Annotated in this window: 52 protein-coding genes; 26 read left to right on the top strand and 26 right to left on the bottom strand. The window is 64.9% G+C overall.

The genetic code is table 11. The annotated features are described in order from the left end of the window. On the top strand, positions 1 to 252 hold a 252-nt coding region (locus tag CWO91_RS21040), incomplete at its 5' end, for an HRDC domain-containing protein (protein WP_208753054.1). A 215-nt stretch (positions 253 to 467) separates the two neighbouring features. On the opposite strand, the gene CWO91_RS21035 is transcribed toward CWO91_RS21040, so the two are convergent. Further along, positions 468 to 1481: a 1-aminocyclopropane-1-carboxylate deaminase gene (locus CWO91_RS21035; protein WP_130215907.1), complete on the bottom strand. Its 1014-nt coding sequence runs from the start codon at positions 1479 to 1481 to the stop codon at positions 468 to 470. A 162-nt stretch (positions 1482 to 1643) separates the two neighbouring features. On the opposite strand from CWO91_RS21035, the gene CWO91_RS21030 reads away from it, so the two are divergent. From CWO91_RS21030 to CWO91_RS21020, 3 genes are all read left to right on the top strand, one after another. Continuing rightward, the gene (locus CWO91_RS21030; RefSeq protein WP_091893785.1) at positions 1644 to 2108 is read left to right on the top strand and encodes an Lrp/AsnC family transcriptional regulator; all 465 of its coding nucleotides are present in this window, start codon (positions 1644 to 1646) and stop codon (positions 2106 to 2108) included. A gap of 82 nt (positions 2109 to 2190) precedes the next feature. After that, positions 2191 to 2751: a carboxymuconolactone decarboxylase family protein gene (locus tag CWO91_RS21025; RefSeq protein ID WP_130215895.1), complete on the top strand. Its 561-nt coding sequence runs from the start codon at positions 2191 to 2193 to the stop codon at positions 2749 to 2751. 118 nt (positions 2752 to 2869) lie between these two features. After that, a complete protein-coding gene (locus CWO91_RS21020; RefSeq protein ID WP_091893781.1) occupies positions 2870 to 3118 on the top strand; it encodes a hypothetical protein in 249 nt (82 codons plus the stop codon). Positions 3119 to 3157: 39 nt separating this feature from the next. On the opposite strand, the gene CWO91_RS21015 is transcribed toward CWO91_RS21020, so the two are convergent. Then, complete coding sequence (locus CWO91_RS21015) at positions 3158 to 4093, bottom strand: alpha/beta hydrolase (protein ID WP_130215893.1); 936 nt, start codon at positions 4091 to 4093, stop codon at positions 3158 to 3160. A gap of 119 nt (positions 4094 to 4212) precedes the next feature. Here CWO91_RS21015 and CWO91_RS21010 point away from each other — a divergent pair, with 119 nt between their 5' ends. Continuing rightward, entirely contained in the window at positions 4213 to 5100 is an 888-nt protein-coding gene (locus CWO91_RS21010; RefSeq protein ID WP_130215891.1) for a branched-chain amino acid aminotransferase, read from the top strand. Between the two features lie 152 nt (positions 5101 to 5252). Here the strand turns inward: CWO91_RS21010 and CWO91_RS21005 are convergent, their stop codons facing one another. Next, positions 5253 to 5873 carry a class I SAM-dependent methyltransferase gene (locus CWO91_RS21005; protein ID WP_130215889.1) on the bottom strand — a complete coding sequence of 207 codons (621 nt, stop codon included), beginning with the start codon at positions 5871 to 5873 and terminating at the stop codon, positions 5253 to 5255. 43 nt (positions 5874 to 5916) lie between these two features. Further along, entirely contained in the window at positions 5917 to 6507 is a 591-nt protein-coding gene (gene phaR / locus CWO91_RS21000) for a polyhydroxyalkanoate synthesis repressor PhaR (protein ID WP_130215887.1), read from the bottom strand. 303 nt (positions 6508 to 6810) lie between these two features. On the opposite strand from phaR, the gene CWO91_RS20995 reads away from it, so the two are divergent. From CWO91_RS20995 to yddG, 3 genes are all read left to right on the top strand, one after another. Next, on the top strand, positions 6811 to 7989 hold the full coding sequence (locus tag CWO91_RS20995) for an acetyl-CoA C-acetyltransferase (RefSeq protein ID WP_130215885.1): 1179 nt from the start codon (positions 6811 to 6813) through the stop codon (positions 7987 to 7989). 243 nt (positions 7990 to 8232) lie between these two features. Continuing rightward, positions 8233 to 8958 carry an acetoacetyl-CoA reductase gene (gene phbB / locus CWO91_RS20990; protein ID WP_130215883.1) on the top strand — a complete coding sequence of 242 codons (726 nt, stop codon included), beginning with the start codon at positions 8233 to 8235 and terminating at the stop codon, positions 8956 to 8958. Positions 8959 to 9127: 169 nt separating this feature from the next. After that, positions 9128 to 9997, top strand: coding sequence for an aromatic amino acid exporter YddG (yddG, locus tag CWO91_RS20985; protein WP_130215881.1), 870 nt, complete (start codon positions 9128 to 9130; stop codon positions 9995 to 9997). Positions 9998 to 10133: 136 nt separating this feature from the next. Here yddG and CWO91_RS20980 read toward each other — a convergent pair whose 3' ends face one another. Further along, positions 10134 to 10556, bottom strand: coding sequence for a cupin domain-containing protein (locus tag CWO91_RS20980; RefSeq protein WP_130215879.1), 423 nt, complete (start codon positions 10554 to 10556; stop codon positions 10134 to 10136). Between the two features lie 23 nt (positions 10557 to 10579). After that, on the bottom strand, positions 10580 to 11347 hold the full coding sequence (gene gloB / locus CWO91_RS20975) for a hydroxyacylglutathione hydrolase (RefSeq protein ID WP_130215877.1): 768 nt from the start codon (positions 11345 to 11347) through the stop codon (positions 10580 to 10582). Between the two features lie 108 nt (positions 11348 to 11455). Here gloB and CWO91_RS20970 point away from each other — a divergent pair, with 108 nt between their 5' ends. Next, complete coding sequence (locus CWO91_RS20970; RefSeq protein ID WP_130215875.1) at positions 11456 to 12202, top strand: class I SAM-dependent methyltransferase; 747 nt, start codon at positions 11456 to 11458, stop codon at positions 12200 to 12202. 54 nt (positions 12203 to 12256) lie between these two features. Here the strand turns inward: CWO91_RS20970 and CWO91_RS20965 are convergent, their stop codons facing one another. From CWO91_RS20965 to CWO91_RS20945, 5 genes are all read right to left on the bottom strand, one after another. Beyond that, entirely contained in the window at positions 12257 to 13036 is a 780-nt protein-coding gene (locus tag CWO91_RS20965) for a DUF4167 domain-containing protein (protein ID WP_130215873.1), read from the bottom strand. Between the two features lie 461 nt (positions 13037 to 13497). Next, positions 13498 to 14379, bottom strand: a complete 882-nt coding sequence (gene prmC, locus CWO91_RS20960) for a peptide chain release factor N(5)-glutamine methyltransferase (RefSeq protein WP_130215871.1) — start codon at positions 14377 to 14379, stop codon at positions 13498 to 13500. 3 nt (positions 14380 to 14382) lie between these two features. Further along, positions 14383 to 15468 (bottom strand): peptide chain release factor 1, encoded by a 1086-nt coding sequence (gene prfA, locus CWO91_RS20955; protein WP_130215869.1) that lies wholly within the window; start codon positions 15466 to 15468, stop codon positions 14383 to 14385. Between the two features lie 58 nt (positions 15469 to 15526). After that, complete coding sequence (gene ptsP, locus CWO91_RS20950) at positions 15527 to 17794, bottom strand: phosphoenolpyruvate--protein phosphotransferase (RefSeq protein ID WP_130215867.1); 2268 nt, start codon at positions 17792 to 17794, stop codon at positions 15527 to 15529. 268 nt (positions 17795 to 18062) lie between these two features. Beyond that, the gene (locus CWO91_RS20945) at positions 18063 to 19319 is read right to left on the bottom strand and encodes an aspartate kinase (protein ID WP_130215865.1); all 1257 of its coding nucleotides are present in this window, start codon (positions 19317 to 19319) and stop codon (positions 18063 to 18065) included. Positions 19320 to 19472: 153 nt separating this feature from the next. Between CWO91_RS20945 and CWO91_RS20940 the strand changes: the two genes are divergently transcribed. From CWO91_RS20940 to CWO91_RS20930, 3 genes are all read left to right on the top strand, one after another. Next, on the top strand, positions 19473 to 19940 hold the full coding sequence (locus tag CWO91_RS20940; protein WP_130215863.1) for a PH domain-containing protein: 468 nt from the start codon (positions 19473 to 19475) through the stop codon (positions 19938 to 19940). Between the two features lie 14 nt (positions 19941 to 19954). After that, a complete protein-coding gene (gene ubiG / locus CWO91_RS20935; RefSeq protein ID WP_165405592.1) occupies positions 19955 to 20722 on the top strand; it encodes a bifunctional 2-polyprenyl-6-hydroxyphenol methylase/3-demethylubiquinol 3-O-methyltransferase UbiG in 768 nt (255 codons plus the stop codon). Between the two features lie 283 nt (positions 20723 to 21005). Continuing rightward, the gene (locus CWO91_RS20930; protein ID WP_130215861.1) at positions 21006 to 21905 is read left to right on the top strand and encodes an EamA family transporter; all 900 of its coding nucleotides are present in this window, start codon (positions 21006 to 21008) and stop codon (positions 21903 to 21905) included. On the opposite strand, the gene CWO91_RS20925 is transcribed toward CWO91_RS20930, so the two are convergent. Genes CWO91_RS20925 through CWO91_RS20910 form a run of 4 tightly spaced genes read right to left on the bottom strand, consistent with a single transcriptional unit; the run spans position 21902 to position 24382 of the window. Continuing rightward, entirely contained in the window at positions 21902 to 22390 is a 489-nt protein-coding gene (locus CWO91_RS20925; protein WP_130215859.1) for a DUF1178 family protein, read from the bottom strand. The genes CWO91_RS20930 and CWO91_RS20925 overlap by 4 nt on opposite strands. Further along, complete coding sequence (locus CWO91_RS20920; protein WP_130215857.1) at positions 22387 to 23265, bottom strand: carbon-nitrogen hydrolase family protein; 879 nt, start codon at positions 23263 to 23265, stop codon at positions 22387 to 22389. The genes CWO91_RS20925 and CWO91_RS20920 overlap by 4 nt, the downstream gene beginning before the upstream one ends. Then, positions 23262 to 23537 (bottom strand): glutaredoxin 3, encoded by a 276-nt coding sequence (gene grxC, locus CWO91_RS20915; RefSeq protein WP_130215903.1) that lies wholly within the window; start codon positions 23535 to 23537, stop codon positions 23262 to 23264. The genes CWO91_RS20920 and grxC overlap by 4 nt, the downstream gene beginning before the upstream one ends. 47 nt (positions 23538 to 23584) lie before the next feature. After that, positions 23585 to 24382 carry a ComF family protein gene (locus CWO91_RS20910; RefSeq protein WP_130215855.1) on the bottom strand — a complete coding sequence of 266 codons (798 nt, stop codon included), beginning with the start codon at positions 24380 to 24382 and terminating at the stop codon, positions 23585 to 23587. Positions 24383 to 24613: 231 nt separating this feature from the next. Here CWO91_RS20910 and CWO91_RS20905 point away from each other — a divergent pair, with 231 nt between their 5' ends. Further along, positions 24614 to 25462, top strand: coding sequence for a methyltransferase domain-containing protein (locus CWO91_RS20905; protein ID WP_130215901.1), 849 nt, complete (start codon positions 24614 to 24616; stop codon positions 25460 to 25462). A 113-nt stretch (positions 25463 to 25575) separates the two neighbouring features. On the opposite strand, the gene mutT is transcribed toward CWO91_RS20905, so the two are convergent. From mutT to CWO91_RS20890, 3 genes are all read right to left on the bottom strand, one after another. Next, a complete protein-coding gene (gene mutT, locus CWO91_RS20900) occupies positions 25576 to 25986 on the bottom strand; it encodes an 8-oxo-dGTP diphosphatase MutT (protein WP_130215853.1) in 411 nt (136 codons plus the stop codon). Between the two features lie 6 nt (positions 25987 to 25992). Continuing rightward, the gene (gene argJ, locus CWO91_RS20895) at positions 25993 to 27234 is read right to left on the bottom strand and encodes a bifunctional glutamate N-acetyltransferase/amino-acid acetyltransferase ArgJ (RefSeq protein WP_130215851.1); all 1242 of its coding nucleotides are present in this window, start codon (positions 27232 to 27234) and stop codon (positions 25993 to 25995) included. A 101-nt stretch (positions 27235 to 27335) separates the two neighbouring features. After that, positions 27336 to 28259: a peptidylprolyl isomerase gene (locus CWO91_RS20890; protein ID WP_130215850.1), complete on the bottom strand. Its 924-nt coding sequence runs from the start codon at positions 28257 to 28259 to the stop codon at positions 27336 to 27338. A 354-nt stretch (positions 28260 to 28613) separates the two neighbouring features. Between CWO91_RS20890 and secA the strand changes: the two genes are divergently transcribed. Then, on the top strand, positions 28614 to 31457 hold the full coding sequence (gene secA / locus CWO91_RS20885) for a preprotein translocase subunit SecA (RefSeq protein WP_130215848.1): 2844 nt from the start codon (positions 28614 to 28616) through the stop codon (positions 31455 to 31457). Between the two features lie 255 nt (positions 31458 to 31712). On the opposite strand, the gene CWO91_RS20880 is transcribed toward secA, so the two are convergent. Beyond that, complete coding sequence (locus CWO91_RS20880) at positions 31713 to 32156, bottom strand: MarR family winged helix-turn-helix transcriptional regulator (protein ID WP_130215846.1); 444 nt, start codon at positions 32154 to 32156, stop codon at positions 31713 to 31715. 179 nt (positions 32157 to 32335) lie between these two features. Between CWO91_RS20880 and CWO91_RS20875 the strand changes: the two genes are divergently transcribed. From CWO91_RS20875 to CWO91_RS20845, 7 genes are all read left to right on the top strand, one after another. Next, entirely contained in the window at positions 32336 to 33523 is a 1188-nt protein-coding gene (locus CWO91_RS20875; protein ID WP_165405591.1) for a substrate-binding domain-containing protein, read from the top strand. A gap of 168 nt (positions 33524 to 33691) precedes the next feature. Continuing rightward, positions 33692 to 35206 (top strand): amidase, encoded by a 1515-nt coding sequence (locus CWO91_RS20870; protein WP_130215842.1) that lies wholly within the window; start codon positions 33692 to 33694, stop codon positions 35204 to 35206. A gap of 138 nt (positions 35207 to 35344) precedes the next feature. Beyond that, positions 35345 to 36202 carry a branched-chain amino acid ABC transporter permease gene (locus CWO91_RS20865; RefSeq protein WP_130215840.1) on the top strand — a complete coding sequence of 286 codons (858 nt, stop codon included), beginning with the start codon at positions 35345 to 35347 and terminating at the stop codon, positions 36200 to 36202. A 4-nt stretch (positions 36203 to 36206) separates the two neighbouring features. Beyond that, on the top strand, positions 36207 to 37424 hold the full coding sequence (locus CWO91_RS20860) for a substrate-binding protein (protein ID WP_130215838.1): 1218 nt from the start codon (positions 36207 to 36209) through the stop codon (positions 37422 to 37424). Positions 37425 to 37430: 6 nt separating this feature from the next. After that, positions 37431 to 38528, top strand: a complete 1098-nt coding sequence (locus CWO91_RS20855; protein WP_130215836.1) for a branched-chain amino acid ABC transporter permease — start codon at positions 37431 to 37433, stop codon at positions 38526 to 38528. After that, positions 38515 to 39249 carry an ABC transporter ATP-binding protein gene (locus tag CWO91_RS20850; protein ID WP_130215834.1) on the top strand — a complete coding sequence of 245 codons (735 nt, stop codon included), beginning with the start codon at positions 38515 to 38517 and terminating at the stop codon, positions 39247 to 39249. The genes CWO91_RS20855 and CWO91_RS20850 overlap by 14 nt, the downstream gene beginning before the upstream one ends. Next, on the top strand, positions 39242 to 39937 hold the full coding sequence (locus tag CWO91_RS20845) for an ABC transporter ATP-binding protein (protein ID WP_130215832.1): 696 nt from the start codon (positions 39242 to 39244) through the stop codon (positions 39935 to 39937). Before CWO91_RS20850 ends, CWO91_RS20845 begins: the two co-directional genes overlap by 8 nt. Before the next feature lie 176 nt (positions 39938 to 40113). On the opposite strand, the gene CWO91_RS20835 is transcribed toward CWO91_RS20845, so the two are convergent. The 4 genes from CWO91_RS20835 to CWO91_RS20820 form a co-directional block, all read right to left on the bottom strand. Next, positions 40114 to 41691, bottom strand: coding sequence for a L,D-transpeptidase family protein (locus tag CWO91_RS20835; protein WP_165405590.1), 1578 nt, complete (start codon positions 41689 to 41691; stop codon positions 40114 to 40116). Between the two features lie 494 nt (positions 41692 to 42185). Further along, a complete protein-coding gene (locus CWO91_RS20830) occupies positions 42186 to 43148 on the bottom strand; it encodes an acetyl-CoA carboxylase carboxyltransferase subunit alpha (RefSeq protein ID WP_130215830.1) in 963 nt (320 codons plus the stop codon). Positions 43149 to 43506: 358 nt separating this feature from the next. Further along, on the bottom strand, positions 43507 to 44463 hold the full coding sequence (xerD, locus tag CWO91_RS20825; protein ID WP_130215828.1) for a site-specific tyrosine recombinase XerD: 957 nt from the start codon (positions 44461 to 44463) through the stop codon (positions 43507 to 43509). 17 nt (positions 44464 to 44480) lie between these two features. After that, positions 44481 to 44627: a hypothetical protein gene (locus tag CWO91_RS20820; protein ID WP_035669499.1), complete on the bottom strand. Its 147-nt coding sequence runs from the start codon at positions 44625 to 44627 to the stop codon at positions 44481 to 44483. 146 nt (positions 44628 to 44773) lie between these two features. On the opposite strand from CWO91_RS20820, the gene CWO91_RS20815 reads away from it, so the two are divergent. The 3 genes from CWO91_RS20815 to CWO91_RS20805 all read left to right on the top strand — a co-directional run bounded on the left by CWO91_RS20815 (position 44774) and on the right by CWO91_RS20805 (position 47927). Continuing rightward, positions 44774 to 45385, top strand: coding sequence for a shikimate kinase (locus CWO91_RS20815; protein ID WP_165405589.1), 612 nt, complete (start codon positions 44774 to 44776; stop codon positions 45383 to 45385). Further along, complete coding sequence (aroB, locus tag CWO91_RS20810; RefSeq protein ID WP_130215824.1) at positions 45382 to 46530, top strand: 3-dehydroquinate synthase; 1149 nt, start codon at positions 45382 to 45384, stop codon at positions 46528 to 46530. The genes CWO91_RS20815 and aroB overlap by 4 nt, the downstream gene beginning before the upstream one ends. A 92-nt stretch (positions 46531 to 46622) precedes the next feature. After that, positions 46623 to 47927: an HlyC/CorC family transporter gene (locus tag CWO91_RS20805; RefSeq protein ID WP_091893423.1), complete on the top strand. Its 1305-nt coding sequence runs from the start codon at positions 46623 to 46625 to the stop codon at positions 47925 to 47927. Between the two features lie 175 nt (positions 47928 to 48102). Here CWO91_RS20805 and CWO91_RS20800 read toward each other — a convergent pair whose 3' ends face one another. Continuing rightward, positions 48103 to 48378 (bottom strand): BolA family protein, encoded by a 276-nt coding sequence (locus tag CWO91_RS20800; protein ID WP_130215897.1) that lies wholly within the window; start codon positions 48376 to 48378, stop codon positions 48103 to 48105. A 127-nt stretch (positions 48379 to 48505) separates the two neighbouring features. Here CWO91_RS20800 and CWO91_RS20795 point away from each other — a divergent pair, with 127 nt between their 5' ends. Continuing rightward, positions 48506 to 49138: a J domain-containing protein gene (locus CWO91_RS20795; protein ID WP_130215822.1), complete on the top strand. Its 633-nt coding sequence runs from the start codon at positions 48506 to 48508 to the stop codon at positions 49136 to 49138. A gap of 2 nt (positions 49139 to 49140) precedes the next feature. On the opposite strand, the gene CWO91_RS20790 is transcribed toward CWO91_RS20795, so the two are convergent. Both CWO91_RS20790 and CWO91_RS20785 read right to left on the bottom strand, forming a co-directional pair. Continuing rightward, entirely contained in the window at positions 49141 to 50178 is a 1038-nt protein-coding gene (locus CWO91_RS20790; RefSeq protein WP_130215820.1) for a sensor histidine kinase, read from the bottom strand. Positions 50179 to 50435: 257 nt separating this feature from the next. Continuing rightward, complete coding sequence (locus CWO91_RS20785) at positions 50436 to 51530, bottom strand: citrate synthase/methylcitrate synthase (protein WP_130215818.1); 1095 nt, start codon at positions 51528 to 51530, stop codon at positions 50436 to 50438. 77 nt (positions 51531 to 51607) lie between these two features. Between CWO91_RS20785 and CWO91_RS20780 the strand changes: the two genes are divergently transcribed. Continuing rightward, the coding region (locus CWO91_RS20780) for a citrate synthase (RefSeq protein ID WP_130215816.1) at positions 51608 to 52075 on the top strand (468 nt) is incomplete at its 3' end.

The following is a 52075-nucleotide window of genomic DNA, read 5'->3' as shown; positions in this document are numbered from 1 at the left end:
CTCGCGCCCGCGGCGAGCGCGCCGCAAGGCGATGTCGATCCCGAATTGCGCGCGCGGCTGCGCTCCTGGCGTTCCGACGTCGCCCGCGAGCGCGGCGTGCCCGCCTATGTCGTGCTGCACGATGCCACCATCGACGGCATCGTCCGGGCTTGGCCGACGACGCTCGACGAACTGCGCAACGTGCCGGGTATCGGCGACAAGAAGCTCGAGCATTACGGCGACGAGCTGCTGCAGATCATCAGGACGAGGTAGGGCAACGCAGCGTTTGTTGTCGCACTCAACTCCTTCCCACGTCATCCCGGACAAGCGTAAGCGCAGATCCGGGATCCATAACCACAGGAAGAAGTTATTGCGGCAGGCTGGTAACAACGAGTCTTCGCCAAACGCGATCCTGTGGCTATGGGTCCCGGATCTGCGCTTACGCTTGTCCGGGACGACAACTGTGTATGAGGCGAGAGCTGAGTGCCTCACCCATTCCGGAACGCATATGCATATCCGTTCAGCGCGGGTGCGCCGCCGAGATGGGCGTAGAGGATCTTCGCGCCCTTCTCGAAATAGCCTTTCTTCGCAAGATCGATCAGACCCTGCATCGACTTGCCCTCGTAGACGGGGTCGGTGATCATGCCTTCGAGACGTGCGGTAAGGCGGATCGCTTCCTTGGTCTCTTCCGACGGCACGCCATAGGCGGGATAGGCATAGTCCTCGATCAGCACGACGTCATCGGTGACGAGCTCCTTGCCGAGCTCGACGAGCTTGGCGGTATTCTGCGCGATCTCGAGCACCTGGGCCTTCGTCTGGCTAGGGGTGAACGATGCATCGATGCCGATCACCTTGCGCTCGCGGCCGTCGGCGGCGAAGCCGACCAGCATGCCGGCATGGGTCGAGCCGGTGACGGTGCAGACGACGATGTAGTCGAACTTGAAGCCGAGCTCTTTCTCCTGCTTGCGGACTTCCTCGGCGAAGCCGACATAGCCGAGGCCGCCGAATTTGTGCACGGAGGCGCCGGCGGGAATCGCGTAAGGCTTGCCGCCCGCCGCCTTCACTTCCTCGATTGCCTGCTCCCAGCTCTTGCGGATGCCGATGTCGAAGCCGTCGTCGACCAGGCGCACGTCGGCGCCCATGATGCGCGAGAGCATGATGTTGCCGACGCGGTCATAGACCGCGTCCTCGTGCGGCACCCAGGCTTCCTGCACCAGGCGGCACTTCATGCCGAGCTTGGCGGCGACCGCCGCGATCATGCGGGTGTGGTTGGACTGCACGCCGCCGATCGACACCAGCGTGTCGGCGTTGGAGGCGATCGCGTCCGGAATGATGTATTCGAGCTTGCGCAGCTTGTTGCCGCCATAGGCAAGGCCGGAATTGCAGTCCTCACGCTTGGCATAGACCTCGACTTGGCCGCCGAGATGTTTTGACAGCCGCTCCAGCTTCTCGATCGGCGTCGGGCCGAAGGTGAGCGGGTAGCGCGCGAATTTTTCCAGCATCATGGGTCATCCCGATTGGCGTTGAGCTGGCCGCAGCAACTAGCACCTGCGGCAGGAAATGTGCTCTCAAATACGGCGGCAATATTGCGGTATAGCTTGCGTAACTTACGCATATCTCATCTAATCATTTCAGAATTTCGCTTGGAAATGAAAGTTTCTTCCATGTCTGCCCGGCTCGACCGTATCGACCTTAAGATATTGCGATTGCTGCAGAATAACGGTCGACTCAGCAACGCCGAGCTGGCCGAAACCGTCGCGATCAGCCCCGCCACCTGCCATCGCCGCACCCAGCGCCTGTTCGAGGATGGCTTCATTGCGACTGTGCGCGCCATGGTGGCGCCGAAGAAGGTGGCGAAGGGCACGCTGGTGATGGTCGGCGTCGTGCTCGACCGCTCGACCCCGGAGAGTTTTGCCACTTTCGAGCAGGCGATCGCAAAATTGAAGTTCGTGCTCGACTGCCACCTCGTCGCCGGCGATTTCGACTATTTCCTCAAGATCCGCGTCGGCGACATGGAGGATTTCAACCGCATCCATGGCGAGCAGCTGATCGCGCTGCCCGGCGTGCGCCAGACCCGCACTTTCTTCGTGATGAAGGAGGTCGTCGACAACGCGCCGCTGGAGTTTTGAGCGCGCCCGTCACGGCAACTTCACTTGCCCTGCGCCTGCATGCAGGCGAGCCTCGCATCTTCTCAACGAGGAGATCCCCGCCGTGCGCCTTCCCATTCTCGATCCCAAGGATCTGACCGACGAACAGAAGCCGCTCTATGACGACATGCGAGCCGGCATCAAGGACCACTTCAAGGGTTTTGTGAACATGCGCGGCGATGGCGCGCTGCTCGGGCCCTGGAATCCCTGGATTCGCGAGCCACGCTTCGGCAAGCCGGTGTGGGAGCTGGTCAAGGCGATCGCGTCGAACCCGCTGCTGCCGGCGCCGGTGCGCGAGGTCGCCATCCTCGTCACCGGCTCGCATTTCCGTTCCGGCTACGAGCTCTACGCCCATGTGCTGGTCGCCGAGCAGCGCGGCCTGTCCGACGAGAAGCTCGCGACCATCGTCGCCGGACAGCGGCCGGTCGATCTCACCAGGCAGGAGGCCGTCGCCTATGACGTGGCGTCCGCGCTGGTCGGTGGCGGCGTTCTGCCGGAATTGACCTGGCGCGCCGCCGTGAAGGAGTTTGGCGAGCACGGCGCGGCCGAACTCTCCTACCTCGTCGGCGTTTACTGCATGGTCTCGGTCACGCTCAACACGTTCGACGTGCCGGTGCCGGACTAGCTTGCCACATTTGCGCTTCTGGACCGGGCGGAAGCGGAGCGCTACCTTGTCGCACGCATTCGCCGCTCATGATTGCAAGCGCAAGAGAAACAGGACAGGGCAACAGGAAATGACAGCCATGAAAACGTCACGCCGCATCTTGCTCACTGGACTGGCGGGGCTCGTCGTCGCTCCGACCGCAGCGGTAGCTGCCGCGCCGCAGCTTGCCATGGACGACGCCACCGTTGCCGAAGAGCGCTTTGCGCGCATGATTGCAGCAGCTCATGCGCCTGACCTTGCTTGTGCGCGCCAGGCCGAGCGTTATGCGGACGCGCATTGGCCTGAATACGTGACCGCGGCGCGCGCGGTGATCGGCGCAAGGGTGTGATGCTGCTTTCTTCGTCCACAACGGGGTGAGGGAAAGACCTCACCTCGCAACCGCGCGCCTGACCTGCTCGCCGATCTGCGATAGCACGAGCTGCGCCTGCGGCAGGATCGCGCCCATGGCGTGGAAATTGTGGACCATGCCGTCGTGGCAGACATGCTCGACGACGACGCCCGCGGCGAGCAGCTTGCGGGCATAGGCATTGCCTTCGTCGCGCATCGGATCGAACTCGGCGGTGTGGATGATCGCCGTCGGCAGGCCTGTGAGCTGCGTCGCGCGCAGGGGCGAGACGCGGGGGTCGGCGGCATCCAGGCCGACCGGCAGATAGTCGGCGAGATCGGCTTCGATCGTGGCGCGATCGATCAGATGACCCTCGGCGAATTCCTCGCGCGAGGGCGAGGTCTCTTCGAAATCCAGTACCGGGCAGATCAGGCATTGCGCGACGATGCAGAGGCCTGCGTTCTGAACCGCCTCCTGGCACACGATCGCAGCCAGCGTGGCGCCGGCAGAATCGCCGCCGACCACCAGCCGTTCGGCATCGATGCCGAGTGTTGGTGCTTCGCGCGCGACCCATTCGGTGGCGGCGATCGCATCGTCGACGGCGGCGGGAAATTTGTCCTCGGGCGCGAGCCGGTAGTCGACCGAGACGAGGCGGCAGCCGGTCGCGTGCGCCAGCGCCGCCGCGATGCGGTCATGCGTGGCAATGCTGCCGGCGACGAGGCCGCCGCCGTGAAAGAACACGAAGCCCGGCGCGCGTTCACCGGCGCTTGCGGGCGCATAGAGGCGATAGGGCAGCTCGCCGCCGGGGCCGGGCAGCCTGCCGTCGGACGTCGTCACATCCGGCGCATCGGCGCGCGCGAACTGCATCAGCTTGGCCAATGACTGCCGCCGTGCCTCTACGCTCGGCCGGCTTCGTGCCTGCGGCGCGGCGGCAGCCATCATGGTCAACAAGCGCTTTGCGAGCGGATCGAGCGGCATGATCTTTCGTTCTCCGGCAAGAGGAGAGGGTAACTCACCATCTTCCCGCAGGGAATCATTTAGAAATTGCGACCAATAGTGGCGCTATAGTGCGGCATCACGCCAAGGGGAGGCCGGTCATGGCCGAGATCAAGAAGCCCATCGAATATTCGCCGAGCTGGACCTTCTTCGAGGGCAAATGGCATGACGGCAATGTGCCGATCATGGGCCCGCGCACGCATGCGGCCTGGCTCGGCTCGATCGTGTTCGACGGTGCGCGCGCGTTCGAGGGTGTGGCGCCCGATCTCGACCGCCACGTCGCTCGCGCCAATCAATCCGCGGTCAACTTTGGCCTCAAGCCGGTGGTCGACACCGACACCTGGCTCACGCTCGCGCGCGAGGGCATCGCGCGCTTCGCGGCCAATGCCGAACTCTACATCCGTCCGATGTATTGGGCGCAGAACGGCTCGGGCGGCGGCGTGCTGTTCGACCCCGAGACCACCATTTGGTGCCTGTGCATCTACGAGGCGCCGATGCCAAAACCCGTCGGCAACGCCATCACGCTGTCGCCGTTCCGCAGGCCTACCGCCGAATGCGCGCCGGTCGAGGCCAAGGCCGCCTGCCTCTATCCGAACAATTCGCGCGCGTTGGCGGAAGCCGCCTCGCGCGGCTTTCAGAACGCGTTGATGCTCGACATGCTCGGCAACGTCGCCGAGTTCGGCAATTCCAACGTGTTCATGGCCAAGGACGGCGTGGTCTACACGCCGGTGCCCAACGGCACCTTCCTCAACGGCATCACGCGCCAGCGCGTCATCAGCCTGCTTCGCGGCGACGGCATCACCGTGGTCGAGAAGACGCTGCGCTATGCCGATTTCCTCGCCGCCGACGAGATCTTCTCCAGCGGCAATTTCGCCAAGGTCGCGCCCGTGATCCGCATCGACGAGCGTGAGCTGAAGCCGGGTCCGTTCTACACCCGGGCGCGAAAACTCTATTGGGATTTTGCGCATGCGGTGAAGCTGGCGGCTTGAGCTAGCTGCTTCCGCGAACTCCGTCATTGCGAGCGCAGCGAAGCAATCCAGAATCTTTCCGCGGACGCAGTCTGGATTGCTTCGCTGCGCTCGCAATGACGAATTGCGGAAGCACCGCGAAGCTACGGGCCGGAGTGCGCGCGGGCCACAGGTTAAGCAGCCCGCCTCCTGAACCGGCTGAACTGAAACGCCTGCGTCGAATCCCACGGCGTGTGGTGCGTCTCGCGGCGCGTTTCGATCAGCTCGAACTCCGCCCCCAACTCCGCCAACAGGCTCGCGCTGTCATGGCGCTGCACCGGCAGGCCGCTGCATTTCTCCGGGCCGTCGGGCGCGAACGTCGCGATGATGACGTGACCGCCGGGCGCAACTGCCGACCGCAGGCGCTCGACATACGCAGCCCTGTCGCGGGGATCGGTCAGGAAGTGAAACGCCGCACGATCGTGCCATAGATCGTATGTCTTTGCCGGGCGCCATGTCGTGGCGTCGGCGACGATCCAGTCGACCCTTGAAGCGGCTGCGCCGAGTCGCTTCTTCGCTACGTCAAGCGCGTTGGCAGAGAGATCCAGCACGGCGACATCGCGATATCCGTCCTGCAGGAGGGCGTCGACCAGCCGCGATGCGCCGCCGCCGATATCGATGATGGCTGCGCCATGATCGGGATTGGCCGCGTGAATCATCGCGAGCGAGGTCGTCGGGCTGTTCTGAAACCAACTGACCTCGGCTTCGCCCTTGGTGGCGTAGACGTTGTCCCAATGCACGCTTCGATCGGACATGGCGCGTCCTCCGGCTCGCGGAAGGCCGGCTCAAAAGCAAGATCTACTCGTCCTTCTTCGACATCTGCTCGAGGCGTTCCTGCATTTCCTTCATCTGCTGGCGCAGATCGTCGATGTTGCTGTCCTTCGGCGTCTCGGCATTGGCATCGGGCTCCGGCTCCGGGCTGGCCGCCGGGCGCGGCGCGGCGAAGGGCTTGAACATCGAGAAGGTTTGCTGGAACAGCTCCATGTTGCGGCGGACCTGCTCCTCGAGCGGAGCAAAGGGTGTGCCGGACAGCGTGTTGGCGATCTGCTTGCGGAATTTCTCCTGCTCCTGGGTCAGAGTCGCGATCGACTGTTCCAGATATTTCGGCACCACCATCTGCATGCTGTCGCCATAGAAGCGGATGAGCTGGCGCAGGAAGGTGGTCGGGAGCAGGTTCTGGCCGGCCTTGTTCTCCTGCTCGAAGATGATCTGGGCGAGCACGGAGCGGGTGATGTCGTCGCCGGTTTTGGCGTCGTAGACCAGGAAATCTTCGCCGTCCTTGACCATGGCGGCGAGGTCCTCGAGCGTCACATAAGTGCTCGTTCCGGTATTATAGAGCCGGCGGTTCGCGTATTTCTTGATGGTGGTGGGTTGGTCTGATTTCGCCATGGGCTCTCACTTGCAAGCGCGGAGAACGGGAACCCGACGGGCAATGCCGCAGGGCGGGAAGAGTACGCAACGCAACAAAATAAGCATTTTCAAAGGGGTCACGCTACCGTTTTGTGCGCCACGGTTAATCGGGCAGCAAAAACGTGCTTGCGAAAGCGCCAAGAACACTATTTTGAATGCGCTGCGGCATGAATTCGGTCTCCGGCCGATTGACATGCCGCAACGACGTTAACAGGATGCCGTCCGAGACTGGCGAGCCTTTTCCCAGCCCCGTCTGCCCCCAATCAACCTCAGGAGATGCCCATGTCAGACGATGTCGTCATCGTCAGCGCCGCCCGCACCCCGGTCGGAAGCTTCAACGGAGCGTTCGCGACCCTTCCCGCCCATGACCTCGGCGCCATCGCCATCAAGGCGGCGCTGGAGCGCGGTGGCATCGAGCCCGGCCGCGTCTCGGAAGTCATCATGGGTCAGATTCTGACCGCCGCTCAGGGCCAGAACCCGGCCCGCCAAGCCTCGATCGGCGCTGGCATTCCGGTGGAGAGCCCGGCCTGGGGCGTCAACCAGCTCTGCGGCTCCGGCCTGCGCACGGTCGCGCTCGGCTACCAGGCGCTGCTCAATGGCGATTCCGAGATCGTGGTCGCCGGCGGCCAGGAGTCCATGAGCATGGCCCCGCACGCCCAGCATCTGCGCGGCGGTGTCAAGATGGGCGGTCTCGAACTGGTCGACACCATGATCAAGGACGGCCTGTGGGATGCCTTCAACGGCTATCACATGGGCAACACCGCTGAGAACGTCGCGCGGCAGTGGCAGATCACCCGCGCCCAGCAGGACGAGTTCGCGGTCGCCTCGCAGCAGAAGGCGGAGGCCGCGCAGAAGGCCGGCAGGTTCAACGACGAGATCGTTCCCGTCACCATCAAGACCCGCAAGGGCGACGTCGTCGTCAGCGCCGACGAATATCCCCGCCATGGCGCGACGCTCGACTCGATGGCCAAGCTCAAGCCCGCTTTCGAGAAGGACGGCACGGTCACCGCGGGCTCGGCTTCCGGCATCAATGACGGCGCTGCCGCCGTGGTGCTCATGACCGCGAAGCAGGCCGCCAAGGAAGGCAAGAAGCCGCTTGCGCGCATCGTGTCCTGGGCGCAGGCTGGCGTCGATCCGAAGATCATGGGCTCGGGCCCGATCCCGGCTTCGCGCGCCGCGCTGAAGAAGGCCGGCTGGAGTGTCGGCGATCTCGACCTGATCGAGGCCAACGAAGCTTTTGCGGCGCAGGCCTGCGCCGTCAACAAGGATCTCGGCTGGGACACCTCCAAGGTCAACGTCAATGGCGGCGCGATCGCGATCGGCCATCCGATCGGTGCATCCGGCGCGCGCGTGCTGGTGACGCTGCTGCATGAAATGCAGAAGCGCGATTCGAAGAAGGGCCTTGCCACGCTGTGCATCGGCGGCGGCATGGGCATCGCGATGTGTCTGGCACGTGACTGAGGAAAGCCTGACACGTAACTGACGCGTGCGCTGCACACGCGACTGAGTGCGTTGCACGCGATTAAAAAGGCGGCGGTTGCAAATCAAATATTCTTCGCAACTGCGCACGCCTCGACTAAAGAGAAACGCCCGGCTCAACGCCGGGCGTTTTGTTCTTGATGTCCGTCAAACGTCCCGCATAATCCGCAGTTAAAAAACGATCGCGTCAGAAACGTCCGAAGAGTCCAAGGGAAGGAATACGATATGGCACGTGTTGCATTGGTCACGGGTGGTACGCGGGGCATCGGTGCTGCGATCAGCAAGGCGCTGAAGGCGGCTGGCTACAAGGTTGCGGCGAGCTATGCCGGCAATGATGCTGCGGCAGAGAAGTTCAAGGCCGAGACCGGCATCGCGGTCTACAAATGGGACGTCAGCAGTTTCGACGCCTGCGCCGAGGGCGTGAAGAAGGTCGAGGCCGAGGTCGGCCCGATCGACGTGCTCGTCAACAACGCCGGCATCACCAAGGACGGCGCCTTCCACAAGATGAGCCTCGAGCAGTGGAATGCCGTGATCGGTACCAATCTCGGTTCGCTGTTCAACATGTCGCGCCAGGTCATCGAAGGCATGCGCGGGCGCAAGTTCGGCCGCATCATCAACATCTCCTCGATCAACGGACAGAAGGGCCAGTTCGGCCAGGTGAATTATTCCGCGGCGAAGGCCGGCGAGATCGGCTTCACCAAGGCCTTGGCGCTGGAGAACGCCAAAGGCGGCGTCACCGTGAACGCGATCTGCCCCGGCTACATCAACACCGAGATGGTGCAGGCGGTGCCGAAGGACGTGCTGGAAAAGTCCATCCTGCCGCTGATCCCGATCGGTCGCCTCGGCGAGCCCGAGGAGATCGCGCGCGCCGTCGTGTTCCTCGCCGCCGACGAGGCCGGCGCCATCACCGGCTCGACGCTGACCGTCAACGGCGGCCAGTACATGGTGTGATGCGTCGGCATCACGCGGACTGATATTGGCAACGTCGCCATGCCCGGGCTTGTCCGGGGCATTTGTCCATGCACTGTCATTTCGGGGCGCCGCGACAGCGGCGAACCCGGAATCTCGAGATTCCGGGTCTGGCGCTACGCGCCATCCCGGAATGACGAGGCCTTCCACAATGACTCCCCGCACCGCGACGCTGATCGGATTGACCGCGATCCTGATGTGGTCGCTGCTCTCAGTGATGACGGTGGCGACTGGAAAGATCCCGGCATTCCAGCTCGCCGCGATGACCTTCGCGATCGGCGGGCTCGTCGGCCTGCTCACCTGGATCGGCCGCCGCGAGGCGGCGAACAGCCTGCGCCAGCCGCTTGTCGTCTGGGTCGTCGGCGTCGGCGGCCTATTCGGCTATCACGCCCTTTATTTCCTCGCGCTGCGCTTTGCGCCGCCGGCTGAAGCCGGCCTCTTGAATTATCTCTGGCCACTGCTGATCGTGCTGTTCTCCTCCTTCCTGCCGGGCGAGCGGCTTGCCCTGCATCACATCATCGGCGCCGTGCTCGGTCTCGTCGGCACCGTGCTGCTGTTTGCCGGCAATACCAGCGGCTTTGCGCCGGGGGCGCTGCCGGGACTGGTCGCGGCTTTCATCGCCGCTTTCGTCTGGGCGAGTTATTCGGTGTTGTCGCGGCGATTGAAGACGGTGCCGACCGATGTGGTCGCCGGCTTCTGCCTCGCGACCGCGGCGCTCGCCGCGCTGATGCATGCCGCGCTCGAGACCACCGTCTGGCCGGAGACCACGCTGCAATGGCTTTCCGTGGTCGCGCTCGGCATCGGTCCCGTCGGTGCTGCCTTCTATGCCTGGGACATCGGCATGAAGCGCGGCGACATCCGCGTGCTCGGCGCCGCCTCCTACGCGACGCCGCTGCTCTCCACCGGCTTCCTCATCGCCGCCGGCTTTGCAACGGCCAGCGCCAACATCGCCGTCGCCGCCATCCTGATCGCCGGCGGCGGCCTGATCGCGGCGAAGGACATGGTGCTACGGAAGCGGTGATTGTCATTCCGGGGCGCGCGAAGCGCGAACCCGGAATCCATTTATCCGCGTCATTGGTGCCGAGATGGATTCTCTGATGCGCAACTGCGCATCATAGTTCGCCGCTTGCGCGGCGCCCCGGAATGACTGTGTGGAGCTACGGCTCCCAGCCCTGTGGCGCGAGCTCGAAGGTCGCGAACTCGAACGCGGGCGCGACGGTGCAGCCGACCAGGGTCCATTCGCCCGTCGTCTCCGCCATCTGCCAGGCATTCGCCGGCACGATTGCCTGCGGCCGCTGGCCGCTCACGAGGTCCGTACCGAGCTGCACCTCGTGCTGGGAGCAGCCGTTATGCGCGATGCGCAGCGTCAGCGGACTGCCGGCGTAATAGTGCCAGGTCTCCACCGCATCGATGCGATGCCAATGCGAGCGCTCGCCGCGCGCGAGCAGGAAGTAGATCGAGGTTGAGCGCGAGCGTCCATGCGCGTCGGTCGCCTGGTCGCGAAACGTCTCGCGATAGTGCCCGCCTTCGGGATGCGGTCGGAGTTCAAGGCGCGCGATGATCTCGGCTGCGGTCGGCATCGATCCCCGTCAGGACTCGTTCTTCAGGATTTGTTCTTGCGCTCGCGCAACTCGCCGAACACCGCGGCGGCATCCGCGCCCTTCATGTGCAGCCTGGCGGCGACCGAGAGTTCATCGGCGCGCAGGAATACGTTTGCACGCTTCTCGTCGCCGAGCAGTACGGGAATGGTCGGCTTGTTCTCGGCCCGCAGCTTGGCGACCTCTGCCGCGCGGGCCTGGAGCGCCGCATTGTCGGGGTCGACGGTGAGCGCGAATTTAACGTTGGATGCCGTGTATTCGTGGCCGCAATAGAGCTTGAAGTCGTCGGGCAGGGCCCGCAGCTTCAACAGCGAATCCCACATCATCGGATACGTGCCTTCGAACACGCGGCCGCAGCCGATCGAGAACAGCGTGTCGGCGGCGAACACGGTCTTCTCATTGTCGAACACGTAGGAGACGTGGTCGAGCGTGTGGCCGGGCGTCTCCACGACGCGCGCCAGCAGATTGCCGATCTTGATCACGTCGGCATTGGCGACGCGCAGGTCGACGTTGGCAATCTTCGTGGTCTTGTCATGCGGCGCGACGACGCGGCAATTGAATTTCTGCTTGAGTTCGGCGACCCCGCCGACATGATCGCCATGATGATGGGTGATCAGGATGTCGGTGAGTTGCCAGCCCTCGCGCTCCAGCGCCTTGAGGATGGGACCTGCCTCCGGCGCGTCGATCGACGCGGTCGCCTTGGTTTCCACATCGTGGATCAGATAACCGAAATTGTCGTTTAAACAGGCGAAAGTACGAATTTCGGCGGCCATGACCTCTCCATCGCGCTCAGCCCCGCCAGACAAATATGGCGTTAACGTTGCGCAGGCAATGCAATATTCCGCGCGCGGCGCCGGCCCTACGCATGTTACATTGCCGTCATGACCATCGACGTCGTCGACCTCCGCGAGTTCTATTCCCGCCGCCTCGGGATCGTGGCGCGGCAAATGATCAATCGCGGCATCCGGGAGCGCTGGCCAGGCGCCGTGGGTCAGCGCGTGCTCGGCATCGGCTATCCCACGCCCTATCTCGGACTGTTCCGCGAGGATGCCGAGCGCTGCATCGCGTTCATGCCGGCGGCCCAGGGCGTCCTGAAATGGCCGACGGGGCGGCCGGCGCTGGCCTCGCTGGTGGATGAATTCTCCTTGCCGCTACCTGACGCCGCGGTCGATCGCATTCTCATGGTCCACGCGCTGGAGATGTCGGACGATCCGGCTGCGCTGCTGCGCGAAGTATGGCGCGTGCTGGCGCCGTCCGGCCGCGTCATCGCGGTGATCCCGAATCGGCGTGGGGTGTGGACGCGCACCGACAACACGCCGTTCGGCCATGGCCGGCCCTATTCGCGCTCGCAGATCACCGAGCTGCTGCGCCAGACCTGGTTCACGCCGACGGCCTGGGGCGAGGCGCTGTTCATGCCGCCTTACGCCGGCGGCTGGGTATTGAAATCGGCGCAGATGTGGGAACGCGCCGGCGCGGCGCTGTCACTGCCCTTTGCCGGCGTGCACATCGTCGAAGCCACCAAGCAGGTCTACCGCGCGATCCCCGCCAAGCGCGAGCGGGCACGGCTGATTCCCTCATTGGCGAAGCCCGTGCTGGTGCCGTCCTCGACGACGGTGACACGGAGCTGAAAACAAATCGTCCCGGCGTGGCCGGGACGATGCGGTTCCGAAATCGGAAGAAGCTTACTCGCCGGGCGCGAGATCGTCGCTCGACGCGACCGGGGCGGCTTCGCGCTCGGGGCGCGGGCCATGCGGCCGGCGACGCCGCCGCGGATAGCGCTCGCCACCGCCGCCACCACCCTCGAAGCCACCCTGGCCGCCATTCGCGCCGACATTCGCTTGCGGCTGCGCACCGGTGATGAAGGAGGGCAGGCGATCGACGCTGCCGGCATCGGAGATGACGGGCTGCGGCTGATTCTGCGGCTGCGGCTGATATTGCGGCTGCGGACGATGCTCGCGTTCGCGGTGCTCGCGCGGCTGCTGCTGCTCGCGCTGATAGGGTGGCTGGTTGTCGCGCGGCTGGTGATCGCGCTGGTGATGATCGCGTTGGCCATCGCGGTCGCGCATGAAAGGCTGCTGCGGCGGCTGCGGGACGAAGCCCGGCTCCTGGCCGAAGGCCGAGAAATTCTCGCCATCGTCCTCGCCGTCGTCGCTGCTGGCGATGGGCTCGTCACCGCGCGGCTGCTGCTGGTTCTGGCGGAACTGCTCCTGGGCGGCCGCGATCAGGCGGAAATAATGCTCGGCATGCTGATAGTAGTTCTCGGCCGCAACGGGGTCGCCGGAGGAGCGCGCATCGCGCGCTAGCTGAAGATACTTTTCAGCGATGTGCGAAGCCGTGCCGCGGATCTTGATGTCGGGCCCGTTGGACTCGTAGACCCGGGTCATCGGGTTCTGGCCGCGCCGGTTATTGTTGTTATTGTTGTTGCGGTTGCGCATCCGCTGCTTGTTCTGACCGTTTCTCATGTCCTGCCTTTAATTCCAGCCCTAAAGGTTGCACGCATTACTGATTGCTCGGAGTGACCTGGTGACAGCGGTTCACGATTCTCGCACGCACCGCGTGCAAGAGCAGCCTGAACCCTGCCGATGTTCGTCGACCGTCGCGTTCAACAAAGACGCGTTCCCCACCCGCCAGCATTCATTGCCAGCGAACCCATTCATATCGCCTGCCGAAACAAGCCCAGCTTTCTTGCGTAAGTCTTCAAGCGCAAATCAGGCTTTCGTTCACGTTGCGGTCGGAGAGCAGCGCAGCTCCACTGGCCATCGCGCTCAACAGGACCTGCGGCTTGGAACCTATAATCAGTAAAGCTCTCGCCCGAGAGCCCGGCTTTCGCCCGTAGGTCTACGGGGCCGGCACCGATGTGTTGACCGAAACGTAGTCGTTCCCACGGGATATTCCAAGAGGTTTTTACAGGCCAATCCGGCTTTTATGGGGGCATTTTTCGGGCCGAAACGGCCCGCGGAATGCCCGCCAGATCGGCCTTGGGTGGCCTGTCCACCACTAACGCGGCAGCCGCCATCAAGGTTTCAATATTTCGGGCCTGGCCCTGTCCGGCCTCGACGATCAGCGCACCCCCGGGGGCGAGGCGTTCGCTCGCCTGCGGGATCAGGGCGCGATAGGCGTCGTATCCGTCATTGCCGCCGTCGAGCGCCAGATGCGGATCGTGCTCGCGCACCTCGATGCTCAATTTCGGGATTTCGGCCGAGGGAATATAGGGCGGGTTCGACACGATGAGATCGAACGGACCCGAGAGCGCCGCCGCATAGGAGCAGGCGACGAAGGCGGCACGGTCGGCGAGGCCGAGCGCTGTGGCATTGTCCCTGGCGGTGGCGAGCGCGGTCAGGCTGAGATCGGTGCCGACGCCGAAAGCGTCAGGAATTTCGTGCAGCAGCGCAAGCAGGATCGCGCCGGATCCGGTGCCGATGTCGGCGATACGGGGTGGATGAGATGCCTTCTGCTCGCGTAGGATTTCGAGTGCGAGCTCGACCACGGTCTCGGTATCGGGACGCGGGACCAGGGTCGCTTCGGACAGGCGAAATGGCAGCCCCCAGAATTCGCGCGTCCCGAGAATGCGCGCCACCGGCTCGCCGGCGATGCGACGCTGCACGTGCTGCGCGAGCCGCGACGCCTCGGCTTCCGTGAGGGGGCGCGCGGCCTGCGCGACCAGGCCAGTGAGGTCGAGGCCGAGCGCCGCGCCGAGCAGGATGCGGGCATCGAGCTCGGCTTCGTCGAGCTGGGCCGATCTCAATTGCGTGGCCAGCGTGCGCCGCGCGCTCTCGATCGATTGTCCGGTGAAGGGATTGCTCACGCGTCAGGCCGCCGCGCCCTGCGCGGCGAGCTGCGCGGCCTGGTGCTCGGTGGTCAGCGCGTCGATCAGCTCGCCGAGTGCTTCCCCCGCGATCACCTGCGGCAGCTTGTAGAGCGTCAGATTGATGCGATGGTCGGTCACGCGCCCTTGCGGGAAGTTATAAGTGCGGATGCGTTCGCTGCGGTCGCCGGAGCCGACCTTCTCCTTGCGCTCGGCCGAACGCGCGGCGTCGACGCGCTGGCGCTCGGCGTCGTAGATGCGCGAGCGCAGGATGTTCATGGCGGAGGCGCGGTTCTTGTGCTGCGAGCGGCTGTCCTGCATCATCACCACGATGCCGGTCGGGATGTGGGTGATGCGGATCGCCGATTCGGTCTTGTTGACGTGCTGGCCGCCCGCGCCCTGCGCGCGCATGGTCTCGATGCGCAGATCCTCGTTCTTGATGTCGACGTCGACATCCTCGACCTCCGGCAGCACCGCAACCGTCGCCGCCGAGGTGTGGATGCGCCCTTGCGTCTCCGTATCGGGCACGCGCTGCACCCGGTGTGCGCCGGATTCGAACTTCAGCTTGGAGAACGCGCCGCGGCCCTGCACCTCCGCGATGATCTCCTTGTAACCACCGACGGTGCCTTCGCTGGCCGAGATCACCTCGACCTTCCAACCCTGAAGGCTGGCGAAGCGCTCGTACATCCGGAACAGATCGCCGGCGAACAGCGAAGCCTCGTCGCCGCCGGTGCCGGCGCGGATTTCCAGCATTACGTTGCGGTCGTCCATGGCGTCCTTGGGCAGCAGCGCGACGCGGATCTTCTGGACCAGCTCCTCGATCCTGGCCGTCAGCTCGTCGCGCTCGGCTTCCGCCATGCCGCGCATCTCGGCATCGCTCGCGGGATCGGCGATCAGGGCTTCGGTATCGGCGAGCTCCTTGACCGCGGAACGATAGGTCTTCACCGTCTCGATCAGCGGCGTGATCTCGGCGAGCTCGCGCGTGATCTGCACATAACGGTCGGAGGCGAGCTGGCCCAGCGATTCGGCCTCGAGCGAGGCGTGATGCGCAAGCAGGACGTCCAGTTTGGCTTCGGGGAGTGACGACATCGGTACAGTCTCAAATGGGCGGACGGAGGCGAGGAGAGCGGAAGCGGCGCCAGGCCCGCTACAACGCCAGGCCTTCGGCCTCGGCAAATTCCGTCAGCTTCTGCCGGATCGCGACGCTGCCCGCAGGCGCGTCCAGCAGCGGGCCAAGCATCGCCTCGGCCTTTTTTGCGTCGAGGTCGAGCACCATCGCCTTGACCGGGCCGAGGGCGGTGGCCGAGAGCGACAGCGAGCGATAGCCCAGTGCGATCAGCGCCAGCGCGCCGATCGGCTTGGAGGCCATTTCGCCGCAGAGCGAGAGCGACTTTTTCGCCGCATGGGACTTGCGTGCGATGTCGCGCAGCGCGCGCAGGATCGGCGCCGACATCGTGTCGAAGCGCTCGGAGACTTTAGCGTTGCCGCGGTCGACCGCGAACAGGAACTGGAACAGATCGTTGGAGCCGACCGAGATGAAGTCGACCTTCTTCAGGAGCTCGTCGAGCTGGTAGAGCAGGGCCGGCACCTCGACCATGGTGCCGATATCGATCCGCTCCGGCAGCGTGTGGCCGTGCTGGCGCAAATATGTGAGCTCGCGCTCGACCAGCGCCTTCGCCGAATCGAATTCGGCGACCTCCGAGATCATCGGAAACATGATGCGCAACGCGCGGCCGCCGCCGGCGCGCAAGAGCGCGCGGATCTGGCCGCGCAACAGGCCGGGACGATCGAGCCCGAGCCGGATCGCGCGCCAACCGAGCGCGGGATTCTCCTCGATCACCGCTTCCATGTAGGGCAGCGCCTTGTCGCCGCCGATGTCGAGGGTGCGGAAGGTGACGGGCTTGCTGCCGGCCGCGTCCAGCACGGTGCGATAGAGCGCGAGCTGGTCGCTGGTGCGCGGCAGGCTCTGGCCCACCATGAATTGCAGCTCGGTGCGGAACAGACCAATGCCGGCGCTGCCGGTGTCCTCGATATGCGGCAGGTCGATGGCCAACCCAGCGTTGATCATCAATTCGACCTTCTGGCCGTCCTTGGTGACGCAAGGCCGATCGCGCAGCGCGAGGTACTGCGCCTGACGGCGGGCGCGGAAGCGCACGCGCTCGGCGAAGGCGGCCTCGATCTCCTGCGAGGGGCGCACATAGATCGAGCCCGACGTGCCGTCGACGATGATGGCGTCACCGGGATCGGCGATGCCGGGCGCGTTCGGGACCTCGCCGACCGCAGGGATTCCGAGCGCGCGCGCCACGATCGAGACGTGGGAATTGGCGGTGCCTTCCTCCAGCACGATGCCGCGCAGGCGCTTGCGGTCGTAGTCGAGCAGTGCCGCCGGGCCCATCGCACGGGCGATGACGATGGCGTTGTCGGGCAATTGCTCGCGTGAAGGCGCGTGGTCCTGACCGACCAGCTGTCGCATCAGGCGGTAGCCGAGATCTTCCAGGTCGTGCAGGCGGTCGCGCAGATACGGATCGGTCGAGCGCAGCATGCGCGCGCGGGTATCGGACTGCACGCGCTCGACGGCGGCTTCCGCGGTGAGGCCGGTGGCGACCGCCTCGTGCAGCTTGTGCGACCAGCCCTGGTCGTTGGCGAACATGCGGTAGGCTTCCAGCACGTCGCGATGCTCGCCGCCGTCGGCGACGTCGCCGCGCTCCAGCATGCGGTCGAGATCGGCGCGCAGCTTGGCGAGCGCGGTGTCGAGCCGCTTGATTTCCTTCGGCAGGTCCTCGGCGATGTAGTCCTTGATGACCACGCGCGGCTCGTGCAGCACGACATGGCCGAGCGCGATGCCTTCCGACAGGATGGCGCCGACCTTCTGCGCGGAATGGCGCGCGGCAGGCTCCTGGCCGGGCTGGGCCAGCGCGGACAGTTCGCCGGAGGCAATCAGCTCCGCCAGCACCATGGCGGTGGTCTGGAGCGCCTCGAGTTCCTCCTCGACATAGTTGCGCTTGGCGCGGTTCTGCACCACCAGCACGCCGAGCGTGTTGCCGGCCCGCAGGATCGGCACGCCGAGGAAGGAGTGGTAGATTTCTTCGCCGGTCTCGGGGCGGAACGAGAAGGCCGGGTGGCTCTGCGCATCGCTCAGATTGAGCGGCGTCGCCTCGCTGGCGACGAGGCCGACCAGGCCCTCATGGGCGCTGAGCACGGTGTGGTGCACCGCCTCGCGGTTGAGACCCTCGGTGGCGTAGAGTTCCAGCGTATTGTCGATGCGCAGCACATAGACCGAGCACACCTCGGCCACCATGTTGGCGGCAATCAGCACCACGATCTTGTCCAGCCGCTCCTGGGCTGAGACCTGCTCCGCCATGGTTTCGCGGAGCCGTCTCAACAAGACGCGGGGACCTCCCGACGCGCTCCGCATGTACCGTCAATCTCCTCCGTCTGCCGGGCCCCGAAGGGCCGTCGGCGGCTCGCCCGGAAATCCAGAAAAACAACAAGCTTGCTCATCCGGCGCCGACCCTGGTGGTTGCCAGAGCCGAATCGGCATTGCCTCAACTGGGGCACAGTATCTGGCAGCCCACCCTGTCCGCCTATAGCGAATTGGGGCTTGTTTTGCCAAGCAAAACGCCTGCCAAACGCGAATGTGTGGACACCTTCGCGTTTGCTGCGACCGCTAAGAGAAAATTCGTCTAAGTCTGATCGAGGCCGTAGAGCGTGTGCAGGGTGCGCACAGCAAGCTCGGTATAGGCGGTGTCGATCAAAACCGAGAATTTGATCTCGGAGGTTGTAATGGCCCGGATGTTGATATTCCGTCCGGCGAGGGCCGAGAACGCCTGGGCGGCGACGCCGGCATGGCTGCGCATGCCACTGCCGATCACCGAGATCTTGGCGACGTCGGTGGCGGTATCGAGCCGGGCATAGCCGATCTTGGCCTTGGCAGCGGTAATCGTGTCCTTGGCGCGGGTGTAGTCGGCCGCCGGCACCGTGAAGGTGAGGTCGGTGGTCTTGCCGTCCTCCGAAACGTTCTGCACGATCATGTCGACGTTGATGTTGGCATCCGCCAGCGGGCCGAAGATCGAGGCCGCCACGCCCGGCTTGTCCTCGATCTGGCGCACCGAAATCTGGGCCTCGTCCTTGGAGAAGGCGATACCGGTGACGACGTGGCTTTCCATGATCTCCTCCTCGCTGCAGATCAGCGTGCCGGGCGGCTGGTTGGCATGCGGGTCGATATCCTCGGGCTTGTCGAAGCTCGAGCGGACGAAGATCGGCATGTTGTGGACCATGCCGAGTTCCACCGAGCGGACCTGGAGCACTTTGGCGCCCTGGGAGGCCAGTTCCAGCATGTCTTCGAACGCGATCTTGTCGAGCCTCTTGGCCTTCGGCACGATTCGCGGATCGGTGGTGTAGACGCCGTCGACATCGGTGTAGATATCGCAACGGTCCGCCTTGACGGCGGCGGCGACCGCCACGGCCGAGGTGTCGGAGCCGCCACGGCCGAGCGTGGTGACGCGACCAGTCTCGGGGTTGATGCCCTGGAAGCCGGCGATGACCGCGACCTCCTTGCGTTCCCTAAAGCGCTTGATGATCTCGCTGCCGTCGATGTCCTCGATCCGGGCCGAGGCATGGGCGTCGCTGGTCTTGATCGGGATCTGCCAGCCCTGCCAGGAGCGGGCCTGGATGCCCATGCCCTGCAGCACGATGGCAAGCAGGCCGGACGTCACCTGTTCGCCGGAGGCGACGACGGCGTCGTACTCGCGCGCATCGTGCATGGGCGAGGCCTCGGTGCACCAGGCCACCAGCTCGTTGGTCTTGCCGGACATCGCCGAGACGACCACGGCCACTTCATGGCCGGCGTCGACCTCACGCTTCACATGGCGCGCGACGTTGCGGATACGTTCGATATTGGCGACGGACGTGCCGCCGAATTTCATCACGAGGCGGCTCATGACGACGCGTGCATTCCCTCATAAGGATCAGTATGGTGACCGCACCGGACGGGTGCCTCGCGGATACCGACCGCGCGTATACAGAGCGTCGGGGCCGGGGGCAAGCGGGTTCCTGCGGGGGCAGGGTGTGGGGGTAGTGGGTTAACCGAGGTCATGGCGCGTTATATCGACGAGATCCTGCAACCGGGCGAGCGGGTGCTGTATTCGACCAATGCGCACTGGATCTTCTATTTTCCGGCCATCGTGGCCTGGATCGTGACGTTGGCCCTGCTGATCCTGTCGCGGCAGGTCACGGCCGAGGGGCTCGTTTTGCTTTGCCTTACAGCCGCGGGTCTCGTGGCTCTGGCGGCCTTGTATTGGACCATCAAGGGCTGGTTCCATCGCTTCACCACCGAGACCGACGTCACCAACCTCCGGGTCGTGCACAAGACCGGATTCATCAAGCGCCGCACCTTCGAAATGGCGCTGGACAAGGTCGAGAGCGTCGACGTCGACCAGACTATTCTTGGACGGATTCTCAACTACGGCGACGTGACGATTCGCGGCGTCGGCGAGGGAATCGAGACGATCAAGACCATCGCCTCGCCACTCGCCTTCCGTAGTTCGATCACCACGCGGTAGGACCGCGCGTAACCATGAGCATGCAGCAAAATACTTCCGCAACCATCCCGCCGGGTTCGACCGTCGACGCCGCCGAGATCGCGAAATTCTCAAAACTCTCGGCGGAGTGGTGGGACCCCAAGGGCAAGATGGCGCCGCTGCACCGGATCAATCCGCTGCGGCTCGCCTACATCCGTGACGCCGCCTGCCGCAAGTTCGAGCGCAATGTGCGCAGCCTCAGCTGCCTCGGGTCCTTGCGCCTGCTCGACATCGGTTGCGGCGCCGGCCTGCTCTGCGAGCCGCTGTCGCGCTTGGGGGCGCAGGTCATCGGCATCGACCCTTCGGCGAGCAACATCGCCGCCGCGAAGCTGCATGCCGACAAGAGTCACCTCGCGATCGACTACCGCTGCACCATCGTGGAAGAGATCGATCCGCGCGAGCGCTTCGACATCGTGCTGGCGATGGAGGTGGTCGAGCACGTCACCGATGTCGGCGTCTTCCTGAGGCGCTGTGCGGCGATGCTGAAGCCGAACGGCCTGATGGTGGTCTCGACACTGAACCGGAATTGGAAGAGCTTTGCGCTTGCCATCGTCGGCGCCGAATACGTGCTGCGCTGGCTGCCGCGCGGCACCCACGAATGGAACAAGTTCGTCACCCCCGATGAGCTCGCAAAATACCTGCTCGACAACCGCCTCGTCATCACCGAGCAGACCGGCGTCGTCTACAGCCCCTTCGCCGACAAATGGACCCTCTCCTCCGACATGGACGTGAACTACATGGTCGTGGCGGAAGGAATGGTGTGAGGGGTTGAGTAGGGGGCGCTGCGAACACAAAAACGGTGTCGTCCCGGCGAAGGCCGGGACCCATACTCCGTGAAAGCAGTTTGACGAGGACAGGTAACCGCCATCTCGCGCCACAATCACGTTCGGTGGTTATGGGTCCCGGCCCCCCGTGCGCAATTGCGCACTACGCCGGGACGCCACCGAAAATGTGGCGAAAGCATCGCTCCCATGACTTGCGCCTGATTGACCTGCTTCGCCGCTAGCGGCACGTTGCCGCAATCTTCCCTGCCCCCATCCCACCCCCATGTTCACCATCACCAGCCTCTGGATTCTCTTCACCATCATTGCCGCGCTCGGGCAAGTCGCGCGCAATGCGATGCAGCGGTCGCTGACGAAGCCGCTGGGGACCTGGGGCGCGACCAACATCCGCTTCCTGTTCGGCTTCCCGTTCTCGCTGGTCTTTCTCGCGGTGGTGCTGGTCGCCACCGGCGATCATATCGGCATGCCGCCGATCGTGTTCTGGCCGTGGCTCTTGCTCGGCGCACTCAGCCAGATCGTCGCCACCGGACTGATGCTGCTCGCCATGAACGACCGCTCCTTCGTGGTGACGACGGCCTACCTCAAGACCGAAGCGATCCAGACCGCGATCTTCGGCTTCGTCTTTCTTGGCGATCACCTGACCTGGCTGAAGGTGCTGGCGATCGTGATCGCGACCGTCGGCGTCGTCATCACTGCGCTCCGGCCCGGCGGCGAGAAGAGCTTTGCGGAATTGAAGCCGACCATCACGGGGCTCGTCGCCGCTGCGGCCTTCGCGCTCTCCGCGGTCGGCTTTCGCGGCGCCATCATCACGGTGCCGGGCGTGTCGTTCGTGACGGCTTCGTCCTTCACGCTGGTGCTCGGCCTGTTCGTGCAGACGCTGGTGCTGACGATCTATCTGCTCTGGCGCGCGCCAGACGTGTTGCGGGGCATCCTCGGACTGTGGCGGCCGTCGATGCTCGCGGGCTTCACGGGCGCCTTCGCCTCGCAATTCTGGTTCCTGGCGTTCGCGCTGACGGCGGCCGCTAACGTCCGCACGCTCGCTTTGATCGAGGTGTTGTTCGCGCAAGCCGTGGCGTACTACTCGTTCAAGCAGCCGATCGCGCCGCGCGAGCTTGCAGGCATCGCGTTGATCGTCCTCGGGGTGGCTGTTCTGGTAGGGGTTTAGTTCCGATCTTCCGGCAGCACCGGCAGCGGCGACACCTCGATGCCTTCGTCGATCAGCGATTTGGCTTCGTCGGGCGAGGCCTCGCCATAGATCGGACGGTGCTCCTTGTCGCCGTAGTGCATGGCGCGGGCTTCGTTGGCGAAGCGCTCGCCGACATTGTCGGCGTTCTTGACGATGTGATCGCGCAGCTCCTTCAGCTTCGTGCGCAGCTCTTTCTCCTGCGCCATCAGCAGCGAGGTTGGTCCTGACGGCGCAGCCTCGGGCGCAGGCGTGGCGCTCGCCGTGGCCTCCGGTGGCGGCGTAGCGCGCCCGCGGCCCTTCTTGCCGACGATGCGCGGGGCCATGATCGCCTTGTCGACCTTGGCCGAGCCGCAGATCGGGCAGGTCACAAGCTTGCGCTTCACCTGTGAATCGTACGCGGACGAACTCTGAAACCAGCTTTCGAAAGCGTGGTTCCGGTCGCAGTGCAGTGCGTAGCGGATCATGCCGATCCCCGTACGAGATGCAGATGGTCCGGCCCGGCCTTGGCGTCGGCGACGCCGAAGCGGCGGCCGTGCTGGAGCGAGGGAATCGCCCGGCGCGCCGTCTCGACCTTGGCCGGGTCGATCTTGGCCATGATGACGCCGGGCTCGACGCCGCCCTCGGCGAGGATCTCGCCCCAGGGGTCGACGATCAGGGAGTGGCCGTAGGTCTCGCGCTTGTTCTCGTGCAGGCCGGCTTGCGCCGCGGCGAAGATGAAGCAGCCGGTTTCGATCGCGCGCGAACGCAGCAACACGTGCCAATGCGCTTCCCCGGTCTTGCGGGTAAAGGCCGAGGGCACGGTGATGAAGGACGCGCCGCTCTCGGCCAGCGCGCGGTAGAGCGCGGGGAAACGCACATCGTAGCAAATCGTCAGACCGACGCGGCCCCAGGGCAGGTCGGAGATCACGGCCGTCTCGCCCGGCTGGTAATTGGCGGATTCGCGATAGCTCTCGCCGTCCGGCAGCTCGATGTCGAACATGTGGATCTTGTCGTAGCTCGCGAGCACGTTGCCCTCGGGCCCGATCAGGAAGGAGCGATTGACCGCCTTCTCAGGCGAGAATCGGAGCGCGAGCGAGCCGACATGGATGTGGATTCCGAGTTCCGCTGCGAGGGCCCGATACGCCTTCAGCGAGGTGTCGTCCTCTTCGCTCTGAAGATGCTCGAACAACGCCTTGCGGTTCAGCTGCATCATGTTGCTGACTTCGGGCGTCTGCACGTAGTCGGCGCCGTCCGCCGCCGCCTGCCGGATCAGCTTGGTGGCCTGTTCAAGGCTCGGGCCGGGCATCAAACCGGTGCGCATCTGCACCATGGCGGCGGTGAAGGTCCGATCCTCGCTCATGAGACCGCCTTGACGCTGTCGAGCATGCCGTCGAGCCTGCCTTCGCGGTCGAGCGCGTAGAGCTCGTCGCAGCCGCCGACATGGGTTCCACCGATCCAGATCTGCGGAAACGTCGAGCCTTCGCCGGCGCGGCCATACATGTCCTGGCGCCAGGACGGGTCCTTGGCAATGTCGAACTCGGTGAAGGTCGCCTTTTTGCGGGTCAACAGCGACTTGGCGGCGGAACAATAGCCGCAGCCCGGCCTCGTGTAGATCTCGATGGCAGCAGTCATCTCGTCTGGCGCTCTCATGTCATGAATTCGTTGAATTATATGGGACTTTACCGGCTCTCCACAACCCGGGCAAAGACCAGCACGTCGACCTGGGCCGCCTTGGCGCGCAGCAGGGCCCGCGCGCAGGCGTCCAGCGTGGCGCCCGATGTCAAGACATCGTCGACCAGGACGATGCGGCGGCCCTGAATCTCGGCCTGACGGTCGGGGGATACCTGGAACGCGCCCTGCACATTGGCGGCGCGCTGGGCCCGCGACAGGCCGATCTGTTGCTCGGTGGCGCGCACCCGCCGCAACACCTCGCCCCGGACCTCGACGCCGCTCTGCCGCGCGATGATCCGCGCCAGCGCCCCGGACTGGTTGTAGCGGCGCCGCCAGGCCCGCCGCCAATGCAGGGGAACGGGAATCAGCATGTCGGCGCCAGAGAGCAGCTCGCCGCCGGCGCGCGCCATCCAGCGGCCCATGGCGGGCGCCAAATCGGTGCGGTCCTGGTATTTCAGCGCATGCACCAATGTGCGCGCGACGTCGTCATAACGCACCGCCGCTCGCGCGCGCTGGTAGGCCGGCGGGCTCGCGATCGCCTCCATCGACAGCATGTCGGGACCTGGGTCATACACAAAGGGAATGCCGAGCCGCGGGCAATAGGGTCGTTCAATGAACGACAGCCGCGCCCAGCAGTAAGCGCACACGCCCTCGCCGTCGACCGGCTCGTGGCAGGACACGCACTGCGTCGGCAGTGCGATGTCGAGGGCGAGCCGTGCCGCGCGCGACAGCACCTGTCGGCCAGCCGTCCACGCGGCACGCAGAGGGGCGGCGATGGATCGGGCGGGGGCGGTTTCGGCTTCCATGCGGGGAAGGCTAGCGTTCCGTGCTTATCCGCTCAACCCACGCTCTCGTGCCCCGGACGCAGCGCAGCGCCACTTCGGCGGTGCGCTGCAGAGCCGGGGCCCATCTCGCCGCATTGTACGCTGTTGCCGGCTGGGTCCCGGCTCTGCGCAGCAGCGCTAAGAGCGCTGCAGCGCGTCCGGGACACGAGAGAGGACATTGCAATAGCCGTCGTGATCGGCGTAACCAGCGGCATGGCTCAAGCTCCGCAATCCCCTCCCGCCCTGTTCGATCGCGCTTTGTTGCACGCGCGGCAGCGGCGCGCGCGGGCGCAAGGTCCGGTCGCCTTCCTGCTCGATCGCGTCACCGAGGACATGTCCGACCGGCTGGCCGCGGTGAAGCGGGAGTTTCATGCTGCGGCCGATCTTTGGACGCCCGGTGAAGGACTCGCAGGACTGCGCACGCGGCTTCCTGCCATCGAGCACATCGCGCTCGATGCAGCGGGTTCGGAGAAGCTTCCCTTTGCACCCGAAAGCCTCGATCTCATCGTCTCGGCGCTGGCGCTGCAATTCGTCAACGACTTGCCGGGTGTGCTCGCACAGGTGCGCCGCGCCTTGAGGCCGGATGGCTTGCTGCTCGCCGCCATGATCGGCGGCGACAGCCTGACCGAGCTGCGTCAGGCGTTTGCGGCCGCCGAAGCCGAATGCGAAGGCGGCGTCTCGCCGCGCGTCGCGCCGTTCGCCGACTTGCGCGATATCGGCGCGCTGTTGCAGCGGGCTGGTTTTGCGCTGCCGGTCACCGACGTCGACCGTGTCGTGGTGCGATATGGCAATGCGTTTGCGCTGATGCAGGATCTCCGCCGCATGGGTGCGGCCAATGTGCTGATCGAGCGGCGGCGCGTGCCGAGCCGTCGCGCGACGCTGCTGCGGATGGCCGAGATCTATGCCGAACGCTTCGCCGATGCCGACGGCCGCATCCGTGCGACGTTCGATATCATCTGGCTCTCCGGCTGGGCGCCGCATGCGAGCCAGCAGCAGCCGCTCAAGCCCGGCTCAGCCAAGGCGAGTCTGGCCGAGGCGGTGAAGAAGGCGGGGAAGACGTAGCCTCTCTCCTTCGTCATGGCCGGGCTTGTCCCGGCCATCCAGCTCGGCACGAAGATCGTGGATGCCCGGGTCAAGCCCGGGCATGACACTGAGCAAATGGTTTGCGGTTCAATTCACATCAGCAAATCAATCAAATGCGGGATTAGCGGGATGTCCGCGGGCGGCATCGGGTAATCGCGCAGTTTGTTGGCGCGGACCCAGGCGAGGTTTTGGCCTTCGCGCGCCGTGACCTGCCCCTCCCAGCGCCGGCAGATGTAGAGCGGCATCAACAGGTGAAAGGTCTCGTAGCCGTAGCTCGCAAAGGTCAGCGGGGCCAGGCACGGCTCGGCGACCGTGATGCCGAGCTCCTCGTGGAGCTCGCGGATCAGGCTCTGCTCGGGCCGCTCGCCCGCCTCGAGCTTGCCGCCCGGGAATTCCCAGAGGCCGGCCAGCGCCTTGCCCTCGGGGCGTTGCGCGATCAGGACGCGCTTGTCGGCGTCGACCAGCGCGCAGGCCACCACCAGTGTGAGCTTGAGATCGGCCATGCTGCCTTACGACCTGTAATCCCCGTTGATCGCGACATATTCCTTGGTGAGGTCGCAGGTCATGACGCGGTCGCGGCCCTTGCCGAGGCCGAGCGAGACCTTGATCGCGATCTCCGGCGCCTTCATCGCCTCCGACACCTGCGCTTCGTCATAGGACGGATCGCGCGCGCCGCTCTTGGCGACGCGGATGCCGTTGAAGGAGATCGAGAGCTTGTCGCGATCGGCCGGCTCGCCGGCCTTGCCGACCGCCATCACCACGCGGCCCCAATTGGCGTCCTCGCCGGCGATCGCGGTCTTGACCAGCGGTGAGTTCGCGATCGACATCGCGATCTTGCGCGCCGAAGCCTTGGTCTTGGCGCCCTCGACGGTGATCTCGACCAGCTTGCGCGCGCCTTCGCCGTCGCGGGCCACCTGCTCGGACAAATTGGCGAGCACCTGGTTGAACGCCTTGACGAAGGCCTTCAGGCGCGGGTCGCTGGCCCGGCTGATCTTTGGCGCGCCGTGCTCGGCGGCGGCGCCCGTTGCGAAGGCGAGCAGCGTGTCCGAGGTCGAGGTGTCGCCGTCGATCGTCACCGCGTTGAAGGTGTCCTCGACGCCGCTCTTGAGCAGGGCTTGCAGCGCGGCGGGCGCGATCGGCGCGTCGGTGAAGATGAAGGACAGCATGGTCGCCATGTCGGGCGCGATCATGCCGGCGCCCTTGGCCATGCCGTTGATGGTGACCTTGGCCTTGCCGAGCTTCACGGTCGCGGTCGCGACCTTCGGGAAGGTGTCGGTGGTCATGATCGCCTTGGCCGCGGCGAGATAATCGCCGGGCTCGGCGGTCTCGGCGAGGCGGCCGAGCACGCCGTCGAACTTGGTCGCGTCCAGCGGCTCGCCGATCACGCCGGTCGAGGCGAGGAAGATCTCGCTCTCGCTGCAACCGACGGCCTTGGCCGCGATCTTCGCGGTCAGTGCCGTGGATGCCCGGCCGGTCTTGCCGGTGAAGGCGTTGGCGTTGCCGGAATTGACGACGAGTGCGCGAGCCTTGCCGCCCTTCAGTTTGGCGCGGCACCATTCGACCGGCGCGGACGGGCATTTCGACTTGGTGAAGACGCCGGCCACGGCCGTGCCCTTGTCCATCACCGCCAGCAGCACGTCGGTGCGGTTCTTGTAGCGGATGCCGGCCTCGGCGGTCGCAAGACGGACGCCCGCGATCACGGGCATGTCGGGAACGTGTTTCGGGGCGAGCGGGGAGACGGCTGAAGACATCGTGGGGCGCCTTGGTGGGTCTGGATATGCAGATGGCCGAGCATGTGCCCGGCCATTGCGACGTTAGATACTATTGGCGTCCGCGAAGTGACAGCGAATTCTTACTTCTTCGCAGGCGGCGCCATCTTGCTGTCGGACGGCTTGGCCGCATCGGCCGGCTTGGCGTCCTTTGCCGCATCCGCCGGCTGGTCCAGCCGCTCGACCTTGGCCTCGGCGCGCAGCTTGGCGACGTACTCGGCCTGGGCCTTGCGGGTGACGTAGTTCTCGATCTGGGCCTTGACCTGCTCGAAGTCCGGCGCCTTGCGGTTACGCTTTTCCTCGACCTTGATGACGTGCCAGCCGAACTGCGACTTCACGGGGTCGGAGATCTTGCCCGGCTCGAGCGCGAAGGCCACGGCTGAGAATTCCGGCACCATCTGCTCCTTGGTGAAGAAGCCGAGATCGCCGCCGTCGGCGGAGCCCGGATCCTTGGACTTCTTCTTGGCGAGATCGGCGAAATCGGCGCCCTTGTCGAGCTCGGCCTTCACCGCCTTGGCCTCGTCCTCGGTCTCGACCAGGATGTGGCGGGCGCGCACCTCTTGCTCGCCGGTGATCTGCTTGGAGGCCTCCTCATAGACCTTCTTCATGGCGTCGGGGGTGGTGGCGGCCTTGCCCTCGCCCGCGAGCAGGCTGTCCATCAGGAGGCGGTTGCGGGCGAATGCCAGGCGCTTCTTGAACTCCTCGCTGTCGGCGACCTTCTTGTCCTCGGCAGCCTTGCTGACGATCTTCATGTCGATCAGGAACGACAGGACGTTCTCGTCCTTTGTCGCCGGGTCCATCTGGGCGAGGCTCGGTCCGAGTTCTTCCTCGGCCATGGCGACGTCGCTCTTCTTGATTTCCGCGCCATTGACCTTCGCCAGCACCGGATCGTCGGCGGCGCGGAGCGGCCCGGCGAACGCCAGGGACAGCGCCAGAGCGAGGCAGCCGGCCAGAGCGGACGCATGGCGGAAACGCTGGCCGGTGGTTACCGGGAACGAGGTGGTCATGGAAAATCCTTATGTTGAAGCAGGGGGCTGCTCGAGCGGGGCGGACACTCGCCCAATTCAGGGGGCCTTGGCAACGCGAAAAGTCTGTCAAAATGATGAATTAGCCGCAATACGGCCGCCGTTGACAAGGCTAGGGGCCGGCCATATCTCTGGCCGGTCGCGTCCATGGCGATGGCGTTTATTTTGCTGCGTTTTTGGCCGTTGAACCCAGACTTGCTCAATTCCCACCCATATGGCGGACGACCCCCGCAGTCCGGGCTGAAGGCGCCATCGGCGTCACGGTGAGTTGAATAGGCAGGCGGGTGACAACTTCTTGGCTGCAACGCGGTTAAATCGCGAACACAGGAACTAGGCATGATCGGCGCGCTCGCCCGCAAGTTTTTCGGCTCCGCCAACGACCGGCGGGTGAAGGGATATCAGTCCCGCGTCAACGCGATCAACGCGCTGGAGCCAGACGTCTCGAAACTCTCCGACGAGGCGCTCAAGGCCCGCACCGCCGAGTTCAAGAAGCAGCTCGCCGAGGGCAAGACGACCCTCGACGACCTGCTGGTGCCCGCCTTCGCCACGGTGCGCGAGGCGGCCAAGCGCACGCTCGGCCAGCGCCATTTCGATGTCCAGCTGATCGGCGGCATGGTGCTGCACGAGGGCGACATCGCCGAGATGAAGACCGGCGAAGGCAAGACGCTGGTGGCAACGCTCGCGGTCTACCTCAACGCGCTCGCCGGCAAGGGCGTCCATGTCGTCACCGTCAACGACTATCTCGCCCGCCGCGACTCCGGCTGGATGGGCCAGATCTACGGCTTCCTCGGCATGACCACCGGCGTGATCGTGCACGGCCTCGACGATGCCGAGCGCAAGGCGGCCTATGCCTGCGACATCACCTACGGCACCAACAACGAATACGGCTTCGACTATTTGCGCGACAACATGAAGTACCGGCTCGAGGACATGGTCCAGCGGCCGCACTTCTTCGCCATCGTCGACGAAGTCGACTCCATCCTGATCGACGAAGCGCGCACGCCGCTGATCATCTCCGGTCCGCTCGACGACCGCTCCGACTTCTACAACACCATCGACAGCTTCCTGCCCAGGCTCGACAAGACCGATTACGAGGTCGACGAGAAGCAGCGCACGGTGACGCTGACCGAAGCCGGCATGGAGAAGATCGAGACCCTGCTGCGCGATGCCGGCCAGCTCAAGGGCGAGTCGCTCTACGACGTCGAGAACGTCTCCGTCGTGCACCACATCAACCAGGCGCTGCGCGCCCACACGCTGTTCACGCGCGACAAGGACTACATCGTCCGCGACAACGAGGTCGTCATCATCGACGAGTTCACCGGCCGCATGATGCCGGGCCGGCGCTATTCGGAAGGCCTGCACCAGGCACTCGAGGCCAAGGAGCACGTCCAGGTCCAGCCCGAGAACCAGACGCTGGCCTCGATCACCTTCCAGAACTACTTCCGCATGTACGAGAAGCTTGCGGGCATGACCGGCACGGCCGCGACCGAAGCGGACGAATTGTTCGACATCTACAAGCTGGAGGTCGTGGAGATTCCGACCAATCTGCCGGTCGCGCGCCTCGACGAGGACGACGAGGTCTACCGCACCCAGCAGGAAAAATACGGCGCGATCCTCGCCGAGATCGAGCGTGCCAACGCGCGGCTCCAGCCGGTGCTGGTCGGCACGGCGTCGATCGAAAAGTCGGAAGTGCTCGCCGAATTCCTCAAGAAGAACGGCTACAAGCAGATCGACTTCGGCAAGGACAATGCGCTCGACAAGCTCTATGCCGCGGCCCGCGCCGGCAAGCCGGCAAAGCTGTTCGCGGTGCTGAACGCGCGCTTCCACGAGCAGGAAGCCTATATCGTCGCCGAAGCCGGCGTCCCCGGCGCGATCACGATCGCGACCAACATGGCCGGCCGCGGTACCGACATCAAGCTCGGCGGCTCGCTCGAGATGCGCATCCAGCAGGAGACTGCCGGCATCGAGGACGAGGCCGAGAAGGCATCGAGGATCGAGCAGATCAAGGCCGACATCGCGCATTTCCGCGACATCGTGCTGAAGGCCGAGGAGAGCGTCGAGACCGATCCGGCGAAGGGGAGCAAGCCCGCCAAGACCGTGAACAAGCCCGGCGGCCTCTACATCATCGGCTCCGAGCGGCATGAATCCCGCCGCATCGACAACCAGCTGCGCGGCCGTTCCGGCCGTCAGGGCGACCCCGGCCGCTCGAAGTTCTTCCTGTCGCTCGAAGACGACCTGATGCGCATCTTCGGCTCGGACCGTCTCGACAGCATGCTCCAGCGTCTCGGCCTGCAAGAGGGCGAGGCGATCATCCATCCCTGGATCAACAAGGCGCTCGAGAAGGCGCAGCAGAAGGTCGAGGCGCGCAACTTCGACATCCGCAAGAATCTGCTCAAGTTCGACAACGTCCAGAACGACCAGCGCAAGGTGATCTTCGATCAGCGCGTCGAGCTGATGAGGGACGAGAGCGTCGCCGAGACCATCGCCGACATGCGCCACGCCTTCATCGACGACCTCGTCGCCAAGCACGTGCCCGAGCACGCCTATGCCGAACAGTGGGACGTGGCCGGGCTGAAGGACGAATTGAAGCGCGTGCTCGATCTCGACCTGCCGGTCGACGAATGGGCCAAGGAAGAGGGCATCGCCGACGAGGAGCTGCTGACCCGGATCGAGACCAAAGCCGACGAGCACATGGCGGCCAAGGTCGCGCAATGGGGTCCCGACGTGATGCGTTACGTCGAGAAGACCATTCTCTTGCAGACGCTCGACCATCTCTGGCGCGAGCATCTGATCATGCTGGACCATCTGCGCCAGGTCATCGGCCTGCGCGGCTACGGCCAGCGCGATCCGTTGCAGGAATACAAGACCGAGGCCTTCAACCTCTTCCAGGAGATGAGCGCGCATCTGCGCGAGGCCGTTACGGCGCAGCTGATGCGCGTCGAGATCGTCCCGCCGGAGCAGGAAGCTCCTATCCTGCCGGCGATGGAGGCGCACAAGTTCGACCCGAACACCGGCGAAGACGAGATGGCCCTTGCGAGCGTCACGCTCGCCCCGCAGCACACGGACGCGGCATTGCGCGACCCGAAGAATCCCGCCAGCTGGGGCAAGGTCGGCCGCAACGAGGACTGTCCGTGCGGCTCGGGCAAGAAGTACAAGCACTGCCACGGCAAGTATGCGTAGCGCCGCAGCGTGAGGGCGACGTCAGCGCCTCATTCCCCGCTGTCGTCGCCCGGCTTGACACGCTTCTGCTGCCACACCGTCGTCCCGGCGAAGGCCGGGACCCATACCGCGGAATCTATCGGGAATGCGCGGTCGTAATACCGCGTGAAGAAGCGCAACTAGCAGCTTTCGCCAAAGCCAATTCGGTGGCTATGGGTCCCGGCCCCCGTGCGCTTTGCGCACTAGGCCGGGACGACGGGAGTGAGAGGTCACCCCTCAATTCGAGCTGTCGATCAAGCTCTCCAGCAGCCGCTTCAATTCGCTCGTGGACTTGTCGCCGTAGCTCTCCAGGATGTGCTCCTCCTGGTCCACCGCGAGCGAGTTGAGCTTCCTGCACAGCACTTTGCCGCGGTCGGAGATGAACATCAGCACCTTGCGGCGGTCGTTGGGGTCCTGCACGCGGTAGACCAACGTGTCGGAGACCATGCGGTCGATCATCTTGGTCAATGTCGGATGGTTGAGCAGCACGGCATCGGCAAGCTCGCCCATCGAATGGCCGTTGCCATCAGACAGCACTTTCAAGATGCGCCATTGCTCGACCGGCACGCCCTCCTTGCTCAACCGCAATTCGAGCTGCCGGTTGATTTCGCGGTTGGCTTGCGCGAGCAGGTAGGCGAGGTGTTCGGTGATGGGGGAGTTTTCTTTCGACGGTTTTGCCACGGCTAAGACTTCGTCTTGACCCAAATGAGTGAATGTCTTGCAATCAATGCTGCATCTATATGCACTTCAATTGTTGAATATTCAATATTTTCAAAATAGGATCATTGCCCAACAAAAGGGCGGAAGCCGCGGCCGCCTGCTCAATGTGCTTTCAGGTCTGGTCCCAGACAGGAGTTGGCGTGCGCGCGACGGTAAACTTCCCGGCTCACGGCGGCCCGGCGTTGCCGCCGTCCTTGCTGCTCAGGAATCTGTCGTCGTCATCGGCGGCTGATGGTGTCTTGTCGCCCAGGGATCACGCCTTCTTCCGGCGGCGCGGCGCGAACAAGCTGCGGATCGGCGGTTTCATCTGCTGCACCGGCTCGCCCGGAGTCTGGGGCCCCTGTGCGACCAACAGTGCCAAGCTCGCTGTCGCCGAGATCAACAAGCGCGGCGGCATCCTCGGGCGCGAAATTGAGCTTTCCATTTACGACGCCGGCGGGCCGCTTGACGAGGTGCTGAACCGCGCCGAGCAGGCGATCGCATTCGACGAGGTCGATCTCATCGTCGGGCTGCACACCAGTGCGATCCGTGTCGGCTTGCGCGACGTCACCACGCGTCATCGCATCCCCTACATCTACACGCCGGTCTACGAGGGTGGCGAGCGCACGCCGGGCGTGATGGCGATCGGCGAGACGCCGCGCTGGCAGAGCCGGCCCTCGATCCATTGGCTTGCTGATGTCAAGAAGGCGTCGCGCTGGTACCTGATCGGCAGCGACTATGTCTGGCCCTGGCAATCGCATCGCGCCGTGAAGAATTACATCAAGGAGACCGGCGGACAGGTCGTCGGTGAGGAGTTCGTCCCCCTCGGCGAAGATAATCACGAGCCGCATCTGGCGCGCATCCGCGCCACGAGGCCCGATGTCGTGCTGATCTCGCTGATCGGCACCGACAGCATCACCTTTAACCGTGCCTTCGGCGAATGCGGGCTTGCCGCGACGACGCTGCGGCTTGCGGGCGCGATGGACGAGACGGTGCTGCTCGGCATCGGCGCCGACAACAGCGAGAACATGTTCTGCGCCTCCGGCTATTTCCCCGGCATCGGCTCGCGGGCCAACGACGACTTCCAAAGCCGCTATCGCACGATGTTCGGACCGAACGCTCCGCCGATCGGCTCGCTCGGCCAGTCCACTTACGAAGGCCTGCGGTTCCTCGAAGCCGTCGCGAACAAGGCAGGTTCGCTGTCCATGGCTCCCATGCTCGCGGCGGGGCGCAACGTCGTTTATGGCGGCGCGCGTGGCCCGGTCACCGTTCGCAACGGTCACGCCCGGATGCAGATGTATCTCGCCGAGGCTGACGGTCTAGACTTCAAGCTGATCAAGCCGGTCTGAAGCGAGATTGTCCATCGGTTGAGGCGGATCTTCGAAATAATACTTGAAAAGGAAAATATTTCCGTCTGTAATATCGAGGTGAAGCCGGTTGGCTCCGCGCTGTGCAGGCGCGGTGCCCATGCGGCTTCCGTCCACGCCAGGGATCAAGAAGCCTTTGAGGAGAGCGCCGTGACAGTTGTCCTTCCCACGCCAGCCCAACTTCGCAGCGTCGCCGAGCAGTGCGGCCTTTCGCTGACCGACGACGACGTCGCCTCGTTCCGCGGCCTGATGCAGGGCTCGATCGAGGCCTACAATCTCGTGGCCACGATGCCGGACGAGGTGCCGGAGGTGAAATATCCCCGCACGCCGGGCTATCGGCCCTCAGCCGAAGAGAACCCGCGCAATGCCTGGTACCGCAAGTCGACCGTGAAGGGCGCCGCCAGCGGCAAGCTCAAGGGCAAGACCGTCGCGCTGAAGGACAACATCATGCTCGCCGGCGTTCCCATGACCAATGGCTCGTCGACGCTGGAAGGCTACGTGCCCGATTTCGACGCCACCATCGTCACGCGCATGCTCGATGCCGGTGCCGAGATCGTCGGTAAAACCCATTGCGAGCACTTCTGCCTGTCCGGCGGCAGCCACACCGGCTCCTATGGGCCGGTGCACAATCCGCACAAGATGGGTTACTCGGCCGGCGGCTCGTCGTCAGGCTCGGGCGTCGTGATTGCGCTCGGCGAGGTCGACATGGCGATCGGCGGCGATCAGGGCGGCTCGATCCGCATGCCGTCCTCGTTCTGCGGCATCTACGGAATGAAGCCGACCTGGGGCCTCGTGCCCTATACCGGGATCATGCCGATCGAGATCTACGTCGATCATACCGGCCCGATGACTGCGACGGTCGCCGACAATGCGCTGCTGCTCGAAGTGCTCGCCGGCGACGACGGCTACGATCCCCGCATCAAGGCGCCGAAGGTCGAGGAATACACCAAGGCGCTCGGCCAGGGCGTCAAGGGCATGAAGATCGGCATCGTCAAGGAAGGCTTTGAGCAGCCGGGTGCAGAGGCCGCGGTGAATGAGAGCGTGCGCGAGGCGGCGAAACGCTTTAGGGATCTCGGAGCCAGCATCGAAACGGTGTCGATCCCGATGCACCTCCTGGGCGGCGCGATCTGGACCCCGATCGGCACCGAAGGCCTGACCCAGACCATGATGTTCGGCGACGGCTACGGCCTCAGCCGCGGCGATCTCTATTCGACCTCGCTGATGGATTTTCATCGCGGCTGGCGCCGGCAGGCCGATTCGCTGTCCGAGACCACGAAATTGTTCATGATGCTCGGCACCTACATCAACAACAATTTCGGTCCACGCTTCTACGGCAAGGCGCTCAACATCTCGCGACGGCTGACCGCGGCCTACGACAAGGCGTTCGGGGATTACGATCTGCTGCTGATGCCGACCACTCCGATGAAGGCGACGCCGCTGCCGGCCCCCAATGCCAGCCGCGAGGACTACGTTGCCCGCGCGCTCGAGATGATCTCCAACACCGCGCCGTTCGACATCACCCATCATCCCGCGATGTCGCTGCCCTGCGGCATGGTCGATGGCCTGCCCGTCGGCCTGATGCTGGTCGGCCGCATGTTCGAGGAAGCCACGATCTATCGCGCCGCTCATGCCTTTGAGCAGACCGGCGACTGGAAGAAGATGTGAGCGAGGCTTCGATGCAGGCGAACGGAACACCAGAGCGTTTTCGAGCGAAGTGGATACCGGTTCGCGTCAAGAAAACGCGTCAAAACAAGAATCTAGAGCCCCGTTCCGATTCCATCGGAACGGGAAAGGCTCTAACGCATGGCTAACGCGTTCGTCGCGGCGTTCGAGATCCTGAGCTTTGGCGCGATCATCGTCCTGATCGTGCTGGGGCTCGGGATCATCGCCAGCATGATGGGCATCTTCAACTTCGCGCAGGGCGAGTTCGTCCTGCTCGGGGCCTACATCACTTATCTCGCCTACGCCAAGGGATTGCCGATCTGGGCCGGCATGGTTGCGGCGCCCTTCGCGGTCGGCGCCCTCGGCTTCGTGCTGGAGGCGCTGATCATCCGCCGTTTCTACGCCGCGCCCATCGTCGCCATGCTCGGCACCTATGCGCTCGGCCTCATCATCCGCGAATCCGTGCGCGGCCTGATCGGCGGCTTCTATCTCACCGTGCCCGAACCGATCGGCGGCTCGATCGACATCGGCGCCATGCACATCTCGGCCTGGCGCTTCACCATCATCGTCGTCACGCTCTTGGTGATGGGCGGCTGCTATCTGCTGCTGTCGCGCACGAGTTTTGGCCTGCGCGTGCGGGCGACGCTGGAGAATCCGTCGCTGGCGCGCGCCTCGGGCATCTCCACGCCGCTGATGTACGGCGCCACGTTTGCGTTCGGCGCAGCGCTGGCGGGACTTGCCGGTGCGCTGATCGTGCCGGTGTTCAGCCTGTTTGCCGATCTCGGCCTGCGCTTCCTGATCCAGGGTTTTGTCGCAGTCATGGTCGGCGGCGTCGGCTCCTTCATCGGACCGGTCGCAGGCGCCGGCGTCATCGGCACGCTCAGCGCGGCGCTGCCGTGGGTGATGGCGCCCGTCGTCGCCGACGTGCTCGTCTTCGTGCTTGCCATTGTCTTCATCAAATTCCGCCCGCAGGGCCTCATCGCTGGAAAAGGGGTTTAGTCACATGTTCGATCGCACTCAGTTCTCGCGGCGCCGCTTCCTCTCCAATTTCGCCTTTGCGTCCAGTGCGGTCGCAACCGGCGTCGGCAGCTGGGTGATCCCGGCTCCCTGGGCCAATGCGGCCGAAGCTCCGATCAAGGTCGGCATCGCCACCGACCTCACCGGTCCGATCGCCTATGCCGGCAATGCCGATGCCAACGTCGCCAAGATGGTGATCAAGGAGATCAACGCCGCCGGCGGTCTGCTCGGCCGCCCGCTCGAGCTCTATATCGAGGACACCGCCTCGAACGAATCCGTCGCGGTCGGCAACGTGCGAAAACTGATCCAGCGCGACAAGGTCGACATGGTGCTGGGCGGCATCACCTCCTCGATGCGCAACGCGATCAAGGATCCGATCGTGGCGCGCGGCAAGACGCTCTACATCTATCCGCAGCTTTACGAGGGCAAGGAGTGCACGCCCTACCTGTTCTGCACCGGCCCGACGCCGGCGCAGCAATGCGACGAGTTCATCCCCTGGCTGATCAAGAACGGCGGCAAGAAATTCGCGCTGCCGAGCGCCAACTATGTCTGGCCGCACACGCTCAACATCTATGCCCGCAAGGTGATCGAGGCGAATGGTGGCGAGGTCGTGTTCGAGGAATACTACCCGCTCGACCAGGTCGACTTCTCCGCAACCGTCAACCGCATCATCTCCAACAAGGTCGACGTCGTCTTCAACACCGTCATTCCGCCCGGCGTCGGGCCGTTCTTCAAGCAGCTCTATGAAGCTGGTTTCCTCAAGAACGGCGGGCGCCTCGCCTGCGTCTACTATGACGAGAACACGCTCAACATCAATCAGGCCGCCGAGATCGAGGGCCTCGCCAGCTGCCTCGACTATTTCAAGGTGCTGACCAAGGAGAACCCGTTCGACGCGAAGATCCAGGCGGCCTACGAGAAGGATTTCCCCGGCAACTTCCTGTTCGCCGCCGGCAGCGCCGCCACCGGCACCTATCGCGGCCTCAAGCTGTGGGAAGCCGCGGTCAAGGAGGCCGGCAAGATCGACCGCGAGTCGGTAGCCGCCGCGCTCGACCACGCCAAGATCGCCGAAGGTCCCGGGGGACCTGCCGAGATGGTGCCGGGCAAGCGGCACTGCAAGATGAAGATGTACACCGCGGTCGCCAAGGGCGGGAATTACGAGATCGTCGCCCGCAGCAGCGGCCTCGTCGATCCCAAGGAATGCTGAGGTGGAATGCTGAAGCCGATGAGTGTAGTAAGAGAGGCCATCGCTGGCGACGAAGCGGACGACGCGATGGCTGAACGCGTGGCAGCGGGACGGGCCAGGGAACGAGTCAAGGCAGGACGAAAAGTCCTGCCGATCGTCGAGGCGGTCGTGCTCGTCGCGGCCCTGCTCGCGCCGCTGGCGCTCCAGGACTACCTCACCGTGTTCGCAACGCGCGTGATCATTCTGGCGCTGTTCGCACTGTCGTTCGACCTCGTCTGGGGCTACGCCGGGATCATGAGCTTCGGCCAGGCCCTGTTCTTCGGCTCGGCCGGCTATGGCGTCGCGCTGCTCGCGCGCGACCTCGACATCACCAACATCTTTCTGGTGCTGCCGGCGGGTACGCTGATCGGCCTCACGTTCGCGCTGCTGCTCGGCGGCTTCCTGCTGCTGGGGCGGCACCCCTCCAGCGTGATCTTCGTTTCGCTCGGCACGCTGACCGGCTCCTATGCCGCCGACCGCCTGGCGCGCGGCTGGTATTATCTGGGCGGCCAGAACGGCATCCCCTCGATCGCGCCGATGTCGCTTGGTTCATACGAATTTTCGGAAGGGCCGGCGTTCTATTATCTCGTGCTCGGCATCCTCGTCGTGGTCTACCTGCTCTGCCGCTTCCTGGTGCGCTCGCAATTCGGCCTTGCGCTGGCAGGCCTGCGCGAGAACGAGCAGCGCATCGCTTTCTTCGGCTACAAGGCGCAGCATCTGAAAGCCATCATCTTCACCGTCGGCGGTGCCATCGCAGGCCTTGCCGGCAGCCTCTATGCTTTCCATGAAGGCTTCGTCTGGCCCAACATGGTCGGCGTCGTGGTCTCGACGCAGGTGGTGCTCTATGTGCTGTTCGGCGGCTCCGGCACGCTGATCGGCGCCGTCATCGGCGCCGTCATCGTCGAGGGCGTCAGCTTCTGGCTGTCGGACAATTATCGCGACGTCTGGCCGATCATTCTCGGCCTCTTGCTGTTGCTCGTGATCCTGTTCCGGCCGCTCGGCCTCATCAGCTTCGTGCTGGGTGAGCGCGAGCGGGTCGGCAGCTTTGGTGCGAAGCCTAAGGAGAAGCGCAATGCCGCTCCTTGAAGCCGCCGGCATCAGGAAAGTCTTTGGCAAGCTCACTGCGCTCGATGGTGCAGCGCTCACCGTCGGCGAGAACGAGTTTCACGGTCTGATCGGTCCGAACGGCTCCGGCAAGAGCACGCTAATGAAATGCATCGCCGGGGCCGAGGTGCCGACGCAGGGCAAGGTGAGCTTCGTCAACACCGACATCACTGCCTTCACCCCGACCGAGCGCGCCCGCGCCGGCATGAGCCTGAAGTTCCAGATCACGAGCGTGCTGCCGTCGCTGACGCTGTACGACAACATCCTGCTCGCGCTGCAGGCACAGTGCTCGCTGCTCGATCTCGTGCTCTCGCGCACGCGCAGGCTGCTGCACGACCAGGTCATGACCATGCTGAGGCAATTTCGCCTCGCCGACCGCGCTTTCGATGCGGCCGCCGCCCTATCGCACGGCCAGCAGCAATGGCTGGAGATCGCGATGGCGCTGGCGGGCAAGCCAAAGCTCTTGCTGCTGGACGAGCCGACCGGTGGCATGAGCCTGGAGGAGCGCCGCGTCACCGGCGAATTGCTCCAGCCGATCAAGCAGCATTGCTCGCTCGTCATCGTCGAGCACGACCTCGATTTCATCCGCGACATCTGCGATCGCCTCACCGTGCTCGACCAGGGCAAGGTGCTGGCGTCGGGCACGGTGTCCGAGATCCAGGCCAACAAGAGTGTCCAGGAGATTTATCTGCGCCGTGCCTGAATATTTGGACATCAAGCATCTCGACACCGGCTATGGACGCAGCCAGGTGCTGTTCGACGTCAGCCTCGGCATTCCCTGGCGCGGCGGCGTCGCCGTGCTCGGCCGCAACGGTGCCGGCAAGACCACGCTGATGAAGACCATCGTCGGCGAACTGCCGGCCTGGAAGGGCGAGGTCGCCTTCGACGGCCGCGACATCAGCCGCCGCGCCACCCAGGAGCGCGTGCGCGCCGGCATCGGCTACGTCCCGCAGGAGCATTCGGTGTTCGCGCGCCTGTCGGTGCGCGACAATCTCGCCGTCGGCTCGCTCGCGAGCAAGGATGCGTCCGCCGTCGACCGCGTGCTGACCATCTTCCCGAAGCTCGGCCAGCGCCTCGACCAGCCGGCCGGCACGCTGTCCGGCGGCGAGCGCAAGATGCTCGCGATCGGCCGCGCCATGCTGGGCGACCCAAAACTGTTGCTGCTCGACGAGCCGACCGAAGGCGTCTGGATCGGCGTGATCGAGGAGATCACCGAGCGCTTGATCGAGCTCGCGAAGACCATCGCCGTCATCATCGTCGAGCAGCACCTCGACTTGGCGCTGCGCGTCGCCGACTACGCCTACGTGCTCGACCGCGGACGAATCGCGCTGCAAGGCGAGGCGGGGGAGGTGCGGGGCAATCCGGAACTGATGCGGTATCTGGCGCCGTAGGATATGCGCGTGAAGCGCGCCGCTCTCACACCGAACTCGGCTGTCATGCTCCGCGAAAGCGGGGCATCCAGTACGCCGCGGCTTCTCGATCGAGAACGGCCGTCTCTGGAATACTGGATTCCCCGCCTTCGCGGGGAATGACGGCGTCAGGCTGGGATGGGACGGAGCACCGCCCCCTACTTCACCGCCCCAAACCGGCTGTCGAACGAGTTCGACTGCACCACCGGTGCGGCGCCGGCCATCTGCCCGCTGTCACCGGCGCCATCCGACACCGACGGCTTCAGCGCCGGGCGCGTTGCGGCGAGGCGGGTGTCGGGCTGCTTCGCCGGCTCGGCGGGCTTGGCGGCGACGGCAGGCTTCGGCGCATCCTTTGCAGCGTCCTTGGCCGCATCCTTGGATTTGTCATGCCCCGGCACGAAGCGGGTCACTGCGGCCTTCAGCCTCGACGCTGCCGTGGGCGGCGTCGTGGACGTCCGGGCCGGCGCGACGGAGGCTGTGGCCTGCGGCGGAGGCGTGGTCGCCGTGGTGTCGGCGGTGCCGAGGCCCATCTTGCGGCCGAGGTTGGAGAAGAAGCCGCCGCCTTGAGATTTCTCTTGCGATTTGTCGGCCGGCGCAGCCGCGGCGACGCGGGTGCTGGTTGCGGGTACGCTGCTAGCTGTGACCGGCTCTTCTTGCGGCGCGCTTGCTGCCGCATCGAGGTTCGGCTTGGGCGGATTGACGTGGCCGGGGATCGTGCCGGGCGCCTTCGCCATCGCCAGCATCTGCAGCGTGGTGCCTTCGGCGCCCTCCGACAGGCCGGTCGAGCCTTCTGGAATCTTGGCGGCGAAGATCTTGTTCATGCCACCGTCGATGCCGGTGTTCATGCGCGCCACCGGCGTGCCCTTGGCGACGAGCTTGGCGTATTCGGCTTCGTCCTTGGCCTGCTTCTCGCGCACGGCGCTGGCGATGTCCTCGGGGATCACATAGGCCGGGCACTTCGCCGAAGCGTCGAACACCGGGTCGCGCTTGGCGTCCGCCGGCTTCGCTGCATCGAACACGTATTTCTTCTCGCAGAAATCGACCTTCGGCTCCTGCCGCGTCACCTCGAAATGATCATAGCCTTCCTTGATCATTTTCCAGAAGGCCATGTTCGGATTGTTCCGGTGCTTGGCCATATTCACCGGCGTCATCTTGAACGGATAGGCTTGGAGCTGGAACGCCTTCTGGCCGCCGAAGAAGGATTCGCGCCCCAGCGAATAAATCTCCGCGATTTGCTCGTCGGTCATGGCGTAGCAGCCGCGCGACGAGCAATCGCCGTGCACCATCAGCTGCGAGCCGCTGCGCCCAAGCGCCTTGTCGAACGCGTTCGGATAGCCGGTGTTGAAGGAGAGGTAATAGGCCGACTGCGGATTCATCTGGCTCGGATTGATCGAGTAGAATCCTTCCGGTGCCTGGCGGTCGCCTTCGCGCACCTTGGGGCCGAGATCGCCCGACCAGCGGCAGATCGGATAGGTCTTGAGCAGCGCGAACTGGCCTGAGCGGGTCTGCTTCCAGACCTCGAGCTCGGCCTCCTGCTTGAACAGGCGGACCAGGATCGGCGATTGCAGGTCCATGTTCTTCTCGACCATCGCGGCGAGAAGCTTTGGCGGCACCGGCTGGTTGGCCTTGGCGTTGGTCGCGAGCGAAACCTGGTCGGTGTCGCAGCCGGCCAGCACGATGCTGGCGGCCAGCGCAACCGAAGCCAAAAGCGCGCGAGCAAGCGAACGAGAAATCAAGATGGACCCCACACCGTGCCGGGCAGCGAAGCGCGAACCCCAATTCTTCTGGAGCACGGCCTGACCGGAAATCCGGACCCGTCGTGACGGGCTTTTTTTTCAGACCACGCCCCAGCGCTTATGCCCTGAAGCCATTGATTAAAATTCTAACCTCTGGGTCATGTGGTCGCAACCCGAGCGGAGATCACGAGCCCGTTGGCCCAGTGGCATGGTCAACGAAGACTGAATGGACGCGACTTTGGACGTAACTTGGGACGTAACTTGGGCCTTTCGGCCGGATTGGAACAGAGATCGCTGATTTGGGCAAAAAAAGGGTTAATGCGGGGTTACCGGGGGGCGACCGGGGAGGTCTCGTAGGGTGGGCAAAGGCGCGACGCGCCGTGCCCACCAGCCGGTCGCGCGGCTGGGAATGGTGGGCACGCTTCCGCCTTCGCTCTTCGAGCTACGGCGGACAAGTCGCTTTGCCCACCCTACAGGACCGAAATCGGGACTAATCAGCCCAGTTTCCGGCCGATATCGAGGAATTTCTGCCGCCGCTGCTTGCGGATGGCGTCGCCGTCGAGGCCCCGGAGCTCGTCGAAAGCCTTGGCAATGGCGTCCCCGGTGGTGGCGATCATGGCGGCGGGGTCGCGGTGAGCGCCGCCGACCGGCTCCTTCAAAATGCTGTCGATCACCCCGAAGCGGAGCATGTCCTGGGCGGTGATCTTCATGTTGTTGGCGGCTTCCTGCGCCTTCGTACCGTCGCGCCAGAGGATGGAGGAGGCGGCCTCCGGCGAGATCACGCTGTAGATCGCGTGCTCCAGCATCAACACTCTGTTGGCGGTGGTGATGGCGATGGCGCCGCCCGACATGCCCTCACCGGTGATGATGGCGACGTTCGGCACGGTCAGCGCGAGGCACGCATCCGTCGAGCGTGCGATCGCTTCGGCCTGACCGCGCTCCTCGGCGCCGATGCCGGGATAGGCGCCGGCGGAATCGGCGAGCGACAGCACCGGCAGGCCGAACCGCTCAGCCATCTCCATCAGCCGCACGCATTTGCGATAGCCTTCCGGCCGCGCCATGCCGAAATTGTGCCGGATGCGGCTCTCGGTGGAATCGCCCTTCTCCTGGCCCATCACGCAGATCGGCTCGCCACGGAAGCGGCCGAAGCCGGCGACCAGCGCCTCGTCCTCGCCGAATTTGCGGTCGCCGGCCAGCGGCGTGAACTCGGTGATCAGGCCCTTGATGAAATCGTTGAAATGCGGCCGCTGCGGATGCCGCGCCACCAGCGTCTTCTGCCACGGCGTCAGGTTCAGATAGAGGTCGGCCAGCGCCTGCGCCGCCTTGTCCTCGATCCGCCCGATCTCCTCGGCGATGTCGGTGCCGGAGGCCGCCAACATCCTGAGCTCGTCAACCTTGGAGTCGAGCTCGGCGACGGGCTTTTCGAAGTCGAGATAGCTGCGCATCTGGTCTGGCATCAACTCAATATAGGGGGACGGGGCGAGAGAGCGAAACGAGGTTGGGGTTGTGGAAAGAAGTTTAGCTTCTTCAATGGTTTGGCCTGTGCGATCGTGAGACGCCAGCCAAATCAATCGTGAGGCCACGGCTCTTTCCGCGGAGATGTGGCCGAAGTCAAGGCGGTTTAAGCCCCAGCTGTCGTCCCGGCCTAGTGCGCAATTGCGCACGGGGGCCGGAACCCATAACCACAGGGAGAGGTTTGGCGAAGACTAGTAGTTGTCCAGCTGTGCAGCGGTACTAATACCTGCGCTGACCCGAGAGATCACGCGGTATGGGTCCCGGCCTCCGCCGGGACGACGGCCTTATTTCTCCTGGGCCCTACTTCTCCGCCAGCGGGTGCAGATCGCGCACCAGGCTCTTCAGCCGCTCCTCGACCACATGGGTGTAGATCTGGGTCGTGGAGATGTCGGTGTGGCCGAGTAGGGTCTGCACGATGCGCAAATCGGCGCCGTTGTGCAGCAGGTGGCTGGCAAAGGCGTGGCGCAGCACGTGTGGGGAGACCAGCCGGGCCTGAAGCCCGGAGGCGACCGCGAGCTCCTTCAGATCGCGGGCGAAATGCTGGCGCGTCAGATGTCCGCTCTCTCCGAAGGAGGGAAACAGCCATTTCGAGGCGGCCACGCTGTTCTTCTTGTCAGCCTTTGCAGCTTCCGTCGCCGCGAGATAATCCGCCATCGCCTGCCGCGCGGCGTCGTTGAGCGGCACCAGGCGTTCCTTGTTGCCCTTGCCGCGCACCACGATCATGCGCGCATCGCGCTTGGCCGCCGAGCGCGGCAGCGCCACCAGCTCGGAGACGCGCAGGCCGGTGGCGTAGAGCACCTCGAGCAGGCAATAGAGCCGCAAGCTCCGCAGCCGTTTCGACGGCGATGCATCCGCCGCCTCGCTCAATTCCTTGGCGCGGCGGAGCATGCGGTCGACATCCGCAATCGACAGCACTTTTGGCAGGCCGCGGCCGCGCTTGGGTCCCGACAGGATCGCCGCGGGATCCTCGGCACGGATGCGCTCGTTGAGGAGAAAGCGGAACAGATGCCGCATCGCCGACAGCCGCCGCGCGACGCTGGTGGATTTGAAGCCGCGCGCATCGAGATCGGCGAGATAGTCGCGCAGGACTTGCGTCTCCGCATCCGCAAAACTGTGGCCGGCACGGCCCAAAAATTCCGAGAAATCGGTGAGGTCGCGGCGGTAGGCATCGAGCGTGTTGGCCCCGGCGCCCTGTTCCGCCGCGAGCATGTCGAGGAACAGGCCGGTGAGCTTGGTGTCGGAGGGCTTGGTGCGCATGCCCTGGAGCCTAGCTGCTATTTCTTGAGAAACTTGTCAGGCGGGATCGTCACCGTCATCTCCCGCGGCTTCGGATTGACGAAGTTCGCCAGCGCGAAGACCACGCCATAGACGATGCCGGCGATCACGGCGACGACCGTCAGGAAGCGGAACAGGCTGGGCATCGTGCTGGGGTCCGGAGGCCAAATTAACCAATGAAATCATCCAACATGTTCGCCGTTTCGTGGCAAGAGTCCTCTGGCGAGGCCCCCTGCGGGGTCGTATAGGTGGCAAAAGCATGCCGCCTTTGGCGGCAGATCGAGCGAGATCCATGTCCGACGCCGCGTTGCCGCTATCCGGTTCGCCTGAGGCCGACATTCTGTCGGCGCTCGGGACGCGCTCGATCGTGCTCGTCGGCATGATGGGGGTGGGCAAATCCACCATCGGCCGCCGCATGGCGGCGCGGCTCAAGCTGCCCTTCGTCGACGCCGACACCGAGATCGAGGCGGCGGCCGGCATGACCATACCGGAAATCTTCGAGCGCCATGGCGAGCCGCATTTCCGCGACGGCGAGGCCCGCGTGATCGCGCGGCTGCTGGACGGTGGGCCGATCGTGCTCGCGACCGGCGGCGGCGCGTTCATGCGCGAGGAGACGCGGGCGCGGATCGCCGCGAAAGCGGTCTCGATCTGGCTCAAAGCCGACCACGACGTCATCATGCGCCGGGTGCGGCGTCGTGCCGATCGTCCGCTGCTGCAGACCGCCGATCCCGAAGGAACCGTGACGCGCCTGCTCACCGAGCGCGAGCCGGTCTATCGCCATGCCGACCTCACCATCGCCTCGCGCGACGTGCCGCACGACAAGATCGTCGAGGAATGCATCGAGACGCTGCACGCCCATCTCTGCGGTGTGCCACCTGCTGACGTTGCGAGTGCCGTACGATGACTGCGCCCTTGAAACATTCCGATCCTGTCAATGTCGATGTCGCGCTGGGCGAGCGCGCCTACGACATCGTCATCGGCCGCGGCGTGCTGGCCTCGCTCGGCGAGCGCGTCGCGCGCTTGCGCCCCGGCGTACGCACCGCTGTTGTGACCGACCGCACCGTTGCGAAATATTGGCTCGAGCCCACCGAAGCTTCGCTTGCCGCCGCCGGCATCCCGACCTCGCGCATCGTGGTCGAGGAAGGCGAGATCTCCAAGACCTATGCGGGCCTGGAAAAGGTCAGCGAGGCCCTGATCGCCGCGAAGATCGAGCGCAACGATCTCGTCATCGCGCTCGGCGGCGGCGTGGTCGGCGATCTCGCCGGCTTTGCCGCGGCAATCCTGCGCCGCGGCGTCGATTTCGTGCAGGTGCCGACCTCGCTTTTGGCGCAGGTCGATTCCAGCGTCGGCGGCAAGACCGGCATCAATTCGCCGCAGGGCAAGAATCTGCTCGGCGCCTTCCACCAGCCGGTGCTGGTCATCGCCGACACCGCCGTGCTCGACACGCTGTCGCCGCGGCAATTCCGCGCCGGCTATGCAGAGGTCGCCAAATATGGCGTGCTCGGCGACGAAGCCTTCTTCAGCTGGCTGGAGAAGAACCATGCCGATGTCTTCAGGGGTGGCTCGGCGCGCGAGCATGCCATCGCGACGTCGTGCCGCGCCAAGGCCGGCGTCGTCTCGCGCGATGAGCGCGAAACCGGCGAGCGCGCGCTGCTCAATCTCGGCCATACCTTTGGTCACGCGCTGGAAGCGGCGACCGGCTTCTCCGACCGCCTGTTCCACGGCGAGGGCGTCGCGATCGGCATGACGCTGGCGGCGCAGTTCTCGGCCAGGCTCGGCATGATCGGCGAGCAGGACGCGGCGCGCGTCGAGCGTCACCTGATCGAAGCTGGCCTGCCGACGCGCTTGCAGGACATCGCGGGTTTTGTTCAGGAAGGCCTTGCCGATGCCGATGCGCTGATGGCGCTGATGGCGCAGGACAAGAAGGTCAAGCGCGGCAAGCTCACCTTCATCCTGCTGGAGGCCGTCGGGCGCGCGGTGATCGCCAAGGATGTCGAACCCGCCCCGGTGCGCGATTTCCTGCAAGAGAAGCTCGCGCAGAAGGCGTGATGCGCGGCTGAACGGGGCTCAAGCGCTTTCGCGCGAAGTGGATACCGGTTCGCGTCAAGACAACGCGTCCAAACAAGAAGCTAGAGTGGTGCATGGACTGGCTCGGATTCACCATCGTCGTCCTCTGCCTCCTGGTCTCGGCGTTCTTCGCCGCGAGCGAGACCGCGCTGACCGGCGCCTCGCGCTCTAGCATGCTCAGGCTCTCCAAGCAGGGCAATCACGACGCCGACGTCGTCTCGCAGCTGCTCGACATGCGCGAGCGCCTGATCGGCGCGCTGCTGCTCGGCAACAACATCGCCAATATCGGCTCCTCCGCGATCGCCACCGCGATATTCACGGCCTGGTTCGGTGATGTCGGCGTGCTCTATGCGACCGGGGTGATGACGGCGCTGGTCGTGATCTTCGCGGAGGTTCTGCCGAAGACCATCGCCATCAACGCGCCGGACCGCGTGGCGCTTGCGGTCGCACGCCCGATGCGGCTGACCATGTACGTGCTGGGGCCGCTGCTGCGGATCGTGGAAGTGATTGTGCGCCTGTTGCTGCGCCTGTTTGGCCTCGCCGGCGAGCACCAGGCGATCCTGTCGCCGACCGAGCGCCTGCGCGGTGCGGTCGACCTGTTGCACCACGAAGGCAAGTTCGAGAAGCATGACCGCGACATGCTTGGCGGCCTGCTCGATCTACGCGAGCTCCAGGTCTCCGACGTCATGATCCATCGCACCGAGATGATGATGATCAATGCCGATTTGCCGCCGGAAGAGCTGGTGCGCGAGGTGCTGGCCACCGAATACACCCGCATCCCGCTGTGGCGCGAGAAGCCCGAGAACATCATCGGTGTGCTCCACGCCAAGGATCTCCTCCGCGCGATCCGCGCCTCCGACGGCGATACCTCGCGGATCGATGTCTCCACCATCGCACTCCCACCCTGGTTCGTGCCGGAGATGCGCCCGGTCTCCGAGCAGCTCAAGGCGTTCCGCCGCCGCAAGACCCATTTCGCGCTCGTCGTCGACGAGTACGGCGAAGTTGAAGGGCTCGTGACGCTGGAAGACATTTTGGAGGAGATCGTCGGCGATATCTCCGACGAGCACGACGTCGTGGTCGCGGGCGTGCGCGCCCAGCCGGACGGCTCGGTCGTGGTCGACGGCTCGGTGCCGATCCGCGATCTCAACCGCGCCATGGACTGGCACCTGCCCGACGAGGAGGCGACCACGGTGGCCGGCCTCGTCATTCACGAGGCCCGCTCGATCCCCGACCGCGGCCAGAGCTTCACCTTCCACGGCTTCCGTTTCCGCGTCCTCCGCCGCGAACGCAACCGCATCACCGCGCTCCGTATCTCGCCGGTGCCGCGCGAGGCGGAGCTGGAGGAGGCAAAACCGAGGAGGGCCGGGACGTCGTTTTAGCCTCACACTCGGTGTCATCGCCCGCCTTGTGCGCACTTGCGCACTGGGGCGGGCGATCCAGTACGCCGCGGCCCATCGATTGAATCTCGACAGCAGTGTTTACTGGATGCCCCGATGGAGCCTGTCATCGGGCTCGCCGGAGGCGAGACCCGGTGGCGGGGCATGACAGAGGAGGTTAGCGCCCGCCTTCCCCCGGCGCCTGGGCGTGGATCGCGAGCGCGTGGACGCCGCCGGCGAGTTCCGCGGCCAGCGCCGAATTTATCATGCGGTGGCGCTCGATCCGGCTCTTCCCTTTGAAGACGGCAGATACGATATACACACGGAAGTGCGTCTCGCCGCTCGGTCGATGGCCGGCGTGGCCCTCATGCAAGTGCGACTCGTCGACGACTTGCAGGCTTTCCGGCTTGAAAGCTTCCTGCAACCTGTTGCTGATAATATCTCTGATAGCCATGTGTGCCATTAAGGTGCGCGATCGCACCCCGTCAATACCCGGGAGTTCTAGGTAATTGCGACCGGGTTTTCAGCTAATTGCAATGTCAAGACTTGAAGGTTTTTGCATTGCGTAGTCAAAGTCAGCCATGCCGATCGATTCATCAAAGTTCTTCGACTCCATCCGCGTCAAGCCGCGCGGCAAGCAGCCGGAAGCGAAGCCGCGCGAGACCGTGGTCGCCTGCGAATGGACCGGCTGCCAGAACAAGGGCAGCCACCGCGCGCCGAAGGGGCGCGAGAATTCTCGCGAGTACTGGCACTTCTGCCTGGAGCACGTGCGCGAGTACAACCAGAACTACAATTTCTTCTCGGGCATGAATGCCGATGCGGTCGCGCGCTACCAGAAGGATGCGCTGACCGGCCACCGTCCGACCTGGAAGATGGGCGCCAACGGCGGCAAGAAAGCTTCGGAAGCCGAGATCGACGGCGCCTTCGATCCGTTCAGCATGTTCAGTGAGATCAACGGCCGCGCCAACTGGCGCCGCGGTCCCGAGGCTCAGCCCAAGGCCGAGACGCGCAAGGTGATGAACGCCGAGCGCAAGGCGCTCCAGGTCATGGGCCTCGGCCCCGACGCCACGCTCGCCGACGTCAAGACCAAGTACAAGGCCCTGGTGAAGCAGCACCACCCCGATGCCAATGGCGGCGACCGCTCGACCGAAGACCGCCTGATCGAGATCATCAAGGCGTATAATTATCTGAAGACGGTGGTGCGGGAGGCGTAAGGCTACGCCTCCGGGAAGGACAGTTCGCAAACCAGTCCTTCCGGCTTCCACCACCGGGTCACCCGTCCGCGCAAGGTCCGGATGATGCCATCGACCGCGCCGATGCCAAAGCCCTTGCGCGTCGGCGGCTCGTCGACCCTGGGACCGCCGCGCTCCGACCAGTGTAGCACGAGAGGTTCTGCACCATTGGTCTCCCAGCGGACCTCCAGCCGGCCCGAAGGCGTCGATAGCGACCCGTATTTGGCGGCGTTGGTCGCAAGCTCGTGCACGGCGACCGCGATCGATTGGGCGAGCGTCGCCGGCAGGCGGATGTCGTCTCCGATGATACTGATACGTTCGCCGTCTCCGCCTGCGTAGGGCCGGAGTTCGTCTTCGACGATGGTCTTCAGACTCGCACCGGTCCAGCGCGACGCCGAGAACAGCCTCTGCACGTTGGCAAGCGCGCTGAGGCGGCCTTGAAACGCGGCCTGGAATTCTGCAGCGGTCTCGGCCTTCGTCAGCCGCAGCATCGCCTGCGTCACCGCGAGCAGATTGTTCGAACGATGATCGACCTCGTAGGCGAGGAGCACCATCCGCTGCTCGGCCTGCTTGCGAGCCGTGATGTCGACCAGCATGTTCACCGCGCCGACCAGTCGGCCGCGTTCATCGCGCAGCGGCGTCGGATATGGCATGAAGCAAATCCGTGAGCCGTCCGGCCGTTCGGCCACAGCCTCGACGTCGCGCACCGGCCGGTTCTGCTTGAGCGCGATTGCCATGGGGCACTCATCGTGGGGGAGCGGCGTGCCGTCGGGCAGATAGAGCTTCCATGTCACGCACCACATCGCGCCGACCTCTGGCGTGCGTCCGGCAAAATCGATGCAGGCTTGATTGAAGAAGGTGATGCGGCCTTCTGCGTCGGTCGTGTAGATCGCGGCGGGCAGCGCCTGGAGCAAGTCCCGGAATCGCCTCTCGGAATCCGCGCCGCCAGCGCTCCTGCTCGCTGCTTGCCTCGCGATCTCGCCGATCCTGGCCTCGTCCGAATCTCCAAGCAAGTCCAGCATCGCGTTCCTCTGCGGGGCCAGATCAGGCAATTCGCCGACCGCGCATTCGTTCCACAGTGCTCGTCGGAGACGTATAGACCCTCCTCAACCTGTCGTAGATCAAGACTTCGCTTGCACGACAGCGGAGTGGGAGCTCCGCTGTCGCCTTTCCCTCAGTCCTTAGTCGCGTAGCCCGGATGGAGCGTCAGCGTAATCCGGGTCTTTCTCACACAAGCGACTTTCCCGGATTTCGCTTCCGCTCCATCCAGGCTACTTCATCATTCCTTCGGCATGGCCCCCACATAGGACGAACTCGGCCGGATCAGCCGTCCCGTGCGCTGCTGCTCGCGCGCATGCGCGGTCCATCCTGCCGCACGCGCCACCGCGAAGATCGGCGTGAAGGCCTGCCTCGGAATTGCGAGCGCATCGAGCAGGATCGCGGTGAAGAACTCGACATTGGTCTCCAGCGGCCGGTCTGGGTTCTTCTTGCGCAGCGCGCTACGGATATACGCCTCGACCTCGCCGGCAAAGGGCAGGTCGGCGCCGTTGCAAGCCAGTGCCTCGATCGCGGTCTTCAGCACGTCGGCGCGCGGGTCGCGCACGCGATAGACGCGGTGACCAAAGCCCATCATCCGTTCGCCGCGTGCCAGCGCCGCATCGACCCAGCTCTGGATGCGTTCGCGCGAGCCGATCGCATCGAGCATTTCCAGCACCGGCTCTGGCGCGCCGCCATGCAAGGGGCCGGTGAGCGCGCAATAGCCCGCGGTCACGGCGGCGAACAGATCGGCTTGCGTCGAGGCCACCACGCGCGTCGTGAAGGTCGAGGCATTCATGCCGTGGTCGCAGACGGTGACGAGATAGGCATCGAGCGCGGTGACCTCGCGCGTTGCAGGCGCCCGCCCGTGCAGCATGCGCAGCGTGTCGGCGGCGTGGCTCACGCTGGAATCGGGCGCGACCGGCTCTAAGCCCTTGGCGCGGCGGACCAGCGCACCGGCGATCACCGGAAACGCGCCGACGATGGTCGCTTCATGCTCCAGACCATGTTCGGCGCGAAGTCCTGCGACTGCCGCACGAAACCCGTCGACGATGCCCATGCCCTGTGTCGCCGGCAACAGGTCCGGCAATCGCGCGAAGGCGCGCTCGCGCGCGGCGCCCAGGCTCGCCCGCACATTGGCCTCGCTCAGCGTGGTCTTGCTGGCGCCGTTCCAGAGCCGGGCGGTGACGCCCTCGAAGCTCGATTTGGCGGCGAGGCTGCCGACATGCTCGCCGGCGATGATCAGCTCGCCGCGCTCGCCATCGACATGGCTCAGCACGGTCTCCGCCGCGGGAACGCCGTCCAGCCCGATCTGGCTTTTGGTGAGGTGGATGTTCATGGCCCAAGCTCCTGTTTGACGCATGGGAAAGGTCGGGCATCTCGACAGATTGATCAATCTTGATTACATAAATCAATATGAAAAATTCCAGCGAGCTCTACCTCTCCGCCCGGGAAGCCGCCGCCGAGCTCGCGATCTCGCCAGCCACGCTCTACGCCTATGTCAGCCGCGGCTTGATCCGCTCCGAGCCGACACCGGACTCGCGAAAAAACCGCTACCGTGCCGAGGACGTCCGCGCCCTGAAGGAGCGCCGGGCGCCGTCGCCGGAGCCAAGGGGCCTGCGCAGCTTCGACGCCGACCTGCCGGTGATGGACACGGAGATCTCGACCATCACCGAGGAGGGCGCGATCTACCGTGGGGTCAACTGCGTCGATCTCGCCGAGAGCGATACGCTGGAGCACACGGCGACGCTGCTGTGGGACGTCTCCGGCGTCGATCCGTTTGATCAGGACAATCAGCCCCTTCTTTCCGAGGAGATGCGGACGATCGGGCAGGCCGCGCGGCGGGCGGCGCCGATCGACCGCGCCATCGCCGTGCTCGCGCTG

It is taken from the genome of Bradyrhizobium genosp. SA-3 (assembly GCF_004212635.1).
Taxonomy (GTDB): domain Bacteria; phylum Pseudomonadota; class Alphaproteobacteria; order Rhizobiales; family Xanthobacteraceae; genus Bradyrhizobium.
Note: the sequence above shows the minus strand (reverse complement) of the source record. Positions and strands in the feature narration are given on the sequence as shown.

Coding starts and splice junctions, on each gene's coding strand:
- CWO91_RS21035 (WP_130215907.1), bottom strand. CDS start 1,481: ATGCTGGAAAAATTCGCGCGCTACCCGCTCACCTTCGGCCCGACGCCG.
- CWO91_RS21030 (WP_091893785.1), top strand. CDS start 1,644: ATGTCTGCCCGGCTCGACCGTATCGACCTTAAGATATTGCGATTGCTG.
- CWO91_RS21020 (WP_091893781.1), top strand. CDS start 2,870: ATGAAAACGTCACGCCGCATCTTGCTCACTGGACTGGCGGGGCTCGTC.
- CWO91_RS21015 (WP_130215893.1), bottom strand. CDS start 4,093: ATGCCGCTCGATCCGCTCGCAAAGCGCTTGTTGACCATGATGGCTGCC.
- CWO91_RS21010 (WP_130215891.1), top strand. CDS start 4,213: ATGGCCGAGATCAAGAAGCCCATCGAATATTCGCCGAGCTGGACCTTC.
- CWO91_RS21005 (WP_130215889.1), bottom strand. CDS start 5,873: ATGTCCGATCGAAGCGTGCATTGGGACAACGTCTACGCCACCAAGGGC.
- phaR (WP_130215887.1), bottom strand. CDS start 6,507: ATGGCGAAATCAGACCAACCCACCACCATCAAGAAATACGCGAACCGC.
- CWO91_RS20995 (WP_130215885.1), top strand. CDS start 6,811: ATGTCAGACGATGTCGTCATCGTCAGCGCCGCCCGCACCCCGGTCGGA.
- phbB (WP_130215883.1), top strand. CDS start 8,233: ATGGCACGTGTTGCATTGGTCACGGGTGGTACGCGGGGCATCGGTGCT.
- yddG (WP_130215881.1), top strand. CDS start 9,128: ATGACTCCCCGCACCGCGACGCTGATCGGATTGACCGCGATCCTGATG.
- CWO91_RS20980 (WP_130215879.1), bottom strand. CDS start 10,556: ATGCCGACCGCAGCCGAGATCATCGCGCGCCTTGAACTCCGACCGCAT.
- gloB (WP_130215877.1), bottom strand. CDS start 11,347: ATGGCCGCCGAAATTCGTACTTTCGCCTGTTTAAACGACAATTTCGGT.
- CWO91_RS20970 (WP_130215875.1), top strand. CDS start 11,456: ATGACCATCGACGTCGTCGACCTCCGCGAGTTCTATTCCCGCCGCCTC.
- CWO91_RS20965 (WP_130215873.1), bottom strand. CDS start 13,036: ATGAGAAACGGTCAGAACAAGCAGCGGATGCGCAACCGCAACAACAAT.
- prfA (WP_130215869.1), bottom strand. CDS start 15,468: ATGTCGTCACTCCCCGAAGCCAAACTGGACGTCCTGCTTGCGCATCAC.
- ptsP (WP_130215867.1), bottom strand. CDS start 17,794: ATGCGGAGCGCGTCGGGAGGTCCCCGCGTCTTGTTGAGACGGCTCCGC.
- CWO91_RS20945 (WP_130215865.1), bottom strand. CDS start 19,319: ATGAGCCGCCTCGTGATGAAATTCGGCGGCACGTCCGTCGCCAATATC.
- CWO91_RS20940 (WP_130215863.1), top strand. CDS start 19,473: ATGGCGCGTTATATCGACGAGATCCTGCAACCGGGCGAGCGGGTGCTG.
- ubiG (WP_165405592.1), top strand. CDS start 19,955: ATGAGCATGCAGCAAAATACTTCCGCAACCATCCCGCCGGGTTCGACC.
- CWO91_RS20930 (WP_130215861.1), top strand. CDS start 21,006: ATGTTCACCATCACCAGCCTCTGGATTCTCTTCACCATCATTGCCGCG.
- CWO91_RS20925 (WP_130215859.1), bottom strand. CDS start 22,390: ATGATCCGCTACGCACTGCACTGCGACCGGAACCACGCTTTCGAAAGC.
- CWO91_RS20920 (WP_130215857.1), bottom strand. CDS start 23,265: ATGAGCGAGGATCGGACCTTCACCGCCGCCATGGTGCAGATGCGCACC.
- grxC (WP_130215903.1), bottom strand. CDS start 23,537: ATGACTGCTGCCATCGAGATCTACACGAGGCCGGGCTGCGGCTATTGT.
- CWO91_RS20910 (WP_130215855.1), bottom strand. CDS start 24,382: ATGGAAGCCGAAACCGCCCCCGCCCGATCCATCGCCGCCCCTCTGCGT.
- CWO91_RS20905 (WP_130215901.1), top strand. CDS start 24,614: ATGGCTCAAGCTCCGCAATCCCCTCCCGCCCTGTTCGATCGCGCTTTG.
- mutT (WP_130215853.1), bottom strand. CDS start 25,986: ATGGCCGATCTCAAGCTCACACTGGTGGTGGCCTGCGCGCTGGTCGAC.
- argJ (WP_130215851.1), bottom strand. CDS start 27,234: ATGTCTTCAGCCGTCTCCCCGCTCGCCCCGAAACACGTTCCCGACATG.
- CWO91_RS20890 (WP_130215850.1), bottom strand. CDS start 28,259: ATGACCACCTCGTTCCCGGTAACCACCGGCCAGCGTTTCCGCCATGCG.
- secA (WP_130215848.1), top strand. CDS start 28,614: ATGATCGGCGCGCTCGCCCGCAAGTTTTTCGGCTCCGCCAACGACCGG.
- CWO91_RS20865 (WP_130215840.1), top strand. CDS start 35,345: ATGGCTAACGCGTTCGTCGCGGCGTTCGAGATCCTGAGCTTTGGCGCG.
- CWO91_RS20860 (WP_130215838.1), top strand. CDS start 36,207: ATGTTCGATCGCACTCAGTTCTCGCGGCGCCGCTTCCTCTCCAATTTC.
- CWO91_RS20855 (WP_130215836.1), top strand. CDS start 37,431: ATGCTGAAGCCGATGAGTGTAGTAAGAGAGGCCATCGCTGGCGACGAA.
- CWO91_RS20850 (WP_130215834.1), top strand. CDS start 38,515: ATGCCGCTCCTTGAAGCCGCCGGCATCAGGAAAGTCTTTGGCAAGCTC.
- CWO91_RS20830 (WP_130215830.1), bottom strand. CDS start 43,148: ATGCCAGACCAGATGCGCAGCTATCTCGACTTCGAAAAGCCCGTCGCC.
- xerD (WP_130215828.1), bottom strand. CDS start 44,463: ATGCGCACCAAGCCCTCCGACACCAAGCTCACCGGCCTGTTCCTCGAC.
- CWO91_RS20820 (WP_035669499.1), bottom strand. CDS start 44,627: ATGCCCAGCCTGTTCCGCTTCCTGACGGTCGTCGCCGTGATCGCCGGC.
- CWO91_RS20815 (WP_165405589.1), top strand. CDS start 44,774: ATGTCCGACGCCGCGTTGCCGCTATCCGGTTCGCCTGAGGCCGACATT.
- aroB (WP_130215824.1), top strand. CDS start 45,382: ATGACTGCGCCCTTGAAACATTCCGATCCTGTCAATGTCGATGTCGCG.
- CWO91_RS20805 (WP_091893423.1), top strand. CDS start 46,623: ATGGACTGGCTCGGATTCACCATCGTCGTCCTCTGCCTCCTGGTCTCG.
- CWO91_RS20800 (WP_130215897.1), bottom strand. CDS start 48,378: ATGGCTATCAGAGATATTATCAGCAACAGGTTGCAGGAAGCTTTCAAG.
- CWO91_RS20795 (WP_130215822.1), top strand. CDS start 48,506: ATGCCGATCGATTCATCAAAGTTCTTCGACTCCATCCGCGTCAAGCCG.
- CWO91_RS20790 (WP_130215820.1), bottom strand. CDS start 50,178: ATGCTGGACTTGCTTGGAGATTCGGACGAGGCCAGGATCGGCGAGATC.
- CWO91_RS20785 (WP_130215818.1), bottom strand. CDS start 51,530: ATGAACATCCACCTCACCAAAAGCCAGATCGGGCTGGACGGCGTTCCC.